The following is a 57,671-nucleotide window of genomic DNA, read 5'->3' as shown; positions in this document are numbered from 1 at the left end:
AGCCATGACATGGGCAATCCCATGTGCGGTCGCCTTCATTCCATCTTGTTTTACAACCGAGATGTGTACAGCGGGGCGCATTTGTCCGTGTCACATGACCTTTAATAAATTCCTTACCAATAAAGCCCCCCGTTTGAATCATAAAATATAGTTTATTGCCGAAGCTAGAGCGGCTTGGTGAAAATAACTCTGTTGCAGGATGCGGTGTTTTCGAAATTAAGTTACTCAAAATTTCCCCTGCAACGAGTGCTGTCGAAAGTCCCCATTTATTAAACCCCGTTGCAATATATAAGCTATCATCATTTGGTGACAACTGCCCAATATAAGGAACTTTATCGGGCGTCTGAATATCTTGAGCACTCCAACTATATTTCGGTGCAGGAAGACCAAATTGAGTTTGTAATTCCGTGCTGAGCGTAGTATAAAATGGTTCCGTATGCGTGACGGTTCCAGCGGTATGTGAGCGGCCACCATAAACAAAATAGGGTACGTTATTAATGAGCGCGGTACGAATTGTCCGACTTTGTTCATCAATACTAATATATTGCTCCTGTAATAATTGCGTACACTTCGTAGCAGTCAAATAGGAGCGATTTACTTGAAGTTTTACACTATATAAACGTCGAATGGATTCAATAGGATAGTGCGTGCATAATAACAACTTTTTATAGTGAATGTCATGTCCGTGTTCGGTCGTTACACATTTTTTACTTGAATGAATTTGCGTGACGCGTGTGTTTAAAAAGATTTCGGCTCCATGCTGTCTAGCGAGCTGTACAAAGTGTTGTGCAAAAAGGAAGGGATTAATTTGACCTTCATCCTTCATCCCAAGTGCTAATTCTGCGGATAATGCTAGCTCTGTTTCATTTGTTGCAACGTAGGGAATCCCTATTTTTTTATAACATTCTGCCTCAGCTACTAATTGTTCCTTGCCTAAAGAAGTACCCGTATATAAAAAAGAGGTAGCACGTGAAAAACTTGGGGGATTCGTTTCGAGTGCTCGTTCAATTGCTGAATGGTTGGCTTCATAATAAAGCTTACCTTGATCCGTTGTTAATGCAGAATAAATTAAGCTATGCTGCGCAGTTAATTTGCCTGTTGAAAAGGCGGTTGTACCATAGGAAAATTCACTAAGCGCTTCGATTAATACGACATGGAAGCCCTTTTTGGCTAATAAATATGCATTGTAAATTCCGTTTAGCCCCCCTCCAATGATACAAATATCACAATGAAGGGATTGCTTTAATGATGGAGCAGAAATCGTTGGAACATTTTCTAACCAGAGCGACTGTTTCAAAGTATCACCTTTTTATTTTTTAGGATGATGAAAATGTTGGTGTTTTATACAAAATTCTTATTAGTGGATACTAAAATATTCGTTATGAAAGGAATTTGTGAGGGGAGCGCGATTCACTTAATGTACATATTTTCCTTATTTCGATACAATACAGTACGAGGAGAGTGAAACAGATGAAAATTGAAGTTTGGTCAGATTATGTATGTCCATTTTGTTATATTGGTAAAAAACAATTAGAAATCGCATTGCAACAAACAGGTTATGAACAGGCGGTAGAGATTGAATATAAAAGTTATTTATTAGATCCAAGTACACCTGTTGATGCTTCAGAATCGATTTATAACGACTTACAACAAAAATATAATATGTCTTTTGAAGAAGTGAAAAATATGGCAGACAACGTTGCGGAACGCGCAAAAAATGTCGGGTTAGATTACAATTTTGATGATATGAAAACGGCTAACACAGTGAAAGCTCATCGTTTATCGAAATGGGCCGAGACACAAGGAAAAGGAAAAGAATTTACAGAGTTTGTGTTAAAAGCGTATTTTTTAGAAGGGCAAGCAATTGGGCAAGCAGATGTTTTATTAGCTCTTGTGGAAAAAGCAGGTTTACCAACTGACGCAGCAAAAGAAATTATCGCAGGTGATCAATTTGAAGATGAAGTACAGCAAGATATTGCTACAGCACAGCAACTAGGCGTGCGCGGCGTACCATTTTTCGTTATTGATAATAAATACGGCATTGCAGGAGCGCAACCACAAGAAGTTTTTGAGAAAACAATTGAAAAAGCTGCACAAGAAGCGGGCTTAAGAAAACCTTTAAATATGCAGGGCGGAAATGGTCCAACCTGCACAGATGATTCTTGCGATATTTAATTTCAGACTAAAGTATGAAGGTAATCTAATTGCTTTTTTTAGGTTACTTTTATATTATAGAAAAGTACCTCGAATTTGAGATATATAAAACTAGGATAAATAAGGAGAATTAACATAGTATGAAAAACGTATTAGTAATTAAAGCAAATAACCGTCCAGATGGCGTATCAACTAAAATGTATGAAACATTCGTAGCAGAGGCTTCAAAAGTAGAAGGTTTATCGATTTCAACTTTTGATGTATTTGAAGAAAACTTAGAATACTTCGGTCAAGAATTATTCAACGCTTTCGGTAAAGCACAAAATGGTGAAGTATTGTCAGTTCGTGAGCAAGCTTCAATTGAATCATTCAACAAATCACGTGAAGTGTTAACAGCTGCTGACGTAGTAGTATTTGCCTTCCCATTATGGAACTTAACAATTCCTGCTGCGTTACAATCATTTATTGACTACACTTACGGTGCAGGCTATTCATTCAAATATGATGAGAATGGTAACTTAGTAAGCTTAATGACAGATAAAAAATATATTGTATTATCAGCTCGTGGTGGGATTTACTCAACACCAGAGACTGCTCCAATGGAAATGGCTGCAACATATATCAATATGGTTGTTGGTGGCGTTTATGGTATGACAAAAGTGGCTGAAGTAATCATCGAAGGTCACAATGCAAACCAAGCAGAAGCTGCAAACATTATCGAAGCAGGTTTAGCGCAAGTTAAAGAAGTTGCACAAAAATTAGCTACAGTAACTGCTTAATCGTTTTATAAAAAAGCTTCTCGCATTAATTTGCGAGAAGCTTTTGTTATTTATGGCTATTACGATAAACTATATGACAAATCATATTACTTCTGTCGCTCAAACGATATGAGACGACTACCTTGGAAAGCTAATACGCCTAAATCCTTCTCAACAAACTGCCCAAACTGCTCCCCCTTTACTTTGAACTCCATTCGATCGCCACTTTGTACTTCGAATGTGACAAAGTAAGTTGTATAAGAGTGGTCGCCTTGTACGGTAGTTCTTTTAGTAACTACTTGTGCAGGGACAGAAAGCAATGGAGAATTATTATTTTTGATGCTCTGATTAATGTTAGTAAATACTCTGAAAATGATAATTCCGAATACTGTAACGAAACCGAGCGAAACAATTACAGGAATAATTGAAAAAAATCCATCATCGATAAACATATAAACCTTCCTTTTCCTTTTAAAATTATAATGGATTTATCTCCAGTTCAACATTGATTTGAACATTTTCGTCGATTAAAAACCCACCGGATTCGAGTGTAGATTTGTATGTTAAGTTAAAATCCTTCCGATTGATAATGGTTTGGCAAGAAAAGCCGTAAGCATCTGTGTTCCATGGGCTTTTGACATGTCCTGAATAAACGACATCAAAAACCACTTCTTTTGTAACGCCTTTAATCGTTAAATCACCAATCAGCTTAATGTTTGTATTGTCACCTTCAGATGCCTTTTTGATAAACGTAATTTTAGGATATCGATCGGCATCAAAGAAATCTGCAGAAACTAGATGGTGATCACGTGAATTATCGCGTGTATTAATACTAGCAACATCCAAGTCAAAGCGAATGTCAGCGTTTTTAAAATCCTCAATTTGTTCCATTTGCAATTGAGCAGAATACGAATTAAATACCCCGTGAATTTTCGAAATCATCATATGTTTGATTGAAAAGTTAATAGATGAATGCATAAAGTCAATAGCATATGTAGTCATAGTATCTCCCCTTGATAATTCATACTGGCATATATATCCATCATAAAATACTTGGATATTAATTACAATGATGATTAAAAAGTAAGCTACTAACTATTCGTAATTTGTCTAAAGTGTTAAAATAAAGTACGGAAAGTGTACAATTTACTAATTTTCAGTGTATAGAATTAAAACATAGAGGTGAAAAACGTGAAAGAAACAGCATTATGTCCACGTTTATCAAAGGCGATGGAGCTTGTCGGAAAACGCTGGACAGCATTAATTATTTATCAATTATTAGATGGTCCACAACGTTTTAATGCGATTGAATCATCCTTGCCAATTAGTGGTCGCTTATTATCAGAGCGTCTCAAAGAATTAGAAAAGGAAGGAATTGTAGAACGTAACGTTTTTTCTGAGGTTCCAGTTCGAGTAGAGTACTCATTAACAGAAAAAGGACAGTCTCTTGAGCAAGTAGTAAGGGAAATTGAGGAATGGTCGAAAAAATGGTTATAGCGATACAGTTTTACTTGTAAAAAGAACGGTAAAAACAGATACTAAAGAAGTACTGAGCTTTACAAGAAAGGAAATGGCTTTTATGACAATGAAACAATGGGAAATAGATTTAGCACAGTGGGTTCAACCACATAATATAAAACGAAATGAATCGTTAAAAAAATATACGATGACAAAACTTGGTGGCAAGGCAGATCTACTTGTTTTACCAGAAACAGAGGAGCAAGCAGCAGCTGTTGTTAAATATGCTGTTGAACATCAAATTCCCCTACTTATGTTGGGTAATGGTTCGAATATGGTTGTTCGTGATGGTGGTATTCGCGGTATTGTAATAAATTTTGCTTTATTAAATGAGGTCCACATTGAGGGAGATACTGTATTAGTGCAAAGTGGTGCGCTTATTAAAGAGGTATCAAAAATGGTAGCTGCTCAAAGTTTAACTGGCTTTGAATTTGCATGTGGTATTCCTGGTTCAATTGGCGGTGCGATGGCGATGAATGCTGGTGCATATGGGGGCGAAGTGAAAGATATCGTTACATCTTGCACAGTGATCACACCAGAAGGCGAGCGAATTACTTTAACAAATGATCAGCTTGAACTTGCCTATCGAAAAAGTATTATATCGAAAAATGGTTATTATGTACTTTCGGCAACGTTCCAATTAGCGCGCGGTGATCAACAAGAAATTGATGCAAAAATAGCGGATTTAACTTATCAGCGTGAATCAAAACAGCCGTTAGAATATCCATCTGCCGGAAGTGTATTTAAACGCCCACCAGGACACTTTGCTGGGAAGTTGATACAAGACAGCGACCTACAAGGAAAAGGTGTTGGCGGAGCAGAAGTTTCTACAAAACATGCAGGCTTTATTATTAATAAAGACAATGCATCGGCAACGGACTATATCGAAACTATTAAAATGGTGCAAAAAGTTGTAAAAGAAAAATTTAATGTAGATCTTGAGATGGAAGTTAAAATCGTCGGCGAAGATTAAAAAGAAGGCACTTTTCGTACAAACGTAAAGTGTCTTTTTTTATCTTCTTTCAGTGTGTGTTCAAATACCAGCTGAATAGAGGAACTCTGGCTAAAGAAGCACAATTCAAAATCTGGACAAGAGTTAGCCAAGGTGTAATTGATTAATGAAAGGAAGAGGACAATGAAGTTTATTTCGTGGAATGTAAATGGGATACGAGCATGTGTGAAAAAAGGCTTTTTGGATTATTTTATGGAAATGGACGCAGACTTTTTTTGCATTCAAGAAACAAAGTGCCAAGCAGGACAAATTGAATTACAACTAGAGGGATATTTTCAATATTGGAATTATGCACAGAAAAAAGGGTACTCAGGAACGGCTATTTTTACAAAGCATGAGCCACTCAATGTTTTTTATGGTGTAGGAGAAGAAGAGTCAGAAGCAGAAGGACGAATTATAACATTAGAATACGAACATTTTTACATAGTTAATGTGTATACACCGAATGCACAGCGGGATTTGGCGCGACTGAATTTTCGACTCCATTGGGAAGACAAGCTCGCACTGTATTTAAAGGAGCTTGATGCGAAAAAGCCTGTCATTTATTGTGGGGACTTGAATGTTGCACACGAAGAAATTGATATTAAAAATGCGAAATCAAATAAGGGTAACTCAGGATTTACGGTGGAAGAGCGTGGAAAGATGACAGATTTATTGGCGAGTGGCTTCAACGATACATTCCGACATTGCCACCCTCATGAAACTGACCATTTTACGTGGTGGTCTTACATGAATAGTGTGCGCGAAAGAAACATAGGTTGGCGTATCGATTATTTCATCCTATCGAATCGTTTAATAGAAAATATTGAAGAAGCAAGCATTCATCCACAAGTTTTAGGAAGCGACCATTGCCCGATATTACTAAAATTAAGTTCAAACATTAGAAGGTAAATAGAATTGCAGGGTTTTGTCAAAATGTGTGGAAATGAATAGTAATTGATTTCCAAAGGGGTTACATAGACAAAAGGGGTGGGTTAAATGGCAGGACAGACGACAAAATCCAAGAAACGTAATCTGTTAAAAATAGCAATGTGGGTTATTGGGATACTCATTGTTATCGGTGGTGTAGCGGTAGCAGGCTTACAAATATACCTTTCGCAATCAAAGCCGTTAATTAAAGGCGAAGCGGTTGTTTCAATTTTGGAAAGTGATGTAAAGGTAACGCGTGACGAGGTAGGGGTGCCGCATATTGTGGCTCAATCGGATGCTGATTTATATCGAGCACAAGGGTATGTACAAGCACAGGATCGCCTATTTCAAATGGATTTAGCGCGTCGTCAAGCAAGCGGTAACTTAGCAGAAGTAATTGGGGGAGCCGCGGTAAATACAGATAAATATTTCCGTACATTTAGTTTACGTCATGCAGCAGAACGCTCATGGGATGGCTATGATGCCGAGTCTAAACAAATTTTAGAGTGGTTTGCAGAAGGGGTTAATGCTTTTATTGATGAAGTAAAGGGAACGAGCAAGCTATCTTATGAATTTAAGGTGCTCGGTTATACACCAGAGCCATGGACACCATTGGATTCTTTAACAATTGGTAAGTATATGGCGTATGATTTAGGGGGCAACTGGAATCAGCAAGCGTTTCGTTCATGGGCATTACAAAATTATACACTAGAGCAAGTAGAAGAATTATTTGTGGAATATCCTGAGGAAGCAAAATCGATTATTGAAGCCAATTTAAATATAAAAACAAATGTGGCAACAGCCTTTACAGCCGATTATTTACCCCCAGAATTTAATGGAAGTAATAACTGGGTCGTTTCAGGTGAGCTCACAGAATCAGGGAAACCATTGCTTGCGGATGATCCTCATTTAGGATTAAGCACACCGTCGATTTGGTATCAAATGCATTTGCAATCACCAGAGCAAAATGTAAGTGGTGTTATTTTCGCTGGGATTCCAGGCATTATTTTAGGGCATAACGAAGAAATTACTTGGGGTGTAACGAACGTCAATCCAGATGTACAGGATTTATATATCGAAACGCCAAACCCAGAAAATCCATATCAATTTAAATATGATGGACAGTGGGAAGATGCAACTGTTCGCCAAGAGCCGATTAAAGTAAAAGGTGGGCAAACGGTTGATTTTGAAGTGGTGGAAACGAGACATGGTCCAATTATTTCGAACATTATAACAAAAGAAACAGAAGTAAAAGAACTGTTTTCGATGCAATGGACAGCATTGCAATCAACACAAGAATTAAAAGCAATTTTAGGTTTTAACAAAGCGACGAATTGGGATGAATTTGAGCTTGCTTTAGAAGATTTTAAAGCGCCGGCTCAAAACTTTGTATTTGCTTCAACAGATGGACAAATCGCCTATAAGGCAAATGGTTTAGTGCCAATCCGTAAGCAAGGTACAGGTGCACTACCAGTACCGGGTGATTCTTCTGCCTATGGTTGGGGAAGCTATATTCCGTTTGACGAATTACCAACAGTGATCGATCCAGAACAAGGCTTTATAGCAACGGCAAATAACGAAGTCATCGGAAAAGAATATCCGTATCATTTGTCAAATCTTTGGGCGCAGCCATATCGTTATGAACGAATTGTAGAAATGATTGCAGATGAAAAAGCAAATAAGCAAATAAAACTAACGGCAGAAGACATGAAAAAAATGCAGATGGATAAGAAAAACCTACATGCTGTGGAATTTTTACCGAAATTTTTAGAAACCATTAAAGCGCAAGATTCGGAAGGTAAATATAAAGAGGCAATTTCGCTGTTAGAAGAGTGGGAGTACTATGATAATCAAGAACAAGGTGCACCGCTTATTTATCACTTCTTATTTGAAAATATGAAAAAGGAATTATTTGAAGATACTATGCCAGCGGATATTTATAAAATCATGCCAGCTAAAGCGCAAATTACAAATGATATGCTACGAGATGCGTATGCCGGTAGTCCAGGTGTTTGGATTACGGAAGAGGGTGGATTAGATGAATTTGTTTATACTGCATTTGAAGATACGATTGCGAAAATACAAGATAAATTCGGGAAGTCCGTGTCAAAGTGGCAATGGGGTAGCTATAGTCAGCTTACGTTTAACCACCCATTATCAAGTGCTTCAGATTTATTGGCTAGGTACTTAAATCCAAAAAAGTTGCCAGTAGGCGGATCGAGCGTTACCGTTCAAGCGGCTGCTGAAGATGGTAAAGGAAACGTTAATCACGGAGCGTCATGGCGTTTCGTAGCGGATTTACAAGATTTATCCGCAGCCGAGCACATAGTAGGTCCTGGTCAAAGCGGTCACGTAAAATCAAAATGGTACGATAATCAAGTATCCAACTGGGTATCTGGTAATTACCATAAAACCAAAATTAACGGTGAATTAGACACAGGCTATGAGCTCTTATTGAAAGCCCAATAATAATCGGCAGTAGCATAAAATAAATCTACTATGAGGAAAAAGGTATTTCAACTTTGTGTTGAATACCTTTTTTGTATTGGGGTGAGTGCCTTCTATGCCCCCCACCAGCTAAACAAGTTCTAGAAGAAAGATACTAAAACTTTTATAAAAAAATCCCCACATTGCCCCGAACATTCAAACGCCCATTTGAATAAGATGAATCAATAAGTTATAATACAATCAAACAAACATTTGAATGAGGTGATGAAGTGACAAAGGAAATTTGTGAAGTAACGAAGGTTAATGAAGAAGCAGTACAACGTGTGCAACAACAAATGCCAGAGCTTTCAAAAGTTGCCCAATTTTTAAAGGCACTAGCAGACGAAACACGCTTAAAAATTGCGTACGCATTAACGATAGAAAAACGACTATGCGTATGTGATGTTGCGGCGATTATTGGCTCAAGTACAGCAACTGCCTCCCATCATTTACGCTATTTAAAAGAGCATGCCTTAGCAAAATCAACACGTGAAGGAAAATTGATGTATTACTCATTAGCGGATGACCATGTTTATCAAATTGTTACAATTGCATATGAACATTCAAGGGAGTGAAAGGGATGGCACAAAAGACAGAACAATTTCGATTAGAAAATTTATCTTGTGCGAATTGCGCAGCGAAATTTGAACGTAATATACGTGAAATTTCTACTGTGGAAGAGGTGCAGCTAAATTTTGGTGCAGCAAAGTTAACCGTTACAGGTGAGGTAACGGTTGCACAGTTAGAAGAGGCTGGAGCATTTGACGGCATAAAAGTAGCTTTAGCAAATGAACGGAAAAAGGTAAATTCGATTCCATTCTACAAGCGAAAAGAAAATCTATTAGCCGCCTTTTCACTTATCTTTGTTTTCTTTGGTTTGATCGCGAGCTTTACAAAAGGGGAAGGCCATCTTATCGCGAATAGTTTATTTGCAATCGCCATTGTTGTAGGTGGGTTACCTATTTTCAAAACGGGTATTAAGAATTTGAGAAACCTAGAATTCGATATGAAAACGTTAATGACGATTGCCATTATTGGTGCAGCCATTATTGGGGAATGGCAAGAAGCAGCGATTGTTGTATTTTTATTTGCGGTAAGTGAAGCGTTAGAAGCCTATTCTATGAACAAAGCGCGTCAATCGATTTCACAGCTGATCGATATTGCACCTTCTACCGCACTCATTAAACGAGCACATGGCGGGCATTTCCACGAAATGGAAGTGGCAACTGAAAATATTCAGATTGGCGATATTTTAATCGTCAAGCCAGGGCAAAAAATTGCAATGGATGGGATTGTAATCGAGGGCGTTTCGACGGTTAATCAGTCAGCCATTACAGGGGAGTCTATTCCTGTAACGAAAACGGTTGAAGATACGGTTTTTGCAGGCACACTGAATGAAGAAGGTGCGCTTGAAATAAAAGTTACAAAGCGTGTAGAGGATACAACGATCGCGAAAATTATTCATTTAGTAGAAGAGGCCCAAGCTGAAAAAGCTCCTTCACAAAAATTCGTCGACCGCTTTGCCAAATATTATACACCGGCTATCATGTTAGGCGCGTTATTAGTTGCGGTTGTTCCAGGGTTTATAACGGGTGATTGGCAACATTGGATTTATCAAGGGCTCGCGGTATTAGTTGTTGGTTGTCCATGTGCGTTAATTATTTCAACTCCAGTTGCGATTGTTACGGCCATCGGGAATGCTGCTAAACAGGGCGTATTGATTAAGGGTGGCGCGTATTTAGAAGAGCTTGGTCGTATTCAAGCAGTAGCATTTGATAAAACGGGTACATTAACAAAAGGCCAGCCAGAAGTAGTTGCGGTTTTAGCAGAAGAAGGACAAAATGAGCAGCAATTATTAGCGCAAATTGCCGCAGTAGAGAAAAAATCACAGCATCCATTAGCACGCGCAATTCTTTCTAAAGCATTTGAGCAAAAAGTCCATATTCCAAGCGTAGAAAACTTCCAATCCGTAATGGGTAAAGGGGCTTATGCAAGTGTTAATGGCCAAATGATTTATGTAGGAAGCGTTAACTGGATTCAAACAATCGTTCCAATTTCACCAAAGCTACATCATGTCATCGAAAAATTTGCATCAGAAGGAAAATCGGTCATAATTGCAGCCAATGAAACAGCTCTACTTGGCGTCATTGCTATTGCTGATCAAGTGCGTGACGAAAGTAAAGAAGTTATCAAAGTACTCCATGAAAATAAAATTCGTCATACGGTGATGTTGACAGGGGATGCATCCCAAACCGCAAACAAAATTGCTGAGGAACTACGCATTGATGATGTGCGCGCTAATTTATTGCCAGAAAACAAATTACAAGCGATGAAGGAGTTACAACAGCAGTATGGCACGGTTGCGATGATTGGAGATGGTGTCAATGATGCTCCTGCATTAGCGGCAGCTAATATTGGTATCGCCATGGGTGGCGCGGGGACGGATGCCGCCTTAGAAACCGCTCAAGTTGTGTTGATGAGTGATGATTTAACAAAATTACCTTATACGATTAATTTAAGTAAAAAAACAGTAACGATTATTAAGCAAAATATTATTTTTGCCTTAGGTTTAAAAGTAATTGCGCTATTGTTAGTAATACCAGGTTGGCTGACATTATGGATTGCTATATTTGCAGATATGGGTGCAACTTTACTCGTTATTTTAAATTCACTACGATTATTAAAAATGAAATAGGATAAAATAAAAATAAGCATAATGTTATGAGAATCGGTTATAGCATAAATATGCTGAATATAGAAAATCTTTACGAAGTGGAACTGAAATAATTGAGTTATTTCAATGAACGGTATATGATTAGGAGTAACATAAAACCAACAATTGAATGAGGCGAAAGTAAGAAATGTCGAATAGTATATTGGTAAATGTGATGGAAGAAATTGTTCGAGGACTTGTTAATTTTTTGTTGCACGGTGTAGAATATCAAACATTTTGCCATTGTGAGCAATGTGAGATGGATGTTAACGCGATTGCATTAAATGTATTACCAGCAAAATATATAGCCTCACAAAAATCAAGAGATATTGTATTTGAACAACTAAACACTCCAGAAAATATCGAAGAAATAAACAAGCAAATTATTCGTGCACTTCATATAGTGAGTCGATATCCAAGACATTAAAAAAGAGCCTTCTTCATTGAGAAGAGGGCTCTTTTACCGTTTTCAGTTAACTTTTTATGCAAAAATGTAGTAAACTTGAGATAGTATTTGGAAAGAGGGGAACAGACTATGCCAACACCTAGTATGGAGGATCACATAGAACAAATTTATTTACTCATTGAAAATAAAGGATATGCGCGTGTGTCCGATATTGCGGAAGCTTTATCTGTTCTGCCTTCCTCAGTGACAAAGATGGTCCAAAAATTAGATAAAGATGGCTATTTAATCTATGAAAAATATCGAGGATTAACTTTGACGCCAAAAGGGCAAAAGTTAGGCAAGCGCCTCGTGCAGCGACATGATTTGTTAGAACAGTTTTTACGACTGATTGGTGTGGATGAGGAACGTATTTATGACGATGTTGAAGGTATTGAACATCATTTAAGCTGGAACTCAATCGACAGAATTGCTGATCTTGTTCAGCTTTTAGAAGAGCAGCCCGAGCTGACACAGAAGTTGGAAGAAATGAAATAAAATCATAATAAGTAATGATTGACGAGAAAAAGGAGAAAACGAATGAATCAATTAATGAAATCAGGTCAAGTTGTAGACTTAACAATACTAGAAGAACAAGGGTCACGTTATATTTTAACGAACGGTGATATCGAAATTCCGTTAAATACTTCGGATGTAGAACAAGCATTAACAATTGGAGATGTCGTGAAAGTATTTTTATACACAGACCGTCGAGGCAGTTTGCAGGCAACAACGGTAGTTCCCCATATTACAGAAGCAGATTATGGATGGGCACGCGTATTAAAGGTGACACAAGAGGGTGCTTTTTGTGATATCGGAACGACTCGTGAAGTACTCGTACGCGCGGAAGATTTACCTGCATTACAGGAAGTTTGGCCACAAGCAGGGGATCATTTATATATAACGTTGCGCACAGACCGTAATGGTGATTTATTTGGTCGTCTAATTACAGAAGAAAAAGTTAACGAAATGTATGAAGGTGCCCATGAGGATGCTTTTAATAAAAACATTGTTGCACGTCCATATCGCTTATTACCAATTGGCTCGTTTTTAATTGGAGTGGAAGCACCATATCGTATTTTTGTACACCAATCTGAAATGAAGGCAGAGCCACGCTTAGGTCAAGATGTTCAAGTGCGTATTATTGATGTGAAAGAGGATGGGTCATTAAATGGTTCGCTACTTCCACGTAAGCACGAAAGACTAGGGGAAGATGCAGAAAAAATCTTTGCTTATTTAGAAAGTGTTGGTGGAAAGATGCCATTCCATGATAAATCAACACCTGAAGAAATTGAAGAAATGTTCAATATGAGTAAAGGTGCATTCAAACGCGCACTCGGAACGTTAATGAAAGCTCGCAAAATTATACAACAAGACGGCTGGACAGAAATCGTCTAAGTCAACAAAAGCAAAGCGAAAAAAGTAAAAGGCTAACAGGATTGCAACCTTTTACTTTTTTTATTCGTATTATAAAATGAGTTTGCAATCAATTACGCCTCGGCTAACTTTTGTCTAGATTTTTTTCGAGCTTGCTCGAAAAACTCCAATAAAAATCTGTGACATCCGTCGGGGGCTTTAACTTGATTCAGCTTGGGTTTGAATTCCCAGTGAATTAAGGTCATACTTGGCATTCACCCCTCACACTTAATTGAAGTGGGAGACTTCTGCTGAAGCAAGTTAATCGTACATTTTGAAAGGGGTATTTTTCATGAAACAAAAATGGTTCGCACTCTTTGCTGCTTTAGTAATGTTATTTGCATGTATTTCTCCGATGCATACATTTGCAGCGGACAATACACAAAAAAATCCAGTAAATGAAAAGCTAGGTGTACCAATCGTCGTTTATGGAAGTAGCCTATCGAGCAACGAAAAGGAACATGTAAAAACGGCTTTACGGGTAGATCAGGAATCTGAAATAGATGAAATTACAATCTCAGGACAAGATTTGGCAAAATATATTAAAGACAGTAATTCAAGCTCTCGTATGTACTCATCAGCAAAAATTACGCGTCAAGATAAGGGAAAAGGGTTAACAATTAGTATAGTTACACCAGAAAATATTACACAAGTAACATCTGAAATGTATGCAAGTGCGATGTTAACAGCAGGAATTGAGGATGCAATTGTAGAAATTGCAGCACCTAAGCCTGTAACGGGTCACTCGGCATTGGTAGGGATTTACAAAGCGTATGAAGTAGGAACAGGAGAAACGCTCGATATGGAACGTACAGACGTTGCAAACGATGAGTTATCTGTTGCTACTTCATTAGCCGAAACAGCTGGTATAAGTGATGAAAGAGTAGCAGAATTAATAACAGAAATTAAAAAAGTAATTGCTGAAAATAAGCCTGCTACAAAAGAAGAAGTACAAACAATCGTCGAAGAACAATTAGCGAAGTTCCAAATTAACTTAAGTGATCAAGATCGCCAATTATTAGTGGACCTAATGGATCGAATTAGTAATTTAAATATCGACTTTAGTAAATTATCAAGTCAACTCTCAGATTTAAGCTCAAAATTTGAAGAAAAGTTTGGAGCTATTTTAGAAGATGAAGGTTTCTGGCAAAGCGTAAAAAACTTCTTTAGTAATTTAATTGATACAATCTCATCTTGGTTTACAAAAGAATAAAAATGTGAAAGCTTCCAATTTTGGAGGCTTTTTATTTTTTGTGCTTTTTGGAAATATGCTATATTAAATTTACAAAGAGGAGGGATAGTATGGAATTTAAGTTGAATAAATCAGGTAATGGTCAAGGGGCATTTGAATACGAGCTGGACGGACAACGTGTAGCAGAAATTACTTGGATCGAGCTGAACGGAATTATGTCAATGGACCACACATACGTATCTAATATACTACGAGGTCAAGGTGTAGCGAAAAAGCTGTTAGATGCGGCCGCAAATTATGCACGTGAAGAACAATTAAAAATGACACCAGTTTGTTCGTATGTTGTCTCTGCATTTGAAAAAAGTAATGAATATGACGATGTTAAAGCATAGAAAATGAATAGTGGGTTGTGAAAATCCACAATTAAAAAGAGGACATTCATTCACGTTCGATTTACGTGAATGGGTGTCCTTTTATCTTCATTTAGCTAATGTTTGAATTCATTCCGTCATTAAAAGTGAAATAATGTCAGTAATAACCAGCGATACACCGAAAGGGAGGGATTTCCAGCCATTCAAAACCAATTTCTTTATTTTGGAATATATAGATTGCTCATTTTGAATAACACTACTATTATGCCCATGAATATCTTAATCCGTTCATTTTAATTGAAATTTTAAAGTTTCTAAATAATGGATGTTTTAAATACTGTATTTAGGGAAAAATATTTGTAGCTAAATTTTTGGGAGGAATGTATGATGGCGAAATTTAAAGGTAAAGGTGTTGTTTTCGCAGGTTTAGTTGCTGGGGTAGCTTCCGTGTTAAGTAAAAAGGAAAACCGTGATAAAGCGATGGAATTATTTAATGATGCAAAAACGAAAGCAACAAAAGTGATGGCAGACCAAAAAGGGAATATCGGAAGTACTTCAACACGAAGTAATTTAATGGCAACAGGAGACGTGGCGGGTGATGTAGCACAAACACCAGCAGGACCCAAATCCTTAACAATTCAAGAAAATAGATTTATCGATGAGGGCGGCGGACAAACAGCGATTAGTGAATTTAACAAAAATCAAAGTTAATTACAAAATATAGAAAATCAGCATAAGAAAAGACACAACTCGATTTAATTAGATCGAATTGTGTCTTTTAAGTTATGGGACAAGCCCAACGAAAAATTATGCTTTAACAGCTTCTTTTTTCATTGTTTTGTTTTTAGCAAGGTTTACGTGCCAAGAAAGTGCTTCCTCTAAGATATGAGGAGTATGTGCATTACCTGTTGCTTCAACTGCACGGTTATAGTAATCAAATAATTGCTCTTTGAAATCTGGGTGTGCACAGTTATTGATAATTAATTGTACACGCTCTTTTGGAGAAAGGCCGCGTAAGTCTGCAATCCCTTGCTCAGTTACGATTACATCTACATCATGTTCAGTGTGGTCTACGTGAGAAACCATTGGTACGATTGAAGAAATCGCGCCACCTTTTGCATATGATTTCGTTACGAAAATTCCAAGACGAGCGTTACGAGCGAAGTCACCAGAACCACCGATACCGTTCATCATTTTTGTACCTGAAACGTGTGTAGAGTTAACGTTACCATAGATATCTAACTCAAGTGCTGTATTAATTGAAATTAAACCTAAACGACGGATAATTTCTGGGTGGTTAGAGATTTCTTGTGGACGTAAGCAAATTTTATCTGCGTAAGCTTCTAAGTTACCGTAAACTTTATCTTGTAATTCTTTCGTTAACGTAATTGAAGTTGCAGCCGCAAATCGTACTTTACCAGCATCGATTAAGTTGAATACTGCATCTTGTAATACTTCAGAAGCAACAACTAAGTTTTCGAACTCTGAATCAGCAAAGCCATCTAATACAGCGTTAGCAACAGAACCTACACCAGATTGTAATGGCATAAGTTCATTTGTTAAACGACCCGCTTTAATTTCATCACGGAAGAAGTCTAATAAAATGTTTGCCATGTTTTGAGTTTCCTCATCTGGAGGAACGATTAATGAAGGCGCATCTGGCTCTTCAGAAATAACGATTGCTTGGATTTTCTCAACAGGAACACGAATACCGATTTCACCAATACGTTGTTCAGCATTTGTCATTGGAATCGCTTCACGTTTACCTTGTTCACCAGGAACGTAGATGTCGTGAATACCGATTAATGCTTCTGGATGAGAAATGTTTAATTCGATAATAATGTTTTCTGCATACTCTGCGAAAATTGGTGAGTTACCAACAGAGTTTGTTGGAATAATTAAACCATCTTCAGTAATTGCAACAGCTTCTAAAATTAAGTGTTTAATTGGACCCATAATACCTTGACGTACTAATTCAGCATTGTGAGAAAGGTGAGCGTCTACATATTTGATGTCGCCTTTGTTGATTAAACCACGCATTACCGCATCACCTTGGAACGGACCGCGTTTATTGATAACACCTGCAGCTGCTAGGTGGTTATCTACTTCAGGACCTAAAGAAGCCCCTGTATATACATCAATTTTAATTTGTTCATTTTTAGCGCGTTCAACTAATGCCATTGGTACTACTTTTGCATCTCCAGCGCGAGTAAATCCAGACATACCTACTACTGTGCCATCTTGAATTAAAGCAGCAGCCTCTTGTGCAGATACGACCTTATCTGCTAATTGTTTTAAACCTAAACGTTTCTCAACTCGTGGATCCATAGAAAAAATCCTCCCCTAAAAGTTTTTTGATGGTTTGGAGCTATTAGAAAATTGTTTGAATTTTCTGTTTATTTCGTCAGATAGTAAGCTGACATATGAGATAATAATATCATCAAATTGTCACATTTTGTTTGCGGGAACATAAAAGCGCTTAAAAAATGTTTTAAAGGGAAAATATGTGTAGAATCGACGGTAGTTAAATTTGTGTAAAATTTATTTTGCGAGTTGCGTAGCGAATTTATACAATATTTATTGAAATAATCATATAAAAATGCTATTTATCAAGAATGACCAATGACGAAAAACTTCATAAAATGGCGAATAGCGTTGAATTGAGTAATCAAAGAAAAAGTGTATTTTAAGCAATCAAAAAACGACTTGTTTTTATACAAGTCGTTTTTGATATAGTCATTAGAAGCCTAGGGAACGTCTGAAGTAACTCGCATAACGTTGACTTACTGGAATGCGTGTCCCATCTTTCATAATTAATAAGAACGTTGAATGAGAATCAGGTTGGATTTCTTCAATAAAGTCAATATTAACAATGTATGAACGGTGGCATCGGATGAAGGAATCCGGCGCTAAGAATAATTCTAAGTCGCTTAAATTTAAGCGGTGGTAGCCTTCACGGTGCATAGTTTTTACAAATGTTTTACGAAGCTGAGTTTCAAGGTAAATGACTTCGCTATGTTTAATTGGGTACCAGCAGTCGTCGATTTTTACCGTGATGTAATTTGTCAAGAATGGTGATGGTTTTTGTGGGAAAATGGCTGTAATTGCCCCTTTTGTTTCGCCTTCTTCGATAAGAGGAATACTCATACCATAATAAGGGACACCAAAAACATCTGATTCGATATAAGAATTGATTTTTTGACCATAAGCTAATGCTTTGTAAGCAGCGGAGCCCTCTTTAATAGGGTCACCTGGTTTGATTTTTAGGTCAACCTTTTTGCTAGGTTGGTAGTATAGATACTCATTTGTATCCGAGATAGCAATTGACGTATTTTCTGGAAAAAACTCCTTAATGACATCCATGATTTCTTCGATTTGTTTTGGATCCATTTTTAACACCTCTTTATAAGCATTTTAAACAATTATGAACTATTTTACTACATATTTAAAGCAATTAGGTTGAGAAGATTCGTTTCATTATGAAGATAAAACTTTTTTATTAAAAAAGTTTTATATAAAGAAAGTAATATTTGGTTATTTATTGAATAAAAAGTTATTAATTGTATGTTTTATACCGTTGAAATATGAGAAATAATAAGGTTATTTGAAAAAAGAGGAAATAGGTTGATATTTTAGAACTATTAGAATTGTTAAAATTAGGTTGAAAGAAAAACGTAAAATATGGTAATATTCACTATAGTCACTAAACCGAAACGAGTAATTATACGCAAAAGAGAGAATAGCTAACTAGATGGTTAATAATTCCTTTGCTTTATAAACTACATAATTTTTACTTATGCATTACATTTCATAACATAGCAATTAAAGAAGAAATAATATTGGATCGATAAAATCAACATCATTCTCTATTGAGAGTGAAGGATGTATTTCTTATGAATAACAGAATATTTATGCCTGAAGAAAGAGGGGATAATCTATGCAGCTACATCAACATTCAATATCTGAAACGATATCCAAAAGGTATTTCCAAGAAATCGATAATATTAATCAATACGTGGGTATCGAGGACTTTTTTGTATTAGAATCGAAGTTTTTATTTGAAATCTATCATTTAGAGGCTACGAAAGCGAAGAAAACATTACATGAGATTATTGATATTTTATCTGCGCGCTTTGGTAAACAGGTTATTAAAGTTTTACGTCATTATTTCATTACGGTCTCATCAATAGTTGCACGTAAATTGCTTGATAATCAGGTTCCATCAAAAAAAGCATTTGCCTTTAATTTAGCATGCGCAGATATGATTGAAAATTCAATGAAGGATGCTGAATTTTTACAATTTGCGGATGACTTAATTGATTTTTATGTGTATTTTATTGCGGATCGAAAACAGCCTACATTCCGTCATCAAACGGTTAATAAAGTGATTATGTATATTAATGACGAACTTGAAAATGATTTATCGGTTGAGAGCATTGCGGCTAACTTCCATATTAGTACAAGTCATTTATCTCGTATATTTCGTGAACATGTGGGCATTACATTAGTAGAATACTTAAATGTTCGTCGAGTAGAGGAGTCTCAATATTATTTACGCCATACAAATAAAAGCATTACATCTATTTCTGAGCAATTCCATTTTTGTAACCAAAGCTATTTCACACGAATTTTCAAAAAGTATACAGGTGTAACACCGAAGCATTTCCGTGATGAGCTTCATCATGAATTTTACCGTTTTGAAATGACGGAAATCGAGTTTGTGAATGTATAAATAAAGATACATATTACAAGAGTAATGATGCGTTCCTTCAAGTTCAAAATCAGATTGGGAAATGGAAGAACATAGTATATTAAAACTGCACTACAAAAATGTTGTGAAGGCAATTGTATGCCAAACCCCGACAGATTGTAAGTGCCGTTTTTTTTTGTTTTGTAAAAAACTTTAGTCAGAGATTGTACCTAGCGTTTTATGTTTTGCTAAAAGTGCGCTATACTTCAAAATAAGTTAAATCCCCGGCGGAAATCACAGATTCAGAAAGGTGTTCTTTATGCGAGCACAATGTCAAATTTGTATGCAAGTATGCCGAGGCATAATTGAACATTGAGAAGGTGAACTATGAAGCGATGGAAGTTATTGATTTTATTAGCCATAACATCTATTTTACTAACGGGTTGTCAATCTGTTGAAAATGAGGAAGGGATTTTTTATAATACTTTTGTAAAACCGATGGATTTTTTATTAGATTTCTTAGGGAACACGATTTTTAATGGTAGTTATGGATTAGCCATTATTACTATTACAATTTTAATTCGACTAATTTTAATGCCTATTATGTTGAAAAACTATCGCTCACAAGCGATTATGCGCTTAAAGATGGATGAAATTAAGCCGAAAATGGATGATATTCAACAAAAATTAAAAACAGTTGATTCTAAGGAAGAGCAAAGGGCACTCCAGCAAGAAATGATGCAAGTTTATAGAAATGCAGGTGTCAATCCAATCAATATGGGTTGTTTACCAATGCTCATTCAATTGCCAATCATTATGGGATTATATTTTGCTATCTTGAATTCCGCAGATGTAAAATCGCATGAATTTTTATGGTTTAGCTTAGGTTCACCGGATATTGTCATGACAGCGGTTGCTGGAATTATTTATTTTATTCAATCAAAAGTTTCATTAGCAACGGTTCCTCAAGCCCAACAAGCTCAGATGAAGCTAATGATGTATATTTCACCGATTATGATTGTATTTATTTCATTCTCCTCTATGGCCGCGTTACCTTTATACTGGTCTGTCGGAGGATTTATATTAATCGTACAAACATATTTAGGAAAAAAATATTTTTCAGATGTACCTAAGCAAGGCTAAATGGATAGGGTCGGGGCTAATAATCGCCTCGACTTTTTTAGCGGTTAAGTAACGGAAACATGTTACGCTAGTTGATATAGGGTAGTCTAATAAAGGAGATAGTAATGAAAAAGATTAAGAATGAGAAGGTTATTTCGCTACTATTAGTAGCAACAGCAAGTTTTTCTGCGTTGTATTTTATTATTCAACAAAATATGAATGCCGCGATTTTATCGATGACAGTTATGTTTACGTTAACGAACTTTTTCCGATCTCGCACGTTTAAAGAACAAGGTCATGAAAAAGAATCCAAATGGATGAGAAAAATGTCGATTACTTTTGCTGTTTTATCTGTATTGGTATTAATGATTATGATAGCCGGCTAAAATAGTGGGGTTTCTAGGGGAAGGTGAAAAAGATGAAATCAAAGAAGAAAAAAAGCAGCCCAATTGTAACGGGTGCCATCATCTCATTGTTACTCATTATTGCAATTATTGGCTCGGTCATTTATAAATACGATGTTGCCAATCGAGATGTAACGAATGAAAATGATGCAGTAACAGGACAAGAGCCAACGAATGATGGTGAGCAAGTGCCATCAAATGACAAAGATGATTTGAATGTAGGAGAAATAGAACAACCACAAGCAAATACTAATGAAGATGAGAAGCCAAAAGAAGGTAATTCAGATTCACCAGACATCCCAACAGCAAGTGCGAATGGCAATGGAACTGCGGGTTCAAAAAGTGAAACAGATGCTCCAAAGGAAAATGAAGTCGTGAAAAAAGAAAACGGTTATATCGTTGGTCAACAACCTGCGAAAGAACCGACTTATGTAGATAATATTTTAATTGCTAATAAAAAGTATCCTTTACCAGCCACTTTCAATAAAGGTGAATCTCCTGAAGCACGTGCGGCGCTTGAAGAAATGATTGGCGAGGCGGGAAAACAAGGGTATACGCTAGTAGCTTTTAGTGGCTTCCGTTCATATGAGTATCAAACAGATCTATACAATCGCTATGTAAACCGCGATGGTAAGGATGCCGCCGATCGTTATAGTGCTCGTCCAGGTTATTCAGAGCATCAGACAGGCTTATCGTTTGATATTGGGGAGAAGGGTAAAGAAAACTTATGGCTAACAAATGGATTTGGTGAAACATCAGCTGGAAAATGGTTAGCAACAAACGCCCATAAATACGGATTTATTTTACGTTATCCAGAAGGTAAGGAAGACATTACAGGTTATATGTATGAGTCATGGCACTTCCGTTATTTAGAGGGAGATACGGCAACAAAGGTATATAATGCAGGTGTCACATTAGAAGAGTATTTAGGGATAGAGTAAAATATTGCAACGGAAAAAGGTATTTTGATCTCGAGTCAAAATACCTTTTTTGTAGTCATATGTTATAAAATTGGTGAAAGTAGTCTTGAAATAGACTCTTTAAACTTTATAATATTTGAACGGTTTGCATAAATTTCTGGAGTAAGTTCAGAGCAATCTAATATATCTGTTTCAAAGATTTCTGCTAGCTGGTGAGCAAGTACGCGGTCATAAATTAAGACATTTACCTCAAAGTTTAAACTGAAGCTGCGCACATCAATATTTGCAGTGCCGACTGAAGCTACCTCATCATCAACTACAATCATTTTTGCATGGATAAAGCCTTTTTCATAATGGTAAATTTTCGCCCCAGCTTGAACAAGTTGCCCCACATAGGAATAAGTTGCCCAATAGACGAAAAGGTGATCTGGCTTATTCGGTATCATAATACGCACATCTACCCCAGATAAGGCTGCAATTCGAATCGCATCCATAAAGGAATCGTCTGGAATAAAATACGGCGTTTGAATATAGACAAACTTTTGCGCAGTAGAAATCAAACGTAAGTAATTATTTTTTATGACTTCCCATTCTGTATCAGGTCCACTTGAAACAATTTGCAAAGCGACATTCCCTTTTTGCGGAATGATGGGGAAGTAACGATTGGAATAGCCTATTTGATGATGTGTACTTGCCTGATTCCAATCGAGTAAAAATCGCGTTTGTAAAGGGTGAACGGCACTTCCTTCAATGCGCAAATGTGTATCGCGCCAATAACCAAAACGATCTGATAAACCTAAATATTCATCCCCTACATTAAACCCACCCGTATAGCTGATACGCCCATCAATTACGACGATTTTACGATGATTTCGAAAATTTAAACGGGGGTTTATAAGTGGCAGAATAGATGGGAAAAAGACTTCTACCTCACCACCTAAATCAGTTAATTCTTTAAAATGATGTTTTTTAACACGACGTGAACCCATTTCGTCGTATAAAATCCGAACTTTTACGCCTTGCTTCGCTTTTTTTTGTAAGGCATTTAAAATACGTTGCCCTAAATTATCCAGCTTAAAAATATAATATTGAATATGAATATGATTTTTTGCGGCAAGAATGTCGTGAATTAACGCTTCGAATTTGTCACTACCATCATTAAAAACTTTTATTTGATTATCCTGCGTTAAAACGGCATGATTGGTTGTTAAATTCATATAAATTAAGTGATTATATTCTTTAATATGTTCTGTACGGAATTCGAGCTCATCATTTTTTATGGCTTCAATTTGATAACTGATTAGATTCTCAATCCCGATATTCTTTTGACCGTCCCAGCGGAATAGATGTTTTTTCCGAAGTTGCCGTCCTAAAAGTAAATATATAATAAATCCGAAAGATGGTAGGAAAAATAACACGAGTAACCATGCCCAAGTAGAGGATGGTTTTTTCCGCTCTAGAAAAATGACCGCTAAAGCAAATAAAAAATTTAAAAGCATAAAGAGGGGCAATATTAATTTATAATCCAGCAATGTGCTCAAAATTTCACCTTCTTTAGCTGTTTTCATATCATTATACCGTATTAACCAATTGCTTAATATGAAACATTCATGAAAAAAGTCAGCATATTGTTATTATATAAAATGAACTAAAGAATCCCTCTTTTAAAAATTACTCTAAAAAGGCTGGCCTTGCACAAAGCACAAAGCTGTGTGACTCATGTGCTTAGCCAGCCAAATAAGCACGCGCTTTATTAGAATCCATAATAGAAAACTTACATCAATAGGGTAGATTCTTTTATTTATATACATAAATAAAAACAACTTTAATTTTTAATATTGTTCTAAATGAAAATAAATATCGGAGAAGTCGAGTTGCTGTAATTTTTTCGAATTAATAAAAAAGCTAATAATACCACTGTCACCCCACATGATCTGTTGTGCATCATTTGACACGATTTGTAGGAGCAGTGTGTCATAGTGCTGTAAATGAGGATTTGCTTCTCTAAAATCCTGTTCAATAAAATACGGATAGCCTCCTATTTTATGTTCGGCCGCTAAATAATTTACTAAATAAATATCGTGAAAAGAGCGCTCATCTAAAGTAATCAATTCATTCATAATTGTTGGTGTAAAATAATATTTTAATCGGTAGTCCATTATAGAAACAGGCTCAAATAATTTATTGAAATGCAGCTTCATCTCCTGCATTATTGGAAAATACCGAAGATCCGCGCCATTCATATAAGAAAAATCAGGCTCGATCGTCTCTTCCGATTCATTTGTGGGAACATATTGCAAGTGAAAGTGACATAGCTCAGCGTTAGCTTTTCTTTGAGGAGAGCATTGCTGTGAAATATAAAATTGCAAAATTCCTTTTGAGGGGAATGGTTGATTGAGCTGAAACTCAGAAAAATTAACTTGTGCTAATAACAACATAAACTTTCCATCATCACCTTTAGGATGTATGAACCCCTTAGGTAAATAAGGTAGGCCGGCAAACTTACTTTCGTGTAAAAGTGTTGCTTGTTTTATAGGGTCAATAATAGCAGCTTGAATCGCTGAGCCAATTAAAGAACAATAGAAATGATTCAATTCTTTTGGGATAAAAATAATTTTATCTAAATTCTCCATAAAGGCCCCTCCTCTGAAATAACGTCCAATTAGTGAATAGTTGTTTCATACAGAAAACTGCGTGATACTACAATATTTCCACTTGTATTTGTCATTAAACATGATTAAAATTTATTAATAAAGGTTTTTTACTATGCTTATAGTGAAAAGTGGTAAAAACGCTATCTAACTGTTCGATACCAGTCAATAATGCCAAGGTATATTGATTGTTTTGTTCTTGGAAATGAAAAATAAACTTATTGAAAAAAATTCAAAACAGGGGTTTACATTAAATGTAATAAGGTTACACTAAAAAAGATAAAGTTCTTAATTTTGTAACAAATTCGAAAGATTCTTCTGTGAAATTAAGTGTTATTATAAAGAAGTAGAAGGTCAGACCTTTGATTTCTTTCGGCAGAAGTCCCTCAACTCTATAGGTGGAGAGATGAATGCTGGTTTTAGGTTACTATACAGTGTGTGTTCAAATAACCGTTGTAAGAAGTTAGGCCTCCGGCGGATGTCACGGAATCGAGTTCTTTGTGCAAGCGCAGAACTGTTTCTAGATGCAATTATGCCGAGTTATAATTGATTTAATTGCAACTTTAAATGAAAACAATTCGTTATATATTCTAATAAAGGAAAAGTTGAGGTGTAGAGAAATGGCGAAAGAGATTGATTTAAAACGTATTGTTACAAACTTATCTAAATTAGGTGTTACGGCGACAGTTACGAAATCTCGTAACGAATTTTTAAAAGTTTTAACACCACCAACACAAACACCACAAACGCAAAATTGATTGAATACAAAAACGCCTGTTGATTCACAAGAATCGATAGGCGTTTTATAAATAGTCGTAGACGTATTGATCCAAATAAAAAAGACACCTCGTGTTACATTCACGAGGTGTCTTTTATTAATCTTCTTCTGGGTCATTTGCATTGAACATATACGTGCGGTAATGGAATTTCATACCGAATACAAGCCCAATTGCTAGCGCATTCCCCATTAACGAACTACCCCCGTAGCTTAAAAACGGTAAAGGAATACCTGTAATCGGTAATAATTGAATCGTCATTCCGATATTTTCAAAAACGTGGAACGTAATCATGGCAATAATTCCTGCACAAACATATGTACAGAAGGGATCTTTTAGTAAGAGTGTTGTCTTAGTTAAATGATAAATTAATAGGAAGTATAGACAGATGACGCCACTTGCACCGATAAAGCCCCATTCTTCTCCGATAACTGCAAAAATAAAATCTGTATGATTTTCGGCAACATATACTTCGCGACCCATAAAGCCTTTTCCGAAAACCTCACCTGAGCCAATTGCATTTAATGATGTAATTAAATGATAACCGTCAGATGTGGCGTAAGAATAAGGGTCTAACCAAGAATAAATACGCGCAAATTGATACGGTTGGAACCCAAATGTTTTCTCAAGGAAGTCTTGCATGTAGACAGCCATCCAAAGTAATGCACCACCAAGTGCAAATACGCCTCCAAAGAGTGGAAGGATAATCTTCCAAGTTACCCCTGCAACAATGATGAGGGCTGCTGTAATCGCGATGAATACAAGTGATGAACCCAAGTCTGGTTGTAACATAATTAATCCTAATGGTACTACTAAAGTCAAACTCATTTTTAGAAGAAGCATACAATCAGTTTTTATTGTTTTGTTCGGATTAGCTGCGTGATGCGTACTAATTAAATAGGCTGTTGCGAGAATATAAAAGGTTTTCATAAACTCTGCTGGTTGTATATTACCAATAGGTGTTTTAAACCAACTTTGTGCCCCGTTAACGAATACCGTTATTCCCGTTGACGAAGGGATGACTACTACTGCGACAAGTAATGCTATTCCAAACCAGTAAAATGGCCATGCGAGCTTTTTATATTGATCGGGATCGAAGTACATAACGAATGCAACGATCATGGCGCCGATCATATAATTTAAAATTTGTTGGGGGACAAAATTATTCCCATATTGCCCTGATGTTTGGGCGGAAGAAATCGCCAATAAACTGACACCTAGAAACATCATTAATATAATGGCAAGTGGCCAGTCAAACCGCTTATTAAAACTAAGTTTATTTGTATCCATTCGTTTCACCTTGTCATCTAAAAATATTTATTTCGAGAAATGTACTTATACGTGTAGAGGTTACTGAAATTGTAAAGTACGTTAAAAAAGTAGCTCTTTTGTAACTTGTTTAACTTTATCATATTCCATGGAAAATTACTTTAGTAAGCTTATCGTAAAAGTTGAGACGAAACAGCGTAGAAAATGTTTCAAATTCGTTCAATAAGTCATATAATAATCATAATATTTGTGTTAAAAGGGGCGTATGTGTTGTGGCAAAGAAATTGAAAACCGCAGATGATTTTATGCATCATTTATATATACATATGAATGACGTGGATCATTTTGTAATTTTTAGCGGTGTTTCGCTAAAGCAATTTTTACCTTCAGTAGAATCTGTAAAAAATGTTTTACTTTTAAAGCACGCATACGAAGATGGCTCTTTTAATATGCATACGCAATTTGATTTTGTGAGCAGTGAAGATATGCAAGATTTTTTAAAGACCGAACAGGACTTGAAAAAAGATCTTTGCTGGGTTGATTTTATGACTGAAAAAAATGTGGATGCACTTACGCCACTTGAACAAGCAGAGTTACTTTATTTTAGTCATAAGCGTGAGCCACTCGCAACGCCATTCATGGGCAAACTGCAAAATCGATATGCCTACTATTCTTCCATAGCGGATAAAATGACAAAAGTGTATTTTCGTTTTATGGGAGACTCAGAATTATTAGTAGCGAATTTATTTAATCAAATGATAAAGGAAAAAGAAAGTGTAGGAAGCTTTTGGCGAAGAAAAAATAAAGGTAATTTGCCAATGATTGATCCTTCAACATTGCGATTATATAGGTCATTTGTGAAGGAAGGCGCACTATTATCATTATATAAACTAGATAAACCAAGTGGTCATTATGGAATTGAAGTTCGCACGTTATCGGATTATGATTTTCCAGATGAAGTATGGGACGATTTAGATGAAATATTAAAGATTAGCTATGATGAATTAATACAAATCAGTTAACACTCACAGCTGCTGCAGTGAGTGTTTTTAATGAATAGGAAGAAACGAAATCCGTATAAGTAAGGATTCGTGATACACTATGTTTAGTAAAAAATTGGAGGTCACAAAAATGAAAAAAAGAATCGGTTTATTGTATGGAGGGAAGTCTGCGGAGCATGAAGTATCATTGTCGACGGCACAGGCTGTAACGCAAGCTTTGAATTTTAATGAATATGATGTATATCCGATTTTTATTACATTGGATGGCGAATGGCGTGTAGGACCTCGATTAATAGAACCAGCACAATCACCTGAACAATTACAATTTAAATCAATGGCAGATCATTCTGCTAATAATATTATACAATTTATCGAAGCGCATACGAAAAATCCTTTTGATGTTGTATTCCCATTGTTGCATGGGACGAATGGCGAAGATGGAACGGTTCAAGGATTTTTGGATGTTTTAAATATCCCTTACGTTGGCAATGGCGTGCTTAGTTCGGCGGCTGGAATGGATAAGGTTGTGATGAAGCAATTATTTGAGATGGCAGATTTACCTCAATTACCATACGTGTATTTCATTCGTAGTGAGTGGGAAGGGGATCGTTCACAATGGGTAGAGAAGTGTGAGCGAAAACTTGGCTACCCGATGTTCGTTAAGCCAGCAAATTTGGGCTCGAGTGTCGGAATTAGTAAAGCAACAAATATACAAGAATTAGAAAAGGCCGTTCAATTTGCCCTCCAATATGACCGTAAAATCGTTGTGGAGCAAGGGGTTATTGCCCGGGAAATCGAGCTTGCCGTACTTGGGAACGACACACCAGAAGTATCGGTAGCGGGAGAAATTAAACCAGTAACGGAATTTTATGATTATGATTCAAAATATAAAGATGGTTCAACGGTATTAATCATTCCAGCAGAACTGCAGGGGAATGTGTACCAAGATTTAGTTGATATGGCGAAAAAGGCATTTAAAGCAATTGATGGATCAGGTTTAGTACGTGCTGACTTTTTTGTGACAGCTGATAATGAACTATATATCAATGAAGTGAACACGATGCCTGGATTTACACCGGTAAGTATGTACCCGCTATTATGGCAGCATACAGCTGTAACTTATCCGCAATTAATCGATCAATTAATTGCATTAGCGATAGAGCGTCATACGGAAAAACAAAAACTTCAATACAAAAGAGATTGAGTGGGATAAAGAGTGAAAAAAAACTTAAAGCAACTTGCAAAGTGGTTAAAAATTGAGCATCAATTATTTCAAGATACGGTCGTAACGGGTGTTTCGATTGATACGCGTACGATTCAGCTAGGCGATTTATTTATTCCTTTCCGAGGAGAGGCGGTCAATGGGCATCGTTACGTTGAGCAGGCTTTTGAAAAAGGGGCAGCAGCTTCTTTATGGATGAAGGATGAACCGAATCCACCAGCAAACTATCCATTAATTTTCATTGATGATCCTGAAGTGGCGTTACAAGAAATGGCGGTTGCTTACCGCAACGAACATCAAGCGACTTTTATTGGTATTACTGGTTCGAACGGAAAAACATCTTCAAAAGATATTTTAGCAAGTGCACTTACACCGTATTTTAAAGTTCAAAAAACGATTGGTAATTTTAATAATCAACTGGGCTTACCCATTACGATTTTACAATTAGATGAAGATACAGAAATCTCAGTGCTTGAGATGGGAATGAGTGGCTTTGGTGAAATTGAATATTTAACAAAGCTTGCTCGCCCCCATTATGCAATTATTACAAATATCGGGGAAGCGCATATGCAAGATTTAGGCTCCCGTGAAGGTATTGCACAGGCGAAGTTTGAAATTGTTCAAGGTTTAGAACCCGGTGGCATACTGTTCTTTGATGGTGACGAGCCATTACTCCAACAGTTAGTTGCAAAAAATGACTCATTACAAACGAAATCATTTGGTTTTACAAAGGGGCAGGATTTAATTGCTTCAGCTATTATGACATCGGAGTCGGGAAGTCATTTCCACAGCGAAGGATTAATAGACGGAAACTTTTTCATATCTGTTTTAGGTGAACATCAAGTGAAAAACACGCTAAGCGCAATGCTTGTAAGCAAATCGCTTGGTTTATCAGAGGAACAAATTCGTGAGGCATTAAAGCAGGTAACGTTAACGGATATGCGCATGCAATTAATAACGGTTGGCGATAAATTCTTTATTAATGACGCATACAATGCTGCGCCAACTTCGATGCATGCTGCGATTCATTTTATTCAGCAAACGGCCATTCGTGATGAGAAATGGTTAGTGCTTGGAGATATGCTTGAGCTTGGGCAAGATGAACAGCGATTCCATGAAGAATTGGTAGAAGTAATTGATCCTGAAAAAACGACGTATGTTTGTCTGTTCGGACCTCGTATGAAGTGGCTTTATGAGAAATTGAAACCTGTTATTGATGAGCAGCATCTTTTATATACAGAAGCAGATTATGCAGTCATTATTGAAAAAATTAAACAGCACGCAACGGAGCAATCATTACTATTAGTAAAAGGTTCGCGTGGTATGCGGTTGGAAAATATAATTACAGGTGCAGGGGCTGTCTAATAAAACCCGTGATTAACAAAATGAATTAAATTTAAAAATGCCGAAACGATGTTTAATTAACGTTTCGGCATTTTTTATTTTGTGCATTTCAGGCTCAAATACCCATTTGGGATAACATTTACGCCTCTTTTTAAAATTTGAAGCGGTTAATTAATATTTGTAGCCCTTCTGAAGCTTGTGCTAATGATTTTGCGGAAACTGTAATTTCCCTTACTTGCTTGTGTAACAATTGAACGTTTTCCATTTGACTTGGACATTTGTAGCAACGCGTGTATCATTTGAGAAAATGGTAGAAACAATATTCATATCAGAGCCCATGTCATCTAAGAGTGGGAGTTATGGATTCTGCATTTCCATTCCCTTTGGATAAGGTATTATCTTGTGTAGCCCAAGAACCTTCATATCGAGCATCTAAATGTTGATAGATACTTGTTGAAAGGTTTAAAAGGTTTTTTGTAAGTTTGCAGCATCGTTTTTTCAATTTGGTAATTGACACTGATAATGATTGCAATTGCAATTGCGATTACGGTAATACTACTAATAATGGGTAAGTTGATTTTCATGGTTATTGAAAATGATTTTATAAGAAAATCCTTTTTATTTAAATTTATACATATTATAACAATTATATAGAATTAGAATATATATTTTGGAGTTGATTAAATGTCGATTGGCGTACTTTTTTTACATGGATTTTCCGGTGGACCATATGAAGTTCAACCTTTTGCAGATTATGTACAAAAAAAGACAGGTTGGATGATGGCGATTCCAACATTGTCGGGGCATGGTGAGGCAGAGCATCTAGAAATGAAAGGGTATAAAGCGCAACATTGGTTAATGGACGCCGAAATTGCTTACCGCCGATTGGCAAAGCAAGTGGATGAGATTATTATTGTCGGGTTTTCGATGGGGGGCGTCATCGCTATGTATTTGGCGAATCGCTATAAGGTGAAGAAATTAGTCCTATTAAGCGCTGCAGCAAAGTATATAAGTCCATCACAATTAGTAAAGGATTTTCGTATAATGGCCACAGATGCAATGAATAAAAAACTGCAAGAAAATGAATTGTTTGCCCGCTATAAATTTAAATTTCTAAATGTCCCTTTTAGTGCGACTGTTGAATTTATGAAAGTTGTTCAAAAAACTTCTCCTTATATTAAAAATATAAAGTGTCCAACATTTATTGTGCAAGGATTACTGGATGGCATTGTGCCGAGCCAAACCGCACAAATATTGTATGACCAAATACAATCAAAAGAAAAATTAATTTATCTTTCAGAATGTGGGAAGCATCATATTTGTTATAGCGATGATTGTGACGAGTGGTTTGATGAAGTATTGATTTTCATTAAAACAGACAATAAATAAACAGATTATTTAGATACAGGCATTATCATTGCATACTGCTACAACCCATGTTAGACTGATGTAAGCAATGGATACATTTTGTGCGAGGACTCTTCAGACTTTATGATGAAGAGTACTTTTTTTTGAACTTAACGGTTTTATTCTATTTTTTATACTTTTAATCCAAATTAGAATCGTAGAATTGAACCGCTCGGCAAAGACCGGGCTTTCCTTTTCGTATAATAGACTCTACAAGTAATGTAGAGATAATTTTAAAGTAACGGAAACGTTCCATATACATTGGCTCGAATTTGCCGCCATGTCATCTGAAAATGTAACCATTTGTCGACTTATAAGGAAAAAGGAGATTGAATAGTTTGACAAATTTTTCAGAATTAAATATTAGTGAATCTACATTACGTTCAATTAAACGTATGGGATTTGAAGAAGCAACACCAATTCAAGAGGGTACAATTACATTTGCAATGGATGGCCGTGACGTATTAGGTCAAGCGCAAACTGGTACTGGTAAAACAGCTGCATTCGGTATTCCGTTAATCGAGAAGATCGATCCAAAAAACCCAAACATCCAAGCATTAGTTATTGCTCCAACTCGTGAGTTAGCAATCCAAGTTTCAGAAGAACTTTATAAATTAGGTTATGACAAGCGCGTAAAATTATTATCAGTTTACGGTGGTCAAGAAATTGGTCGTCAAATCCGTGCGCTTAAAAACCACCCTCAAATCATCGTGGGTACACCAGGTCGTATTCAAGACCATATTAACCGTCGTACATTAAAGTTAGACGAAGTACAAACATTAGTATTAGACGAAGCAGATGAAATGTTAAACATGGGCTTTATTGATGATATTAATGCCATTTTAGAATCTGTTCCAGATAGTCGCCAAACATTATTATTCTCAGCTACAATGCCTCCAGCAATCCGTAAAATTGCTGAGACATTCATGAATAACCCTGAAGTGGTTAAAATCAAAGCAAAAGAATTAACAATGGAAAACATTGAGCAGTTTTTCGTAAAAGCTACTGAGCGCGAGAAATTCGACGCACTTTCTCGTTTATTAGATTCTCAAAAGCCAGAATTAGCAATCATCTTCGGTCGTACAAAACGTCGTGTCGATGAGTTAAGCCAAGCATTAGGTTTACGTGGTTTCCTTGCAGAAGGCATTCACGGTGACTTAAGCCAAGCAAAACGTATCTCAGTTTTACGTCAATTTAAAGAAGGTAAAATTGATATTTTAATCGCAACAGATGTAGCGGCTCGTGGTTTAGATATTTCGGGTGTAACACATGTTTACAACTTTGATATTCCACAAGATCCAGAATCATATGTTCACCGTATTGGTCGTACAGGCCGTGCTGGTAAATCAGGTGTTGCTGTAACATTTGTAACACCACGTGAAATGGGTTACTTACGTATCGTTGAAGAAACAACGAAAAAACGTATGACACCATTACGTACTCCAACATCAGAGGAAGCATTAGTAGGTTTACAAGAAGATGCAATGAAAAATCTGGTGAACCTAGTACAAAATGAAGACATCGGCAAATACCGTGAATTAGCTGCTCGATTATTAGAAAATAATGAAGCGCTTGATTTAGTAGCTGCTGCATTAAAATCAATTACAAAAGAGCCAGATGCAACACCAATCACATTGTCAGAAGAGCGTCCATTACCAATGCGTCGTGACCGTTCTAATGGCGGCGGTGGTCGTGGTGGTAATGATCGCGGTCGCTCAAGTCGCGGTGGTAATGACCGTCGTGGCGGTGGCGGTGGCGGTGGAGATCGTCGTCGTGAAGGTGGCGGACGCCGTGATTCAGGTCGTCGTGAAGGTGGCAATGGCGGTGGTCGTCGTGAAGGAAGTGCTCCTAATCGCGATCGTCGTCCTCGTCAACGTCGCGAAGACTAATAGCCTTATCTATAATACACATCAACGTTTTTCCGTTGGTGTGTATTTTTTTCGAAATAATGGGGGAATTCGTAAATCATCAGAAAAGTAAGTGGTAAAATGAAACAAATTATCAAGTAAAACGTATACAATAGGTAATAGAAAGAGGTGTGAAAGATGAGAGCACAACCAAAATATCAATTACCTAAAAAGGCTCAAACGGTCTGGCGATTGTATGGAATTATTCAATCTGTTATTTTAGCACTTATTGCAGCGGCCGTTGTATTTTTTGCGATTAAATATGAATGGTCACAGTGGATTAGTTGGGTTGCTGTAGGTATCGTTGTATTATCGATAATTTTATCTATTATTGTTTTTCCGAATATACGTTGGGAAATTTGGCGTTATGAAGTAAGAGAACAAGAAATTGAAATTCAAAGTGGTTTGTTCGTTGTGAAGCGTACTTTAATTCCGATGATACGCGTACAGCATGTCGATACAGAGCAAGGTCCGATTTTAAAAAATTATAATTTAGCTAATATTTCTATATCTTCAGCTGCGACAGTACATACCATTCCGATGCTGTTAACAGAGGATGCCGACATGCTAAGAACCAAAATTTCTGAATTAGCGAAGGTGGCTGAAGAAGATGTCTAATGAAAAATATAAACTTCATCCGGTAACGGCGATTATTAATGTTGTAAAAGCGTTAAAAGATTTGTTGATTCCCATCGTTATTATTGTAGTTGCCAATGGTTTTACCTTAAATTTTAATTACCGGGATGAAAGTTTTTTTAGTGAAATGGTTCCGTTAATCTTTTTATTTGTCATTGTTATTTGGACGATGGTAAACGGCTTAATTAAATGGGCGACCTTTACGTATTGGTTTGAGGATCGTGAATTGCGAGTAGAATATGGTCTTTTTGTAAAAAAGAAGCGTTATATTCCGTTTGATCGTATCCAAAGCTTAAACTACAAAGAAGGCATTTTTCATCGGATTTTTGGGTTAGTTCAAGTACAGGTGGAGACGGCAGGTAGTAAAAATGGCAAACCAGAAGCAGAACTAACAGCTGTGACAAGACTTGCAGCGGATGAAATTGAAATCCAAATGAAAAAAGTAAAGCAAATAGATTCTTCAATGGAGGAAGGTCAAGAGGCACCATCAGAAGAACCTTCATTTATTATCCATAAAATGCATCCGAAAGAATTGTTGTTATTAGCGACAACTTCAGGTGGTATCGGGGTTGTATTAGCGGGTATATTCGCTTTAGTTTCACAATTTTCTCAGTTTATTCCATTTGATGATATTTACAATGAAATGGCCATTTTGATGAAATTCAGTGTTATTATTGTGTCGATTTTAATTGCATTTGCATTTATTGCTGCTTGGCTCATTTCGGTTGCTCTTACGTTTTTGAATTATTATGATTTTACTGTTACGGAGCAAAATAAACGTTTAATTATAACGCGTGGATTATTAGAGAAAAAACGAGTAACGATTCCATTACATCGCGTGCAAGCTGTAAAAATAGTAGAAAATCCATTCCGACAAATGTTAGGCTTGGCGACGGTTATTGTGGAAAGTGCGGGTGGGAGCTTTAGTGGCGAGAAAGATAAAAAAATTGTGTTATTTCCGCTTATTTCTAAAAAAATGCTCATAAAGCCTTTGAGTGAGTTATTCCCACATATTGATTTTACGATGACACCAGAAGTGACACCGCCAAAAAGAGCGCAACCTTTTTTCTACCGCATTGATTTTGTATGGATGGTGCCATTAATTGCGGCATTATCGTATTTCTTTTACCCGTATGGCTTATTGTCATTTCTTTTAATTGTCCCGATTATTTTGCTAGGAAGATGGCAATTTAAGACGGACGGCTATTTGTTAAATGGACAGCAAATTACGATTGTTTCTCGTACAATTAGTCGCGTGACTTTCTTTGCTGAGAAAAAAAGAATTCAAGTTACACAAGGGAGTCAAAATTATTTTCAGAAAAGAAGACAAATTGGCTCTGCACGAATTGTTGTGATGTCAGGATTGGCGGGTGCATCTGCTACGGTTCGCCACCTAGAACAACGAGAAGTAGAGACCATATTACAATGGTATGAACGATAAAAGGACTGCTCTCGTAATCGGAGAGCAGTCCTTTTTTCTTCATTCAGCAGAATTGTGCAAGTACAATTCAAAATCCTGACACAATTAAACCAAGGCGTAATTGATTTAACGCCAACGTAGCATATTCTTGGAATTGAAGTAAACAAAGCCTAAAATAAAACCAGTAACCAATCCACCTAAATGTGCCATAATATTAATATTAGGTGTGAGGAATGTCATAATGACACTGATAACGATAATAGGTAAAATAATTTGCTTTAGCTGCGGGAAAGAATTGCGCGTATAATAAACGAGTGCAGCGAAAGCACCAAAAATACCGTAAATTGCACCGCTAGCACCTACGCTCGCATAGTATGGATCCTGTGTAAGGAAAGTGGCTGCGACACCAAAGATACCTGCTAAAAAGTAAATCGTTAAAAAACGCATTTTCCCAGCGATTTTTTCAAGTTCAGGACCGAATAAAAAGAGCGAAAACATATTGAAAAATACATGTGTAAAACTCGCGTGTAAAAACATAGAAGTAATGATTCGCCACCATTCACCTGCAGCAATGAAGGCATTTACGCTCATCCCGGCGTATAAAATGTCTTCACCAATACCAGGGATTAATGTAATAATGAATACAATAAAGTTAATCGCAATAATTGACGACACAACGGGGTATAACTTAATGTATTGTTTGAAATTTTCTCTCCGAATAAACATGTTTCACCTCGAAATATAAATTGAAAAAATGTACGGACAATATTCTATCTTCATAAGTATACATTGTAATAATGTCCAAATGAAAGGGGGAGCTCTTGCTTGATTAAAGGAATTGGATTAGATCTTGTCGAAATGGTAAGAATAGAAAAAGCGATGAACAGGACAAAAAAATTCCAACAAAGAATTTTATCGGAAAGGGAATTGGCTATTTTCGATACACTTTCGGGTGCGCGGAAAGTTGAATTTTTAGCAGGGCGCTTTGCTGCAAAAGAGGCCTATTCAAAAGCGAATGGGACGGGAATTGGTGAAGGCTGTGAGTTGCAACAAATTGAAATTTTGAAAGATTCATTAGGAAAACCGATTCTTTATTTTGATGGTCAACAAGCAAAAGCGTTTGTTTCAATTACACATACGCACACAACTGCGGCAGCTCAAGTGATATTAATGGAGTGATACATATTAGCTTGCTCTTTTTCATATGCTGATTTATCGGAGCAGATGGGAGAAAGGGTGAAGCGTTGAAAATCCGTATGTTAGTTGTAGTTGCCTGTTGTTTGTTTTTGGTAGCATGTGGAAAAGCCACTCAGGAGGAAGTTGTTCAAGAGGTAAATGAAAAATGGAATGAAGCGAAAGGCTATGAATTAAATGCGACGATGGAAGTTAGGACAGGTACTGAACCGAGAGTTTATGATGTGAACGTTTGGCATACAAAGCCGGATTTCTATCGTGTTTCGGTGAACACGCAAGGTGATAAAGAGACGCAAATGATTGTTCGAAATGAAGAAGGTGTCTTTGTTGTCACGCCAGCGTTGAAGAAAACATATAAATTCCAAAGTGAATGGCCGAAGCAAAATAGCCAAGCCTATTTGATTGGGACGCTTGCGGAAGATTTACTAGCAGATAAAGCAGCCGTTATGACGGAAGATGACAAACAATATACATTCGAATTAGCTACACGCAATGTCGAAAGAACAGCATTACCTGTGCAACAAATTACAATTGATAAAAAAACAATGCTGCCTACGAAGGTGAGTGTGCTAAACGAGTCATTAGAAGAACAGGTTATTATTACGTTTAAAGATATTCAACTGGGCGCAAAACATAAAGCAGAAGAATATGCAGTGGAAAAATTTTCAGAAAGTAAGGAAAAAGAAGCAGCATCTGCCGATATAGAAAACACAGAGTTCGAAGTGCATTATCCGGTATTAAATTGGGAGCATACAAAGCTGATAGATGAATACAAAACGGAGGAAAACGGTAATTCTCGTGTTATTTTAACATTCGAAGGTGAAAAACCGTTTACTTTAATGCAACAGCCTATTCAAAATACTCAGGATACTTTAGCTGTTTTCGCACCTGGCGACCCTGCTGATTTAGGGTTTACTGTTGGAGCGATGACAGAAAACTCAATTCGATGGGAACAAGATGGTATGGCCTTCTTTATTGCATCGACACATCTTACACAAAATGAATTAATGGAAGTAGCTGCGAGTGTTACAGCAGGAAGTATGAAATAAAATGAACAATAAAGTTTGATTGTAAAAAAGAGGGAATAATTAGATATGGAAAATAAAACGAATTATCGTCCAACAAAAGCAGTTATTGATTTACAAGCAATTCACCAAAATGTAGTTTCCTTACGTCATTATCTCCAACCAAATGTAAGAATCATTGCCGTTGTTAAGGCAAATGCATATGGTCACGGTGATATCGAAGTAGCGAACGCAGCGATTAATGCTGGCGCGACAATGCTAGCAGTTGCAACACCAGATGAAGCAGTGCATATAAGAGAACATTTTGATTACATCGATATTTTAGTATTAGGCGCAACTCCTGCTTCTTTTATTCCCTATGCATCGAGAGAAAATATTACGCTTACTGTATTTTCGGCGGAATGGATGGAGCAAGCACAAGAATATTTGCCGCTCTCTAAACAAGTGAAATTACATGTAAAGATAGACTCTGGCATGGGCCGTATCGGTATTACCACGAAGGAAGAATTATTGACGTTGTATTCAGTGATTCAAAAATCATCACAATTTGTAGTCGATGGTATTTTTACACACTTTGCTACTGCAGATGAAGAAGACGACGACGGATATTTTGAAAAACAAGTTTGTCTATTTAAGGAATTATTGAATGTTCTACCGGAAAAACCTAGATTAGTCCATGTAGCAAATACTGCAACCGCATTAGTAAAGGATTCGTCTTTACAATATGATGCAGTTCGTTTTGGAATATCTATGTATGGTTTATTGGCATCATCCTATGTTGGGGAGTTATTACCATTTCCATTGAAGCCTGCATTTTCTTTAGAAACAGAGTTAGTGCATGTGAAGAAGCTAAAAGCAGGACAGTCTGTTGGCTACGGGGCAACATTTACGGCAGAAAAAGATTGTTTCATCGGAACAATACCGATTGGGTATGCTGATGGGATGATACGCAGGCTCAGTGGACAAGAGGTATTAATAGGAGGAAGGCGCGCTCAAATTATCGGAAGAATTTGTATGGATCAAAGTATGATTTTGATGGAAGAAGCATATAATGTTGGTGAGCATGTTTTATTAATTGGCCAACAGCAAGAAGATGAAATAACAATAGATGATTGGGCGTCTAAATTAGAGACGATTAATTATGAAATTCCTTGTGTAATTACTGCGAGAGTTCCAAGAGTATATAAATCCTAATTATTTGAATTTTGTCGAAATAAAGTGTTATAATCGACGGAAAACCAAAAAATAATACAAGAAACGCCACAAAAACCTCATTTTCATTGCAAGAGTTGTCAGTATTTTTCACTTCTTGTCTTTTCATTGTCGAGTTTCGATGCTAAAATGAAATTGAAATGGTATGTTTGTGGAGGTGCTTGTTTTGTTCGCAAAAGAATTAGAAGAAGTAAAAGTAGAATTGGAAGAAGTAATTATTGAAATTCCTGATGAATTAGTTATTCAATTTGAAAGAACACTTGGCCATAATATTATTAGCGATGGAACGATTACATATCTTTCGACGCGAAAATATATAGAGCATATGCAACCAAATCAATTACGGGAAGCTTTAAGGAAAGGCTATGTGGAAATGTCGCACATTAATCTGTCTATTTGTGGTGAATGCTCACATGCAGAGTATGAAGCGGAACATATGGTAGAGCGTCTCGTTAGCGGGGGATGACAATTTGATTGTAAAGCGTGGGGATGTTTTTTTTGCTGACCTGTCACCTGTTGTAGGTTCTGAGCAAGGTGGTACCAGACCCGTTTTAATTATTCAAAATGATATTGGAAATCGATTTAGTCCTACAGTCATTATAGCTGCAATTACAGCGCAAATTCAAAAAGCAAAATTGCCAACACATGTTGAAATCAATGCCAAAAAATATGGTTTTGAGCGTGATTCGGTAATTTTGCTTGAGCAATTGCGTACAATTGATAAATCACGATTAACAGATCGCATAACTCAGCTTGATACACAACTGATGGAACAAGTGGATGTCGCGCTTGGCATCAGTCTAGGACTCGTTAAATTTTAATACATAATAAAAAGTATCGAAACAGTCTGTTTCGATACTTTTTTTATCTTCATTTAGTTGTTGTTTAAGCAATATTTATAAAATGATAAATTTATTTTGAAAATATAGGGGATTTTATTAGGTTTTTGTATTATAATTTATTAACAATTCGGAATATTGAACAGGGTGAAATAGTGATAAAATTAAAATTAACAACTAATAGATAATAAGTACTAGTTAAGTTGATGGTGGGAGGCATTATATTGAATACTAAATCTACCGTTGAAATCATTACAGAATGGGACATTGTAGTTGCACGCCAACTGGGACGGAATGAAGCGAAGATTATTGGTTTTGGTACGGTAGAACAGGCTCGAATTACAACAGCGATTAGTGAACTGGCACGAAATATTTATTTATATGCCCGTACAGGTGAAATTGTAATTGAACACATTGAAGAGAGTGGGAAGTATGGAATTCGTATTACGGCAACGGACAAAGGTCCAGGAATAGATAATGTTCGTAAAGTTATGGAAGACGGATATTCAACTTCTGGTGGGCTAGGTGCTGGATTACCGGGTGTAAAAAGATTAATGGATGCAATGGCAATCCACACTACTGTTGGAAAAGGGACGATGGTTAAGATTGAAAAATGGATTTAGTAGGAAGTGATAAATTGAATGAACTACAAATTCAATAGAAAAACATAATAGCAGATTACTTAAAAAGTCAAACTGAACGATTGTTGCTGTTGCGATGAATATTTTAAGTGAAAGAAAACGATAAATTATCCAACTCAACTACTTAGGGTAATTAAGTCAAAATGAAGTTGGAGGTCGTTTAGGTATTTCAAAAATGCTTGTATCGCAAATACAAAGAATAGCAATCAAGAGAGTACAAGAGACCCTTATATCAAGTGGAGGCATTTTATTATAATATTCTGTGAGTCTACTAGAGTTTCCGTGGTGGACTCTTTTTTGGTGGGAAAGAGGGGGTAACAACTGCTAGAAATGGACAAAATAATGGTAAACTAAAGAAAGCTTAACAAAGGGAGTGGTACTATGGAACAAAAACAAATGCTACAAATTATTGCAAAAGAAGCGAATGTACAAGTCAAGCAAGCGGAAGCGGTAATCAAGCTGTTAGAGGAAGGGAATACCGTACCTTTTATTGCACGCTATCGCAAAGAAGTAACGGGTTCTTTAGATGAGGTGCAAATTAAAGCTGTGGAAGATCGATTCCATTACATACAGCAACTTGAAACAAGAAAAGAAGAAGTTTTGCGATTAATTGATGAACAAGGAAAGCTTACAGAGGAATTAGCTAGTGCAATTCAAGGGGCAACAGTACTTCAACGTGTTGAAGATTTATATCGACCTTATAAACAAAAGCGTCGAACAAAGGCAACGATTGCGAAAGAACGTGGCTTAGAACCACTAGCGGATCAATTATTAAAATTCACAAAACAAGATACGTATCAGATGGCTGCACTATATATAAATGTAGAGCAAGGGGTAATCACAGAAGAGGATGCTTTAGCTGGTGCGCGGGATATACTTGCTGAACGTTTTGCTGATGATGCCTCCATACGTGAAAAGTTACGAATACTTTCATGGCGTGAAGGGAAACTTGCCACAGCCGTAAAAAATGCAGAGAAAGATGAGAAGCAAGTTTTTGAAATGTATTACGCATACGAAGAGCCTATCCATCGAATGGCGCCACATCGTACATTGGCAGTCAATCGTGGAGAAAAAGAAGAAATTTTACGTGTTTCAATTGAAGTACCAATAGAAAAAGCAACAATTCAAATGGAGTATCAATGGATTCCAAGGAATTTTGTCGGCCCGTCTGTGGAACAAGTAAAACAAGCGGTTACAGACAGTTACAAACGTTTAATCCAGCCCTCTATTGAAAGGGAGTTACGAGGCGAGTTAACGGCTAAAGCTGAAACTCAAGCTATCCATATTTTCTCGGAAAACTTACGGAATTTATTATTACAACCTCCGATGCGAGGGAAGTATGTACTTGGTGTTGACCCTGCATATAGAACGGGCTGTAAGTTAGCGGTAGTTGATGAGACAGGGAAAATGATTGAGGTAGGTGTCATTTATCCTCATACTACTTCGGATACAACGAAATCAAAAACGACGATTAAATCAATATTAAATAAATACCCAATTAGTATTATTGCTATTGGCAATGGGACAGCTTCACGTGAGACAGAGCAGTTTATTGCGGAACTGTTGAAGGAGGTTACGCAGGATGTGGCGTATGTCATTGTTAATGAAGCGGGGGCATCTGTTTATTCGGCATCTGAAACAGCGCGCGCAGAATTCCCAGATTTACAAGTAGAACAACGTAGCGCGGTATCGATTGCCCGTCGATTACAAGATCCTTTATCAGAATTAGTGAAAATAGATCCAAAAGCTGTGGGAGTAGGACAATATCAGCACGATGTCTCGCAAAAACAATTGGCTGAGTCCCTTACTTTTATTGTAGAAACAGCAGTAAACCAAGTTGGGGTAGATGTAAACACAGCTTCAGCCTCACTTTTACAGTATGTTTCAGGGCTATCAAAAACCGTTGCGGAAAATATTGTAACGATGCGCGGTGAAAATGGAAAGTTCACTTCCCGTGCTCAATTGAAGAAGATTCCACGCTTAGGCGCAAAAACGTATGAACAAGCAATCGGTTTTTTACGTATACCAGAAGCAAAGAATCCATTAGATGCAACAGGAATCCATCCAGAGAGTTATAAATTAGCGGAAGAAATCCTGCAAGCAGCAAGCCTAACGAAAAATGATTTAGGAACGGCAAAAGCTGAACAATCGATTAGTCAATTAGGGTTGGTAGCATTAAGTGAAACATTACAAATTGGGGAAGTAACTTTAAAAGATATTGTAGGTACATTAATGAAACCAGCGCGAGACCCTCGAGATGCCTTTCCACAACCGTTATTAAAAACAGATGTATTACAAATGAAGGATTTAAAAGTAGGAATGGAATTACAAGGAACGGTTAGAAATGTTGTAGATTTTGGCGCATTTGTTGATATCGGCGTCAAACAAGATGGACTCGTTCATATTTCCAAATTACAAAAGAGTCGAGTTAAGCACCCACTGGATGTAGTATCTCTAGGTGATATCGTGACCGTGTGGATTGAAAATGTCGAAGTAAATAAAGGAAGAATATCTTTAACAATGCTTCCACCAGCACTTCAAGAGAGTATTTAACCAAATATACCTTAGCAAAACTGATTTATTAACTAATGCTAATCACATATAATGAAAGTGCGCCATATATTTGGTGTGCTTTTTATTATGACTTTTTTAGGGATATATAAAATTTAAAAGAACAACTAGAGTTTGTTTGAGTTTTAAGTGTGTCTTTCTAAAATTTTTCGATATGAGGTGAGTATGTGACTGACGAACAAGTTCAAAAAATAGTTGAAGAGCTTTCGATTCAACACTTTAATCGTCCATTTATACACCAAGCTTATTTTAATAGCAGATTAAAAACGACAGGTGGCAGATATTTATTAAATTCACATCACATTGAATTAAATAAGAAACTGTACGATCATTTTGGAATGGAAGAACTCCGAGGGATTATTTTACATGAACTTTGCCATTACCATTTGCATTTGCTTGGAAAGGGATATAAACATCAAGATTCAGACTTTAAACAATTATTAAATGAAGTGGGAGCACCACGTTTTTGTTCTAGGGTTGAGGAAGTAAGGGGAACAACTACAAGAACAATTTATTTGTATAGTTGTATAAATTGTAAACAGTTATATAGAAGAAAACGAAAAATGGATATTAAAAAATATTGCTGTAGTATTTGTGGGGGACGAATAGAATCCGTATCTAATAGATTTTGAATAATGTTTTTGTCTAAGTTCATTTCATAAATAGCTATATACAAAAATTTTATTAGCGATTGAAAACTGCATATCGTTGCTCAAGTTGGAAATACTGTATTTAATTCGAAAGATTAGAGTGAGCTCTTACTTTATTGGTAAATTTTAAGGTTTAAAATTTATTTTTAAAAAAGTGTTGACGAATCGATAAGAGGTGACTATAATAATAAAAGTCGGCAAGTTAATAACGACAACATAAACAATATTCCGAAGTAGCTCAGTGGTAGAGCAACCGGCTGTTAACCGGTTGGTCGTAGGTTCGAGTCCTACCTTCGGAGCCATGGCCCGTTGGTCAAGCGGTTAAGACACCGCCCTTTCACGGCGGTAACACGGGTTCGAATCCCGTACGGGTCACCATTTTTAATATAGAAGAATTTGTTTTGGTCCCGTGGTGTAGCGGTTAACATGCCTGCCTGTCACGCAGGAGATCGCCGGTTCGATCCCGGTCGGGACCGCCATTTATTGGGGTATAGCCAAGCGGTAAGGCAACGGATTTTGATTCCGTCATGCCCTGGTTCGAATCCAGGTTCCCCAGCCATTTCCGAGCCATTAGCTCAGTCGGTAGAGCATCTGACTTTTAATCAGAGGGTCGAAGGTTCGAGTCCTTCATGGCTCACCAGTTTCATGTTGACAATTTCTCGAAAAGATGTATAATAAGAGAAGTTCATAATGAACGCGGTCGTGGCGGAATGGCAGACGCGCTAGGTTGAGGGCCTAGTGGGGGCAACCCCGTGGAGGTTCAAGTCCTCTCGTCCGCACCATAACAACAAATTTCATATGCGGGTGTAGTTTAATGGTAAAACCTCAGCCTTCCAAGCTGATGTCGTGAGTTCGATTCTCATCACCCGCTCCAAAAAAACTTATAAATAAATGTTGACACAACAAAAAATATATTGTATGATATATTGAGTGTCAAAAACGACACAATGAACCTTGAAAACTGAACAAGCAAACGTTAATGATTTAAACGTTTAAGTGATGAACTTAAACAAAACATAGATATCAACTTTATGTTGATACGCTAGCAAAGCAAATGAGCTTTCAAACTAACTTTTATGGAGAGTTTGATCCTGGCTCAGGACGAACGCTGGCGGCGTGCCTAATACATGCAAGTCGAGCGGACGAAAATTTGGTGCTTGCACCAAATTTTCGTTAGCGGCGGACGGGTGAGTAACACGTGGGTAACCTACCCTGTAGATTGGGATAACTCCGGGAAACCGGGGCTAATACCGAATAACACTTTTGAACTCATGTTCGAAAGTTAAAAGATGGTTTTGCTATCACTACAGGATGGGCCCGCGGCGCATTAGCTAGTTGGTGAGGTAACGGCTCACCAAGGCAACGATGCGTAGCCGACCTGAGAGGGTGATCGGCCACACTGGGACTGAGACACGGCCCAGACTCCTACGGGAGGCAGCAGTAGGGAATCTTCCACAATGGACGAAAGTCTGATGGAGCAACGCCGCGTGAGTGAAGAAGGATTTCGGTTCGTAAAACTCTGTTGCAAGGGAAGAACAAGTAGCGTAGTAACTGGCGCTACCTTGACGGTACCTTGTTAGAAAGCCACGGCTAACTACGTGCCAGCAGCCGCGGTAATACGTAGGTGGCAAGCGTTGTCCGGAATTATTGGGCGTAAAGCGCGCGCAGGTGGTTTCTTAAGTCTGATGTGAAAGCCCACGGCTCAACCGTGGAGGGTCATTGGAAACTGGGAAACTTGAGTGCAGAAGAGGATAGTGGAATTCCAAGTGTAGCGGTGAAATGCGTAGAGATTTGGAGGAACACCAGTGGCGAAGGCGACTATCTGGTCTGTAACTGACACTGAGGCGCGAAAGCGTGGGGAGCAAACAGGATTAGATACCCTGGTAGTCCACGCCGTAAACGATGAGTGCTAAGTGTTGGGGGGTTTCCGCCCCTCAGTGCTGCAGCTAACGCATTAAGCACTCCGCCTGGGGAGTACGGTCGCAAGACTGAAACTCAAAGGAATTGACGGGGGCCCGCACAAGCGGTGGAGCATGTGGTTTAATTCGAAGCAACGCGAAGAACCTTACCAGGTCTTGACATCCCATTGACCACTGTAGAGATACAGTTTTCCCTTCGGGGACAACGGTGACAGGTGGTGCATGGTTGTCGTCAGCTCGTGTCGTGAGATGTTGGGTTAAGTCCCGCAACGAGCGCAACCCTTATTCTTAGTTGCCATCATTTAGTTGGGCACTCTAAGGAGACTGCCGGTGACAAACCGGAGGAAGGTGGGGATGACGTCAAATCATCATGCCCCTTATGACCTGGGCTACACACGTGCTACAATGGACGGTACAAACGGTTGCCAACCCGCGAGGGGGAGCTAATCCGATAAAACCGTTCTCAGTTCGGATTGTAGGCTGCAACTCGCCTACATGAAGCCGGAATCGCTAGTAATCGCGGATCAGCATGCCGCGGTGAATACGTTCCCGGGCCTTGTACACACCGCCCGTCACACCACGAGAGTTTGTAACACCCGAAGTCGGTGGGGTAACCTTTATGGAGCCAGCCGCCGAAGGTGGGATAGATGATTGGGGTGAAGTCGTAACAAGGTAGCCGTATCGGAAGGTGCGGCTGGATCACCTCCTTTCTAAGGATATATTCGGAATCATTCCTTACGGAATGAAACATTAACGTTTGCTGTTCAGTTTTGAAGGTTCATCTTTATGATGAAATACTTCAAAACTTGTTCTTTGAAAACTGGATAAAACGACATTGAAAGCAATAAACAAACAAATGATCAAGAAATTGATCGTGCAATCTTTTAAAATCTTACTCATTTGAGTAAGTGTAACTTATTGGTTAAGTTAATAAGGGCGCACGGTGGATGCCTTGGCACTAGGAGTCGAAGAAGGACGGCACTAACACCGATATGCTTTGGGGAGCTGTAAGTAAGCTTTGATCCAGAGATTTCCGAATGGGGGAACCCACTATGTTTAATCACATAGTATCTTCACGTGAATACATAGCGTGTTGAGGACAGACGCAGGGAACTGAAACATCTAAGTACCTGCAGGAACAGAAAGAAAATTCGATTCCCTGAGTAGCGGCGAGCGAAACGGGAAGAGCCCAAACCAAAGAGCTTGCTCTTTGGGGTTGTAGGACATTCTATACGGAGTTACAAAAGAATGAGATAGTTGAAGCGGCTTGGAAAGGCCCGCCATAGAAGGTAAAAGCCCTGTAAGTGAAACCTCATTCCCTCTTGAATGTATCCTGAGTACGGCGGAACACGTGAAATTCCGTCGGAATCTGGGAGGACCATCTCCCAAGGCTAAATACTACCTAGTGACCGATAGTGAACCAGTACCGTGAGGGAAAGGTGAAAAGCACCCCGGAAGGGGAGTGAAATAGATCCTGAAACCGTGTGCCTACAAGTAGTTAGAGCCCGTTAATGGGTGATAGCGTGCCTTTTGTAGAATGAACCGGCGAGTTACGATTACGTGCGAGGTTAAGTTGATGAGACGGAGCCGCAGCGAAAGCGAGTCTGAATAGGGCGAATTAGTACGTGGTCGTAGACCCGAAACCAGGTGATCTACCCATGTCCAGGGTGAAGGTGAGGTAACACTTACTGGAGGCCCGAACCCACGCACGTTGAAAAGTGCGGGGATGAGGTGTGGGTAGCGGAGAAATTCCAATCGAACCTGGAGATAGCTGGTTCTCTCCGAAATAGCTTTAGGGCTAGCCTCGTGATTGAGAATACTGGAGGTAGAGCACTGTTTGGACTAGGGGGGCATCTCGCTTTACCGAATTCAGACAAACTCCGAATGCCAGATATTTATACACGGGAGTCAGACTGCGAGTGATAAGATCCGTAGTCAAGAGGGAAACAGCCCAGACCACCAGCTAAGGTCCCAAAGTAATCGTTAAGTGGAAAAGGATGTGGCGTTGCTTAGACAACCAGGATGTTGGCTTAGAAGCAGCCACCATTTAAAGAGTGCGTAATAGCTCACTGGTCGAGTGACGCTGCGCCGAAAATTTATCGGGGCTAAACGATTCACCGAAGCTGTGGATGCATCCGTATGGATGCGTGGTAGGAGAGCGTTCTAAGGGCGTTGAAGTCAGACCGGAAGGACTGGTGGAGCGCTTAGAAGTGAGAATGCCGGTATGAGTAGCGAAAGACGGGTGAGAATCCCGTCCACCGTATGACTAAGGTTTCCTGAGGAAGGCTCGTCCGCTCAGGGTTAGTCGGGACCTAAGCCGAGGCCGATAGGCGTAGGCGATGGACAACAGGTTGATATTCCTGTACCACCTCCTCACCGTTTGAGAAATGGGGGGACGCAGTAGGATAGGGTAAGCAGAGCGTTGGTTGTCTCTGTTCAAGCAGTAAGGCGTGTGTGTAGGCAAATCCGCACACTGATACGTTGAGCTGTGATGACGAGTCCGTATGGACGAAGTTCCTGATTTCACACTGCCAAGAAAAGCCTCTATCGAGGTGAGAGGTGCCCGTACCGCAAACCGACACAGGTAGTCGAGGAGAGAATCCTAAGGTGTGCGAGAGAACTCTCGTTAAGGAACTCGGCAAAATGACCCCGTAACTTCGGGAGAAGGGGTGCTCTTGAGCGTGCAAGCGCACGAGAGCCGCAGTGAATAGGCCCAGGCGACTGTTTAGCAAAAACACAGGTCTCTGCAAAACCGTAAGGTGAAGTATAGGGGCTGACGCCTGCCCGGTGCTGGAAGGTTAAGAGGAGTGGTTAGCGCAAGCGAAGCTACGAATTGAAGCCCCAGTAAACGGCGGCCGTAACTATAACGGTCCTAAGGTAGCGAAATTCCTTGTCGGGTAAGTTCCGACCCGCACGAAAGGCGTAACGATCTGGGCACTGTCTCAACGAGAGACTCGGTGAAATTATAGTACCTGTGAAGATGCAGGTTACCCGCGACAGGACGGAAAGACCCCGTGGAGCTTTACTGTAGCCTGATATTGAATTTTGGTACAACTTGTACAGGATAGGTAGGAGCCAGAGATCTCGGAGCGCCAGCTTCGAAGGAGGCGTCAGTGGGATACTACCCTGGTTGTATTGAACTTCTAACCCATGCCCCTTAACGGGGTAGGAGACAGTGTCAGGCGGACAGTTTGACTGGGGCGGTCGCCTCCTAAAGAGTAACGGAGGCGCCCAAAGGTTCCCTCAGAATGGTTGGAAATCATTCGTAGAGTGTAAAGGCATAAGGGAGCTTGACTGCGAGACCTACAAGTCGAGCAGGGTCGAAAGACGGGCTTAGTGATCCGGTGGTTCCGCATGGAAGGGCCATCGCTCAACGGATAAAAGCTACCCCGGGGATAACAGGCTTATCTCCCCCAAGAGTCCACATCGACGGGGAGGTTTGGCACCTCGATGTCGGCTCATCGCATCCTGGGGCTGTAGTCGGTCCCAAGGGTTGGGCTGTTCGCCCATTAAAGCGGTACGCGAGCTGGGTTCAGAACGTCGTGAGACAGTTCGGTCCCTATCCGTCGTGGGCGTAGGAAATTTGAGAGGAGCTGTCCTTAGTACGAGAGGACCGGGATGGACACACCGCTGGTGTACCAGTTGTCTTGCCAAAGGCATCGCTGGGTAGCTATGTGTGGACGGGATAAGTGCTGAAAGCATCTAAGCATGAAGCCCCCCTCAAGATGAGATTTCCCATTACGCAAGTAAGTAAGACCCCTGAAAGACGATCAGGTAGATAGGTTCGAGGTGGAAGTGTGGCGACATATGGAGCTGACGAATACTAATCGGTCGAGGACTTAACCACAATTTATTGCACAATTTCAATGAAACGTTTATCCAGTTTTGAAAGAACAATCTTTCATAGTGAAGTGATGATGGCAAAGAGGTCACACCCGTTCCCATACCGAACACGGAAGTTAAGCTCTTTAGCGCCGATGGTAGTTGGGGGCTTCCCCCTGTGAGAGTAGGACATCGCTTCGCAAATTAAGATCCACTGAGAAATCAGTGGATCTTTTGTTTTTCGGAAATACAAACTTCTTGCTATATAGGAGTTACAAGGGATTTTATCTAAAGACAAGGAAAAAACTCCAGTCGTACAATAAAGCCAAGTCCAGTCAACTCAACTCAACTGACTGCGTACGAAAGTAGCTCCAAATTTAAGCGCATACAATATGGAATTATAAAAAGTCGTTAACCGTAACAAATACACCAATAGAGTGAGTGAATAGGATAATGATTATCTTCGTTTAGCTAAAGACTCTTATAGTAGGCTGTCAGAGGATTTCGAGGTATAATTGATATTTTTAGTAAAACAGCAAAAAAAAATGTTGTACATTACTTAAATTTATGTTATATTAATAAATGTCCAAAAGATAAATAAATGGTCCCGTGGTGTAGCGGTTAACATGCCTGCCTGTCACGCAGGAGATCGCCGGTTCGATCCCGGTCGGGACCGCCATTTTATTTAGTTTTTATGAGAATAATCTCATAAAGGCTTTTTTTTGTTTAAAAATTAATTATTAGTCTTACAAATTTTTTTTCTTCGCTCCTTACCCAATAAGAGAAACAACTTCCCTATACTCCATTATGATTGAAACCTTTGCACGGATGATGAATCATCCGAATATGCTAAGAATGCATTTACTAGTATTGTAGCAACTTATCACATTACATTAGTTGAGCGAAACCATGAGAACAATCATGATTTTGAATATTATGCTTACGGTAAAAGTTTAGTAATGCTCTTAGGAGGGATATTAATTAATCGTAAATGGTTATTTAGTTATTTAGGGATATGTCTCTTTGGTTTAATAATAACGAATCTTGCAGCATATAAAGATGAAATTACAGAAATTGAGGAACATAATACGTATAGATGGCAAAGATATATGAATGAGGAAGAATATAATAAATTAGAAAAAGGGATGTACTATATAGATGTAGTTAAAATTGCAGGAGGAGCTGGTGTTAAAATCGATGAAGATATTTATGAATGGAACGATGAAATTCTTTTAACAAAAGGGTATCAAGCCTATTTTGAAAATGGAGAATTAATTAAAACAGAAATTATAAAAAGAAAAGGTAATTCAAATCGATAGGTGTTATCTCTTTTATGGGGGATAACACCTTTATTTGTGGAGAGGAAGGTACTATAAAGTACTTCTAGCAAAGTGGTTTGAAGGGATTCATTTTGAACATTTAGCTCAGTTAAAGTAAACTAGAGATAATCGATTTTATGGGAAGGAAGCAACAACATGATATTTGAAAAACAAATTAATGTGTTAGAAGAAACGCAGCAGCTTGCGATGAAGTTAGCACAGTTAGTGGAAGCACAATATACAATCACGCTTGAAGGGGATCTGGGTGCGGGAAAAACGACTTTTACGCAAAGCTTTGCAAAGGGCTTAGGTATAACGCGCACAGTCAATAGCCCGACATTTACGATTATGAAGCAGTATGAGGGACGCCTCCCATTAAATCATTTAGATGTGTATCGTTTGGAAAATAGTGATGAAGATTTAGGCTGGGATGAAATTTTTTATGGAGATGCCGTGACGGTTGTAGAATGGGCACATCTAATTGAAGAGGATTTACCAAAAGAGCGTTTAGCAATTGAAATTACAAGAATTGATGAAGACGCTCGGAGATTTATTTTTAAACCGATGGGCACAAAATATGTCCAACTTTGTGAGGAGCTATTGAAATGATTTGGTTAGGAATTGAAACAGCAAATGCGCCGCTATCTATCGCCGTAGTGAAAAATGGGAAAGTACTAGCTGAAGTGGTGCAAAATATAAAATTAACGCATTCTGTCGGTGCTATGCCTGCGATTGAAGAAGTATTGAATAAAGCAGGTGTAGTACCAGCTGAAATTGATGCCGTAGCAGTATCAGAAGGCCCTGGTTCTTATACAGGTGTGCGTATAGGTGTGACACTAGCGAAAACATTTGCTTGGTCTATACAAAAGCCATTAGTAGGGGTTTCAAGCTTAAAGGCACTGGCTGCGAATGTAAAAATGTCTGATGCTATTATTTGTGCGTTATTTGATGCACGCCGACAAAATGTATATGCTGGCGTATATGAAGGGGCGCAGTTAAATACATTAATTGAGGACTACCATGATCATATTGACGGACTGCTAGAAAAATTAAAAGCATTACAAAGCCCCGTATTGTTTGTAGGGACAGATGTCGATCTTTATTTTGAAAAAATTCAAGAGGTGCTTGGTGAAAATGCACTTCGTGTTTCAAATACACTTGATTTGCCACGAGCTTCTGAACTGATTGCAATGGGACAACAGAAAAAATTACCTTCTATTGAAGCTACGCATTCATTTGTTCCACAATATCGTCGAATTGCAGAAGCAGAAGCGAATTGGTTAAAGGAACAAAAAAAGGAGCAATTCTAATGGTTAGTTATCGAAAAATGACAATTGCAGATGTAGAGGCGGTGTATGCGATTGAACAAGCCACGTTTCCAACGCCATGGACATTGGATTCCTTTTACTATGAAATGACAGAAAATCAGTTCTCACATTATTTAGTGGCTGAGGATGAGCAAAATACGATAGTTGGTTTTTGTGGAATGTGGTTAGTAATTGATGCTGCTCAAATTACTAATGTTGCTGTTGTGGATGCTGTACGCGGTCAAGGAATGGGAGAAGGTCTCATGCGAGAAGCTATGCAGATTGCCAAAGCGGCAAATATGGAGGTAATGAGTTTAGAAGTACGTGTAACAAATGCTGTTGCACAAAATTTATATCGAAAACTTGGATTCCAGGATGGTGGTATTCGCAAAAACTACTATACGGATAACCAAGAAGATGCTTTAGTAATGTGGGTGAATTTATAATGGATAACTATATATTAGCAATAGAAACAAGCTGTGATGAAACAGCCGTAGCGATAATAAAAAATGGGTCGGAAATTATTTCAAATGTCGTGTCATCTCAAATTGAGAGTCATAAACGATTTGGCGGAGTAGTGCCTGAAATTGCGTCACGACATCATGTAGAGCAAGTAACAATAGTGCTTGAAGAAGCTTTAAAACAAGCTGAAATGACGCCACAACAATTATCAGCCGTGGCTGTAACAGAAGGCCCGGGTTTAGTAGGCGCATTGTTAATCGGAATTAATGCAGCAAAGGTATTTGCCTTTGTACATGGGCTCCCGCTTATTGGAACGCATCATATTGCAGGGCATATTTATGCAAATGCATTAGTACAGCCGATGGAATTCCCTTTATTAGCGCTAGTCGTATCTGGTGGACATACTGAGCTTGTTTTGATGAAAGAGCATGGGTCATTTGAGGTCATAGGGGAAACGCGCGATGATGCAGCAGGAGAGGCGTATGATAAAGTAGCCCGCGTGTTAAATATGCCGTATCCAGGTGGCCCGCATATTGACCGTTTAGCCCATGAAGCGACAGAAGCTGTACCATTCCCACGAGTTTGGTTGGAAGAGGATTCATATGACTTCAGCTTTAGTGGGTTAAAATCTGCTGTTATTAACTATAAGCATAATATGGATCAGCGTGGAGAAGAAATTATTCCAACACAAGTTGCAAAAGGTTTTCAAGATAGCGTTGTGGAAGTATTAACAGCCAAAACATTGCGCGCAGCTCGTCAATATGAGGTAAAACAAGTAATTGCTGCTGGGGGAGTTTCCGCCAATAAGGGATTACGTACATCATTAGCAAAAGTATTTACTGAAGAAGGGATTCCATTTTACGTGCCCCCATTATATTTATGCACGGATAATGCTGCCATGATAGGTGCTGCTGCCTATCAAATGTATGTAGCAGGCATTCGTGGGAACTTAGCGATGAATGGTCGACCGGGTATGGAATTAACAAATTGGGTAAAATAATATAGGAATGTTTAGCATAAGTAATTATGTGATTTAAAATCACAGTTACTTATGCTTTTTGTTTTTTTGAAATAACATAAGGGCGCGAATTACGTATTTATAGTAAAAAAATTGTTGTTTACGTAGCAAGTATTATTAAAGAGGAATTTTTCTGAAAAATTATCCACAAAAGAATTCACATACCCACAAAAACAAGTGCGAACATGCGTACTTATACACAAATTGTGGATAAGTTGTGGGTAACATGTGATTTATCTATATATAGTATTGGTTTTTACACAGATTAGGATGGATAAATAAAATTAAAACTGTGGACAATGTGGAAAACCCTGTTGATATGTTGATATGACTGCATTTGTTTTGTGTATAAAATTGTGGAGATTTTTGTTTGGAAATTGTATATTGACCAAGATATATGACGAAATTTAGCGATAATAGGTTTGAAACTGTTAATAACATGGAATAGTAATTAAAATGAAATGATCTTCTATGCTGAGTGATGTGCTTGTAAGAAAAAAAGGAGGTTCGTGTATGAATTATCTAAAAGAACGTAATAAGATGAGGATGCTTTTGATTGGTGGGTTCCTATTGGCTATGGTTGTTCTTTTCATGTTGAATTCGGTGCATTTAGGACTATATTTAGCATCCTTTAATGGGTTATTTTTGTTAGCGGCCATTAGTTGTTATCCACTTGCGATTGTATATGGGCGTCGTCAAATAGTCGATGTTTTTAATTGTATTCGAATGGGGGAACGTCAACCATTTCGTGTACGGAATTTTAAGTCACCAATGAAACCATTATATACATTATTAAATCTACTCATTGCTGCAGTAACAATCGTGTTCTTTGGTTGGATATATGGAACGTATACAGCTTATCAAAAATTACGGATGATAAAGAGCTTTCAAATAAAATAATCGTCAATTACGCCTCGGCGTAATTGAGTCCAGATTTTGAATTGAGCTTTGGCCTAAGTTCAATTTAATATCTGTGACATCTGCTGGAGGAATTAACTTCTTCCGTCGAGTGCTAGAACTACTACTGAATGAAGATAAAAGGAGAACGTTGGCATAATGTATGCAACGTTCTCCTTTTATAGTAGTGAATAATCAACTATTTATAAATTTTCAAGCTCTTCGTTTAGTTCAAGCCATTCCATTTCTAGTGTATCATGCTGTTCTTTTGTCTCATTTAACTCAGTCTGTATAGCAAGAGTTTTTTCATGGTCAGAGAAAATTTCTGGATCGCATAATTGTTCCTCAAATAGAGCAATTGATTCATCGAGGTTCATCATATTCTTTTCGATTTCCTCAATGGAACGGCGGATTTGACGTTCGCGTTTTTTTGCGTCTTTATCAATCATGGAAGTCGTTTTCGTAGCTGAAGTCGTGACACTTTTTGCTTCTCGGGCGGCAGCCTTCATTGCAGCTAATTCTTCAAGTTCCTGTTTTTTCTCCAAATAATAATCATAGTCACCTAAATATTCGAAGGAGCCTGTGCTAGATAGCTCCACGACTTTAGTTGCGATGCGATTAATGAAATAACGGTCATGCGAAACGAAAAGTAATGTCCCAGGATAATCAATTAACGCATTTTCTAAGACTTCCTTGCTATCTAAGTCCAAATGGTTGGTTGGCTCGTCCAGCACAAGGAAGTTCGCTTTTTGCATCATTAATTTAGCTAAAGCGAGTCGTGCTTTTTCGCCACCTGATAATGAATTGACTAGTTTGGACACATCATCCCCACTAAATAAAAAGCGACCTAAAATGCTGCGAATATCCTTTTCATTCATTAAAGGCCAGTCATCCCATAACTCATTTAAAACGGGTTTATTGGAATGAAGCTTTGCTTGCTCTTGGTCATAGTAGCTAATTTGCACATTTGTACCGTAGCGAATGTCTCCAGTGAGCGCAGTTAAATCTTTTACAATCGTTTTAAGTAACGTTGATTTCCCAACACCGTTTGGACCGACAAGTGCGATGCGATCTTCTCGGAATACGCGCAGCTGAATATTTTTAGAAATCTTTTTGTCTGGATATCCGATTGCTAATTCATCAATTGATAACACATCATTCCCACTTTGGCGCTCAATTGAAAAGCCGAAATTCGCACTTTTTTCATCACCATCAGGGGAATCCATCCAGTCTGTTTTTTCTAGGACTTTGCGACGTGATTGCGCCATTTTTGTTGTCGAGGCACGTGCCAGATTTTTTTGAATAAATGTTTCGAGTTTCGCCTTCTCATCGATTTGGCGTTCGTACATTTTTAAGTCCCGCTCATAATTTTTTGCTTTTTCATCTAAATAAGCGCTATAGTTCCCTGTATATTTTGTCGCCTTTGTTCGGGAAATTTCATACACAATGGACACCACTTGATCTAAGAAGTAGCGGTCATGCGAAACGATTAAAATCGCTCCTTCATAACCTTTTAAAAAGCCTTCTAGCCAAGAAAGTGTCTCGATATCTAAGTGGTTAGTAGGCTCATCCAAAATTAATAAGTCTGGCTTTGACAGTAATAATTTGGCTAATGCTAAACGGGTACGCTGACCGCCAGAAAGCGACTGAATGGATTTTGGATAATCCTCAGGGAAAAACTGCATTCCGTGTAAAATCGAGCGTGTATCCGCCTCATATTGATAGCCACCTGCTTCTTTGAAATCATGCTGCAGCTGATCATAATCGGCCATTATGCGTGCATAAAGCTCACCATTTTCATATATGCTCGGGTCAGCCATTTGCTGCTCTAATTGTCGAAGCTTTTGCTCTTGTCCACGTAAGGCGCTAAAAATGGTCATCATTTCATCCCAAATTGTCAGCTCTGAATCAATTTTAGCATGCTGCTCTAAATAGCCAACACGGACGTCTTTTGGAATAATAATTTCACCTGAATCAAAGCTCATTTGCCCAGCGATTATTTTTAATAACGTTGATTTTCCAGCACCATTACGTCCTACAAGTGCGACGCGGTCACGATGCTGAACTTCTAGCTTCACACCGCTTAAAATTTCGTCGGTAATAAAAGATTTATATAATTGATTTACTTGTAATGTAATCATTTTTACACCTCTATTTCTTCCTTCTAGTTTATCGGATGAGGAGGGGACACGCAACGGTGGATACTTTACTTGTAGCGATAGGTTTAGTAAAATTATAACGATTTCTAAAAGTATGTAGGAGGAGAGTGTGTGAAAAAAGAAACAAAAATTCCACAAGCAACTACGAAAAGGCTTCCTCTGTATTATCGATTTTTGCAAAATTTTGCAAATGACGGCAAGAAACGAATATCGTCACAAGAATTAAGTGATGCAATGAAAATAGATTCTGCAACCATTCGACGTGATTTTTCTTATTTTGGTGCGCTTGGAAAAAAGGGCTATGGCTATGACGTCCAACACTTACTTGAATTTTTCCGTCAAACATTAGATCAGGATGAGGCAATGAATGTTGCACTAATTGGTGTCGGAAACTTAGGGAATGGTTTATTAAAATACAATTTCCAAAAGAATCATAATACGCGTATTGTTGTTGCATTTGATACAAAAGCACCGTATGAAGGGACGACGATAAGTGATATCCCCGTATTTCATCCAGATCGCTTAGAGGAAATGTATGAGGAATTTAGTGCCGAACTGGCGATTTTGACGGTATCCTCTCGTTCTGCTCAAACCATGACAGACCGACTCGTTAAAATGAATGCAAAAGGGATCTTAAATTTCACCCCTGTGCGCCTTTCTGTTCCAGATACGATAAAGGTGATGAATATTGATTTGTCAGTGGAGTTACAAGCGCTCATTTATTTAGTACGTAATTCCAAACAATAACAAATTGTTCACATGATTGCTATTAGCCAAAAAGATGTAGATACTGTAAAATGTACATATAATAGAGGAGGTGGCTGTCGTGGTTGTGCATTTAAATGCGATTGGACCAGTAAGCCTAGTTATTATAGGGGTAGTAGCAATATTAATT

52 protein-coding genes, 8 tRNA genes, 3 rRNA genes and 1 pseudogene (2 of these 64 only partly in view) are annotated in these 57,671 nt (G+C 38.0%); 54 read left to right on the top strand and 10 right to left on the bottom strand.

Annotation, left to right across the window (positions count from 1 at the left end):
• On the bottom strand, positions 1-1,297 hold the 5' portion of the coding sequence (locus tag CSE16_RS19880; RefSeq protein WP_099425472.1) for an FAD-dependent oxidoreductase. Its footprint begins 92 nt before the window's first position; only the first 1,297 of its 1,389 coding nucleotides appear in the window; the start codon lies at positions 1,295-1,297; its stop codon lies beyond the left edge, outside the window.
• Between the two features lie 173 nt (positions 1,298-1,470).
• On the opposite strand from CSE16_RS19880, the gene CSE16_RS19875 reads away from it, so the two are divergent.
• Together CSE16_RS19875 and CSE16_RS19870 are read left to right on the top strand one after the other, a co-directional pair.
• Positions 1,471-2,175 carry a DsbA family oxidoreductase gene (locus tag CSE16_RS19875; RefSeq protein WP_099425471.1) on the top strand — a complete coding sequence of 235 codons (705 nt, stop codon included), beginning with the start codon at positions 1,471-1,473 and terminating at the stop codon, positions 2,173-2,175.
• A gap of 119 nt (positions 2,176-2,294) precedes the next feature.
• The gene (locus CSE16_RS19870; RefSeq protein WP_099425470.1) at positions 2,295-2,933 is read left to right on the top strand and encodes an NAD(P)H-dependent oxidoreductase; all 639 of its coding nucleotides are present in this window, start codon (positions 2,295-2,297) and stop codon (positions 2,931-2,933) included.
• Positions 2,934-3,019: 86 nt separating this feature from the next.
• On the opposite strand, the gene CSE16_RS19865 is transcribed toward CSE16_RS19870, so the two are convergent.
• Entirely contained in the window at positions 3,020-3,364 is a 345-nt protein-coding gene (locus CSE16_RS19865) for a DUF2500 domain-containing protein (protein ID WP_099425469.1), read from the bottom strand.
• A 25-nt stretch (positions 3,365-3,389) separates the two neighbouring features.
• On the bottom strand, positions 3,390-3,914 hold the full coding sequence (locus CSE16_RS19860) for a YceI family protein (RefSeq protein WP_099425468.1): 525 nt from the start codon (positions 3,912-3,914) through the stop codon (positions 3,390-3,392).
• 189 nt (positions 3,915-4,103) lie between these two features.
• Here CSE16_RS19860 and CSE16_RS19855 point away from each other — a divergent pair, with 189 nt between their 5' ends.
• The 12 genes from CSE16_RS19855 to CSE16_RS19800 all read left to right on the top strand — a co-directional run bounded on the left by CSE16_RS19855 (position 4,104) and on the right by CSE16_RS19800 (position 15,683).
• Positions 4,104-4,409: a winged helix-turn-helix transcriptional regulator gene (locus CSE16_RS19855; protein ID WP_099425467.1), complete on the top strand. Its 306-nt coding sequence runs from the start codon at positions 4,104-4,106 to the stop codon at positions 4,407-4,409.
• Between the two features lie 82 nt (positions 4,410-4,491).
• The gene (gene murB, locus CSE16_RS19850; protein ID WP_099425894.1) at positions 4,492-5,403 is read left to right on the top strand and encodes a UDP-N-acetylmuramate dehydrogenase; all 912 of its coding nucleotides are present in this window, start codon (positions 4,492-4,494) and stop codon (positions 5,401-5,403) included.
• Positions 5,404-5,565: 162 nt separating this feature from the next.
• Positions 5,566-6,333, top strand: coding sequence for an exodeoxyribonuclease III (locus CSE16_RS19845; RefSeq protein ID WP_099425466.1), 768 nt, complete (start codon positions 5,566-5,568; stop codon positions 6,331-6,333).
• An 87-nt stretch (positions 6,334-6,420) separates the two neighbouring features.
• Positions 6,421-8,820: a penicillin acylase family protein gene (locus CSE16_RS19840; RefSeq protein WP_099425465.1), complete on the top strand. Its 2,400-nt coding sequence runs from the start codon at positions 6,421-6,423 to the stop codon at positions 8,818-8,820.
• 248 nt (positions 8,821-9,068) lie between these two features.
• Positions 9,069-9,413 (top strand): ArsR/SmtB family transcription factor, encoded by a 345-nt coding sequence (locus CSE16_RS19835; protein ID WP_099425464.1) that lies wholly within the window; start codon positions 9,069-9,071, stop codon positions 9,411-9,413.
• A 5-nt stretch (positions 9,414-9,418) separates the two neighbouring features.
• Positions 9,419-11,533, top strand: coding sequence for a heavy metal translocating P-type ATPase (locus tag CSE16_RS19830; protein WP_099425463.1), 2,115 nt, complete (start codon positions 9,419-9,421; stop codon positions 11,531-11,533).
• 166 nt (positions 11,534-11,699) lie between these two features.
• Positions 11,700-11,978 (top strand): late competence development ComFB family protein, encoded by a 279-nt coding sequence (locus CSE16_RS19825; RefSeq protein ID WP_172954409.1) that lies wholly within the window; start codon positions 11,700-11,702, stop codon positions 11,976-11,978.
• A gap of 108 nt (positions 11,979-12,086) precedes the next feature.
• A complete protein-coding gene (mntR, locus tag CSE16_RS19820) occupies positions 12,087-12,491 on the top strand; it encodes a transcriptional regulator MntR (protein WP_099425462.1) in 405 nt (134 codons plus the stop codon).
• A gap of 42 nt (positions 12,492-12,533) precedes the next feature.
• Positions 12,534-13,391, top strand: a complete 858-nt coding sequence (locus CSE16_RS19815) for a CvfB family protein (protein WP_099425461.1) — start codon at positions 12,534-12,536, stop codon at positions 13,389-13,391.
• A gap of 349 nt (positions 13,392-13,740) precedes the next feature.
• A complete protein-coding gene (locus CSE16_RS19810) occupies positions 13,741-14,622 on the top strand; it encodes a DUF1002 domain-containing protein (protein ID WP_371514671.1) in 882 nt (293 codons plus the stop codon).
• An 89-nt stretch (positions 14,623-14,711) separates the two neighbouring features.
• On the top strand, positions 14,712-14,993 hold the full coding sequence (locus tag CSE16_RS19805) for a GNAT family N-acetyltransferase (protein WP_099425459.1): 282 nt from the start codon (positions 14,712-14,714) through the stop codon (positions 14,991-14,993).
• 366 nt (positions 14,994-15,359) lie between these two features.
• On the top strand, positions 15,360-15,683 hold the full coding sequence (locus CSE16_RS19800) for a hypothetical protein (RefSeq protein WP_099425458.1): 324 nt from the start codon (positions 15,360-15,362) through the stop codon (positions 15,681-15,683).
• A 96-nt stretch (positions 15,684-15,779) separates the two neighbouring features.
• Here the strand turns inward: CSE16_RS19800 and CSE16_RS19795 are convergent, their stop codons facing one another.
• The gene (locus tag CSE16_RS19795; protein WP_099425457.1) at positions 15,780-17,300 is read right to left on the bottom strand and encodes a succinyl-CoA:acetate CoA-transferase ScpC; all 1,521 of its coding nucleotides are present in this window, start codon (positions 17,298-17,300) and stop codon (positions 15,780-15,782) included.
• A gap of 411 nt (positions 17,301-17,711) precedes the next feature.
• On the bottom strand, positions 17,712-18,362 hold the full coding sequence (locus tag CSE16_RS19790) for a LytTR family DNA-binding domain-containing protein (protein ID WP_099425456.1): 651 nt from the start codon (positions 18,360-18,362) through the stop codon (positions 17,712-17,714).
• Positions 18,363-18,909: 547 nt separating this feature from the next.
• Here CSE16_RS19790 and CSE16_RS19785 point away from each other — a divergent pair.
• From CSE16_RS19785 to CSE16_RS19770, 4 genes are all read left to right on the top strand, one after another.
• Positions 18,910-19,704 (top strand): helix-turn-helix transcriptional regulator, encoded by a 795-nt coding sequence (locus CSE16_RS19785; RefSeq protein WP_099425455.1) that lies wholly within the window; start codon positions 18,910-18,912, stop codon positions 19,702-19,704.
• Positions 19,705-20,049: 345 nt separating this feature from the next.
• A complete protein-coding gene (yidC, locus tag CSE16_RS19780) occupies positions 20,050-20,805 on the top strand; it encodes a membrane protein insertase YidC (protein WP_099425454.1) in 756 nt (251 codons plus the stop codon).
• Positions 20,806-20,909: 104 nt separating this feature from the next.
• Positions 20,910-21,170, top strand: coding sequence for a hypothetical protein (locus CSE16_RS19775; protein WP_099425453.1), 261 nt, complete (start codon positions 20,910-20,912; stop codon positions 21,168-21,170).
• Positions 21,171-21,202: 32 nt separating this feature from the next.
• Entirely contained in the window at positions 21,203-22,129 is a 927-nt protein-coding gene (locus CSE16_RS19770; protein WP_099425452.1) for a M15 family metallopeptidase, read from the top strand.
• A 62-nt stretch (positions 22,130-22,191) separates the two neighbouring features.
• Here CSE16_RS19770 and cls read toward each other — a convergent pair whose 3' ends face one another.
• Together cls and CSE16_RS19760 are read right to left on the bottom strand one after the other, a co-directional pair.
• Positions 22,192-23,649: a cardiolipin synthase gene (cls, locus tag CSE16_RS19765; protein WP_256376304.1), complete on the bottom strand. Its 1,458-nt coding sequence runs from the start codon at positions 23,647-23,649 to the stop codon at positions 22,192-22,194.
• Between the two features lie 291 nt (positions 23,650-23,940).
• On the bottom strand, positions 23,941-24,741 hold the full coding sequence (locus tag CSE16_RS19760) for a YwqG family protein (protein WP_099425450.1): 801 nt from the start codon (positions 24,739-24,741) through the stop codon (positions 23,941-23,943).
• Positions 24,742-25,379: 638 nt separating this feature from the next.
• Here CSE16_RS19760 and CSE16_RS21610 point away from each other — a divergent pair.
• Positions 25,380-25,517, top strand: coding sequence for an Lmo0850 family protein (locus CSE16_RS21610; RefSeq protein ID WP_172954408.1), 138 nt, complete (start codon positions 25,380-25,382; stop codon positions 25,515-25,517).
• Between the two features lie 117 nt (positions 25,518-25,634).
• Here CSE16_RS21610 and CSE16_RS19755 read toward each other — a convergent pair whose 3' ends face one another.
• The gene (locus CSE16_RS19755; RefSeq protein WP_099425449.1) at positions 25,635-26,825 is read right to left on the bottom strand and encodes an FtsW/RodA/SpoVE family cell cycle protein; all 1,191 of its coding nucleotides are present in this window, start codon (positions 26,823-26,825) and stop codon (positions 25,635-25,637) included.
• Positions 26,826-27,076: 251 nt separating this feature from the next.
• Between CSE16_RS19755 and CSE16_RS19750 the strand changes: the two genes are divergently transcribed.
• The 7 genes from CSE16_RS19750 to CSE16_RS19720 all read left to right on the top strand — a co-directional run bounded on the left by CSE16_RS19750 (position 27,077) and on the right by CSE16_RS19720 (position 35,762).
• Positions 27,077-27,826, top strand: coding sequence for a hypothetical protein (locus CSE16_RS19750; RefSeq protein ID WP_099425448.1), 750 nt, complete (start codon positions 27,077-27,079; stop codon positions 27,824-27,826).
• A gap of 109 nt (positions 27,827-27,935) precedes the next feature.
• Positions 27,936-29,009, top strand: coding sequence for a D-alanine--D-alanine ligase (locus CSE16_RS19745; protein WP_099425447.1), 1,074 nt, complete (start codon positions 27,936-27,938; stop codon positions 29,007-29,009).
• A gap of 12 nt (positions 29,010-29,021) precedes the next feature.
• A complete protein-coding gene (murF, locus tag CSE16_RS19740; RefSeq protein WP_099425446.1) occupies positions 29,022-30,392 on the top strand; it encodes a UDP-N-acetylmuramoyl-tripeptide--D-alanyl-D-alanine ligase in 1,371 nt (456 codons plus the stop codon).
• Between the two features lie 663 nt (positions 30,393-31,055).
• Entirely contained in the window at positions 31,056-31,760 is a 705-nt protein-coding gene (locus tag CSE16_RS19735) for an alpha/beta hydrolase (RefSeq protein WP_099425445.1), read from the top strand.
• 356 nt (positions 31,761-32,116) lie between these two features.
• On the top strand, positions 32,117-33,667 hold the full coding sequence (locus tag CSE16_RS19730) for a degradosome RNA helicase CshA (protein ID WP_099425444.1): 1,551 nt from the start codon (positions 32,117-32,119) through the stop codon (positions 33,665-33,667).
• 156 nt (positions 33,668-33,823) lie between these two features.
• Positions 33,824-34,303: a PH domain-containing protein gene (locus tag CSE16_RS19725; protein WP_099425443.1), complete on the top strand. Its 480-nt coding sequence runs from the start codon at positions 33,824-33,826 to the stop codon at positions 34,301-34,303.
• Positions 34,296-35,762, top strand: coding sequence for a PH domain-containing protein (locus CSE16_RS19720; protein WP_099425442.1), 1,467 nt, complete (start codon positions 34,296-34,298; stop codon positions 35,760-35,762). Before CSE16_RS19725 ends, CSE16_RS19720 begins: the two co-directional genes overlap by 8 nt.
• A gap of 105 nt (positions 35,763-35,867) precedes the next feature.
• Here CSE16_RS19720 and CSE16_RS19715 read toward each other — a convergent pair whose 3' ends face one another.
• Positions 35,868-36,467 carry a rhomboid family intramembrane serine protease gene (locus tag CSE16_RS19715; RefSeq protein WP_099425441.1) on the bottom strand — a complete coding sequence of 200 codons (600 nt, stop codon included), beginning with the start codon at positions 36,465-36,467 and terminating at the stop codon, positions 35,868-35,870.
• Between the two features lie 99 nt (positions 36,468-36,566).
• Between CSE16_RS19715 and acpS the strand changes: the two genes are divergently transcribed.
• The 26 genes and pseudogenes from acpS to CSE16_RS19590 all read left to right on the top strand — a co-directional run bounded on the left by acpS (position 36,567) and on the right by CSE16_RS19590 (position 54,620).
• Positions 36,567-36,920, top strand: coding sequence for a holo-ACP synthase (acpS, locus tag CSE16_RS19710; RefSeq protein ID WP_099425440.1), 354 nt, complete (start codon positions 36,567-36,569; stop codon positions 36,918-36,920).
• A 65-nt stretch (positions 36,921-36,985) separates the two neighbouring features.
• Positions 36,986-37,984: a LolA family protein gene (locus tag CSE16_RS19705; RefSeq protein WP_253896126.1), complete on the top strand. Its 999-nt coding sequence runs from the start codon at positions 36,986-36,988 to the stop codon at positions 37,982-37,984.
• Positions 37,985-38,029: 45 nt separating this feature from the next.
• A complete protein-coding gene (gene alr, locus CSE16_RS19700) occupies positions 38,030-39,154 on the top strand; it encodes an alanine racemase (RefSeq protein WP_099425439.1) in 1,125 nt (374 codons plus the stop codon).
• Between the two features lie 184 nt (positions 39,155-39,338).
• A complete protein-coding gene (locus CSE16_RS19695; protein ID WP_099425438.1) occupies positions 39,339-39,638 on the top strand; it encodes a transcriptional regulator in 300 nt (99 codons plus the stop codon).
• Between the two features lie 4 nt (positions 39,639-39,642).
• A complete protein-coding gene (locus CSE16_RS19690; RefSeq protein ID WP_099425437.1) occupies positions 39,643-39,993 on the top strand; it encodes a type II toxin-antitoxin system PemK/MazF family toxin in 351 nt (116 codons plus the stop codon).
• A gap of 242 nt (positions 39,994-40,235) precedes the next feature.
• Positions 40,236-40,634, top strand: a complete 399-nt coding sequence (locus CSE16_RS19685; RefSeq protein ID WP_099425436.1) for an anti-sigma regulatory factor — start codon at positions 40,236-40,238, stop codon at positions 40,632-40,634.
• A gap of 163 nt (positions 40,635-40,797) precedes the next feature.
• Positions 40,798-40,908, top strand: a pseudogene (locus tag CSE16_RS21990) (RNA polymerase sigma factor SigB); the annotation flags it as partial.
• Positions 40,909-41,033: 125 nt separating this feature from the next.
• Positions 41,034-43,205: a Tex family protein gene (locus CSE16_RS19680; protein WP_099425435.1), complete on the top strand. Its 2,172-nt coding sequence runs from the start codon at positions 41,034-41,036 to the stop codon at positions 43,203-43,205.
• Between the two features lie 185 nt (positions 43,206-43,390).
• The gene (locus CSE16_RS19675; RefSeq protein WP_099425434.1) at positions 43,391-43,855 is read left to right on the top strand and encodes a SprT family protein; all 465 of its coding nucleotides are present in this window, start codon (positions 43,391-43,393) and stop codon (positions 43,853-43,855) included.
• A 245-nt stretch (positions 43,856-44,100) separates the two neighbouring features.
• Positions 44,101-44,175: transfer RNA gene (locus tag CSE16_RS19670), tRNA-Asn, on the top strand.
• A gap of 1 nt (position 44,176) precedes the next feature.
• Positions 44,177-44,251, top strand: a tRNA-Glu gene (locus tag CSE16_RS19665).
• Positions 44,252-44,276: 25 nt separating this feature from the next.
• Positions 44,277-44,352, top strand: a tRNA-Asp gene (locus CSE16_RS19660).
• Between the two features lie 5 nt (positions 44,353-44,357).
• Positions 44,358-44,432 (top strand) — tRNA-Gln (locus CSE16_RS19655).
• Positions 44,433-44,437: 5 nt separating this feature from the next.
• A tRNA-Lys gene (locus CSE16_RS19650) sits at positions 44,438-44,513 on the top strand.
• A 56-nt stretch (positions 44,514-44,569) separates the two neighbouring features.
• Positions 44,570-44,655, top strand: a tRNA-Leu gene (locus tag CSE16_RS19645).
• A gap of 18 nt (positions 44,656-44,673) precedes the next feature.
• A tRNA-Gly gene (locus CSE16_RS19640) sits at positions 44,674-44,747 on the top strand.
• Positions 44,748-44,946: 199 nt separating this feature from the next.
• Positions 44,947-46,502 (top strand): 16S ribosomal RNA (locus CSE16_RS19635).
• A 210-nt stretch (positions 46,503-46,712) separates the two neighbouring features.
• A 23S ribosomal RNA gene (locus CSE16_RS19630) occupies positions 46,713-49,639 on the top strand.
• A 60-nt stretch (positions 49,640-49,699) separates the two neighbouring features.
• Positions 49,700-49,815 (top strand): 5S ribosomal RNA (rrf, locus tag CSE16_RS19625).
• The 16S, 23S and 5S rRNA genes sit together here with 8 tRNA genes alongside, the layout of an rRNA operon.
• 402 nt (positions 49,816-50,217) lie before the next feature.
• Positions 50,218-50,293, top strand: a tRNA-Asp gene (locus tag CSE16_RS19620).
• 280 nt (positions 50,294-50,573) lie between these two features.
• Positions 50,574-50,933 (top strand): hypothetical protein, encoded by a 360-nt coding sequence (locus tag CSE16_RS19615; RefSeq protein WP_253896125.1) that lies wholly within the window; start codon positions 50,574-50,576, stop codon positions 50,931-50,933.
• A gap of 156 nt (positions 50,934-51,089) precedes the next feature.
• Positions 51,090-51,542, top strand: coding sequence for a tRNA (adenosine(37)-N6)-threonylcarbamoyltransferase complex ATPase subunit type 1 TsaE (gene tsaE, locus CSE16_RS19610; protein WP_099425433.1), 453 nt, complete (start codon positions 51,090-51,092; stop codon positions 51,540-51,542).
• A complete protein-coding gene (gene tsaB / locus CSE16_RS19605; RefSeq protein ID WP_099425432.1) occupies positions 51,539-52,243 on the top strand; it encodes a tRNA (adenosine(37)-N6)-threonylcarbamoyltransferase complex dimerization subunit type 1 TsaB in 705 nt (234 codons plus the stop codon). The genes tsaE and tsaB overlap by 4 nt, the downstream gene beginning before the upstream one ends.
• On the top strand, positions 52,243-52,686 hold the full coding sequence (gene rimI / locus CSE16_RS19600) for a ribosomal protein S18-alanine N-acetyltransferase (protein ID WP_099425431.1): 444 nt from the start codon (positions 52,243-52,245) through the stop codon (positions 52,684-52,686). Before tsaB ends, rimI begins: the two co-directional genes overlap by 1 nt.
• Positions 52,686-53,702, top strand: coding sequence for a tRNA (adenosine(37)-N6)-threonylcarbamoyltransferase complex transferase subunit TsaD (gene tsaD, locus CSE16_RS19595; RefSeq protein WP_099425430.1), 1,017 nt, complete (start codon positions 52,686-52,688; stop codon positions 53,700-53,702). Before rimI ends, tsaD begins: the two co-directional genes overlap by 1 nt.
• A gap of 531 nt (positions 53,703-54,233) precedes the next feature.
• On the top strand, positions 54,234-54,620 hold the full coding sequence (locus CSE16_RS19590) for a hypothetical protein (protein WP_099425429.1): 387 nt from the start codon (positions 54,234-54,236) through the stop codon (positions 54,618-54,620).
• Positions 54,621-54,820: 200 nt separating this feature from the next.
• Here the strand turns inward: CSE16_RS19590 and CSE16_RS19585 are convergent, their stop codons facing one another.
• On the bottom strand, positions 54,821-56,758 hold the full coding sequence (locus CSE16_RS19585; protein WP_099425428.1) for an ABC-F family ATP-binding cassette domain-containing protein: 1,938 nt from the start codon (positions 56,756-56,758) through the stop codon (positions 54,821-54,823).
• Between the two features lie 129 nt (positions 56,759-56,887).
• On the opposite strand from CSE16_RS19585, the gene CSE16_RS19580 reads away from it, so the two are divergent.
• A complete protein-coding gene (locus tag CSE16_RS19580; protein ID WP_099425427.1) occupies positions 56,888-57,523 on the top strand; it encodes a redox-sensing transcriptional repressor Rex in 636 nt (211 codons plus the stop codon).
• Between the two features lie 79 nt (positions 57,524-57,602).
• Positions 57,603-57,671, top strand: partial view of a twin-arginine translocase TatA/TatE family subunit gene (locus CSE16_RS19575; RefSeq protein WP_099425426.1) — the start only. The gene runs 159 nt beyond the window's last position; only the first 69 of its 228 coding nucleotides appear in the window; the start codon lies at positions 57,603-57,605; its stop codon lies beyond the right edge, outside the window.

It is taken from the genome of Solibacillus sp. R5-41, from assembly GCF_002736105.1.
In the GTDB taxonomy this organism is placed as follows: domain Bacteria; phylum Bacillota; class Bacilli; order Bacillales_A; family Planococcaceae; genus Solibacillus.
The sequence above is the reverse complement of the archived record's forward strand: the minus strand, read 5'-3'. Positions and strand labels throughout refer to the sequence as shown.

Excerpts from the sequence above, each read along its gene's own strand:
- CSE16_RS19875 (WP_099425471.1), top strand. The coding sequence starts at position 1,471 with ATGAAAATTGAAGTTTGGTCAGATTATGTATGTCCATTTTGTTATATT.
- CSE16_RS19870 (WP_099425470.1), top strand. The coding sequence starts at position 2,295 with ATGAAAAACGTATTAGTAATTAAAGCAAATAACCGTCCAGATGGCGTA.
- CSE16_RS19865 (WP_099425469.1), bottom strand. The coding sequence starts at position 3,364 with ATGTTTATCGATGATGGATTTTTTTCAATTATTCCTGTAATTGTTTCG.
- CSE16_RS19860 (WP_099425468.1), bottom strand. The coding sequence starts at position 3,914 with ATGACTACATATGCTATTGACTTTATGCATTCATCTATTAACTTTTCA.
- murB (WP_099425894.1), top strand. The coding sequence starts at position 4,492 with ATGACAATGAAACAATGGGAAATAGATTTAGCACAGTGGGTTCAACCA.
- CSE16_RS19845 (WP_099425466.1), top strand. The coding sequence starts at position 5,566 with ATGAAGTTTATTTCGTGGAATGTAAATGGGATACGAGCATGTGTGAAA.
- CSE16_RS19840 (WP_099425465.1), top strand. The coding sequence starts at position 6,421 with ATGGCAGGACAGACGACAAAATCCAAGAAACGTAATCTGTTAAAAATA.
- CSE16_RS19830 (WP_099425463.1), top strand. The coding sequence starts at position 9,419 with ATGGCACAAAAGACAGAACAATTTCGATTAGAAAATTTATCTTGTGCG.
- CSE16_RS19825 (WP_172954409.1), top strand. The coding sequence starts at position 11,700 with ATGTCGAATAGTATATTGGTAAATGTGATGGAAGAAATTGTTCGAGGA.
- mntR (WP_099425462.1), top strand. The coding sequence starts at position 12,087 with ATGCCAACACCTAGTATGGAGGATCACATAGAACAAATTTATTTACTC.
- CSE16_RS19815 (WP_099425461.1), top strand. The coding sequence starts at position 12,534 with ATGAATCAATTAATGAAATCAGGTCAAGTTGTAGACTTAACAATACTA.
- CSE16_RS19810 (WP_371514671.1), top strand. The coding sequence starts at position 13,741 with ATGTTATTTGCATGTATTTCTCCGATGCATACATTTGCAGCGGACAAT.
- CSE16_RS19805 (WP_099425459.1), top strand. The coding sequence starts at position 14,712 with ATGGAATTTAAGTTGAATAAATCAGGTAATGGTCAAGGGGCATTTGAA.
- CSE16_RS19800 (WP_099425458.1), top strand. The coding sequence starts at position 15,360 with ATGGCGAAATTTAAAGGTAAAGGTGTTGTTTTCGCAGGTTTAGTTGCT.
- CSE16_RS19795 (WP_099425457.1), bottom strand. The coding sequence starts at position 17,300 with ATGGATCCACGAGTTGAGAAACGTTTAGGTTTAAAACAATTAGCAGAT.
- CSE16_RS19790 (WP_099425456.1), bottom strand. The coding sequence starts at position 18,362 with ATGGATCCAAAACAAATCGAAGAAATCATGGATGTCATTAAGGAGTTT.
- CSE16_RS19785 (WP_099425455.1), top strand. The coding sequence starts at position 18,910 with ATGCAGCTACATCAACATTCAATATCTGAAACGATATCCAAAAGGTAT.
- yidC (WP_099425454.1), top strand. The coding sequence starts at position 20,050 with ATGAAGCGATGGAAGTTATTGATTTTATTAGCCATAACATCTATTTTA.
- CSE16_RS19775 (WP_099425453.1), top strand. The coding sequence starts at position 20,910 with ATGAAAAAGATTAAGAATGAGAAGGTTATTTCGCTACTATTAGTAGCA.
- CSE16_RS19770 (WP_099425452.1), top strand. The coding sequence starts at position 21,203 with ATGAAATCAAAGAAGAAAAAAAGCAGCCCAATTGTAACGGGTGCCATC.
- CSE16_RS19760 (WP_099425450.1), bottom strand. The coding sequence starts at position 24,741 with ATGGAGAATTTAGATAAAATTATTTTTATCCCAAAAGAATTGAATCAT.
- CSE16_RS21610 (WP_172954408.1), top strand. The coding sequence starts at position 25,380 with ATGGCGAAAGAGATTGATTTAAAACGTATTGTTACAAACTTATCTAAA.
- CSE16_RS19755 (WP_099425449.1), bottom strand. The coding sequence starts at position 26,825 with ATGGATACAAATAAACTTAGTTTTAATAAGCGGTTTGACTGGCCACTT.
- CSE16_RS19745 (WP_099425447.1), top strand. The coding sequence starts at position 27,936 with ATGAAAAAAAGAATCGGTTTATTGTATGGAGGGAAGTCTGCGGAGCAT.
- CSE16_RS19735 (WP_099425445.1), top strand. The coding sequence starts at position 31,056 with ATGTCGATTGGCGTACTTTTTTTACATGGATTTTCCGGTGGACCATAT.
- CSE16_RS19725 (WP_099425443.1), top strand. The coding sequence starts at position 33,824 with ATGAGAGCACAACCAAAATATCAATTACCTAAAAAGGCTCAAACGGTC.
- CSE16_RS19720 (WP_099425442.1), top strand. The coding sequence starts at position 34,296 with ATGTCTAATGAAAAATATAAACTTCATCCGGTAACGGCGATTATTAAT.
- CSE16_RS19715 (WP_099425441.1), bottom strand. The coding sequence starts at position 36,467 with ATGTTTATTCGGAGAGAAAATTTCAAACAATACATTAAGTTATACCCC.
- alr (WP_099425439.1), top strand. The coding sequence starts at position 38,030 with ATGGAAAATAAAACGAATTATCGTCCAACAAAAGCAGTTATTGATTTA.
- CSE16_RS19680 (WP_099425435.1), top strand. The coding sequence starts at position 41,034 with ATGGAACAAAAACAAATGCTACAAATTATTGCAAAAGAAGCGAATGTA.
- CSE16_RS19615 (WP_253896125.1), top strand. The coding sequence starts at position 50,574 with ATGCTCTTAGGAGGGATATTAATTAATCGTAAATGGTTATTTAGTTAT.
- tsaE (WP_099425433.1), top strand. The coding sequence starts at position 51,090 with ATGATATTTGAAAAACAAATTAATGTGTTAGAAGAAACGCAGCAGCTT.
- tsaB (WP_099425432.1), top strand. The coding sequence starts at position 51,539 with ATGATTTGGTTAGGAATTGAAACAGCAAATGCGCCGCTATCTATCGCC.
- rimI (WP_099425431.1), top strand. The coding sequence starts at position 52,243 with ATGGTTAGTTATCGAAAAATGACAATTGCAGATGTAGAGGCGGTGTAT.
- tsaD (WP_099425430.1), top strand. The coding sequence starts at position 52,686 with ATGGATAACTATATATTAGCAATAGAAACAAGCTGTGATGAAACAGCC.
- CSE16_RS19590 (WP_099425429.1), top strand. The coding sequence starts at position 54,234 with ATGAATTATCTAAAAGAACGTAATAAGATGAGGATGCTTTTGATTGGT.
- CSE16_RS19585 (WP_099425428.1), bottom strand. The coding sequence starts at position 56,758 with ATGATTACATTACAAGTAAATCAATTATATAAATCTTTTATTACCGAC.